We start from the raw sequence: 43,866 nt of genomic DNA, 5'->3' as shown, positions 1-43,866 counted from the left end.
TCTCCCCGACCCACTCCCCTTGCACCACGACAACAAGTCTGGCCCCGCCACTGACCCGGCGGGGCCAGAACCCAACATCTTCATCAGTCTTCTAGCAGCGTTCCGTTACCTCCATCCTCGCCCTTCCTCTTACGGCTCGGTCCGCGATTGATGGTGGCTGTAGCTCCGTCTCGGGGGCAGCTGATCTGGGGTGTTGCGGCGACCGTTGACCGGCCCGGGGGTTGTGATGTGGGGTGCTCGGGGATATTCGCTGGTTGCTGCTTGCTGGTGGTGTTCATACTGCCGCAATGGATCCGGTGACTCTTGGGACCGACCGTCTGGTGCTGCGGGCCTTCACACCTGCCGACGTGGATGCGGTGTACGAAGCCTGCCAGGACGAGGACATCCAGTTCTACACCCCGGTGCCGGTGCCGTACCGGCGTGCGGACGCGGAGAAGCTCGTCGGCGAGACGCTGCCCACCCAGTGGGCCGATGACAAGGACTACACCCTCGGCGCGTTCCGCAAGGACACTGATGCCCTGGTCGGCTCGTACTGCCTGACCCTCATCAGCCGCGGCGTCTGGGAGCTCGGTTACTGGGCGGTCAAGGAACAGCGCGGACGCGGGTACTCGGTGGAGGCCGCTCGGGCCCTGTGCGACTGGGGCTGGGCCACCCTCGGCGTCCACCGCATCGAGTGGTGGGCCATGGCCGGGAACACCGGCTCGCGTGCCGTCGCCGAGAAACTCGGCTTCACCGTCGAAGGGACACTGCGCAATCGCGGCATCGCCAACGATGGCAAGCCACATGACTGGTGGGTGGGCGGACTGCTGAGGCCCTGATGCCCGGGCCGATGCTTGGCCGGCTGCGTTTGCTCTTCTGCAGGGAAGTTCCCAGCTCTGACAGTTCTCGCAGAAGAGCCATACCCATTGATCATCGGTGGGCAGCTGTGACCTGGCAGTGGCCGCACGGGTTCTTCGAGTGTGCCCAAGAAGTGGGCCCGTGCGGCCTTGACCCATCCTGTCTTCTGCGGCGTCTCGCGTGCACATCTCGGCGATTTGATCGAAGAGTTGGCCGATCCGTGGCTCGCCCGGTGCGAGTCGGAGCTTCGTGAGCGGCGTGGTGCCGAGCGGCAGCGAGAGGCTGGTGCCGGCCCGAAGCACGACCTGGTCTTCACCGACCGGGTGCTGGTCACCCTGGTCCACCTGCGCACCGGGCTTCCGCAGGCCGCGCTTGCCGAGCTGTACGGCACGGCCCGCTCCACGGTCTCCCGCGCGATCGGGGAGATCCGCCCGTTGCTGGCCGTGTGCGGCTTCGCGATCCCCGGCCACTCCGGCGTGCGACTTCGGACCCTGGCGGACGTGTTCGCCTACGCCGAGGCCGCAGGGATCCGGTTGCGGATCGATGGCGCCGAGACCCAGGTTCGCCGCCCGAAGGCAGGCAGGCCCGGACGGCGGGCCTTCGTCTCCGGCAAGAAGAAGCAGAACACCATCGAGACCACCACCATCAGCGACGGCCAGGGCCGGCTGCTGTGGTCGGGTGCAGACCGCCCGGGCCGTATGCACGACCAGACCGCGATGCGCACCGAGGGTATTAGCGAGCAGTTCCGGCTCCGCCCGAAGGTGACGGCCGAGGTCGACGAGGGCTACCGGGGGCTGGCCAACGAGTTCCCTGGCCAGATCAGCGCCCCTCCGAAGAAGCCGAAGGGCGACGCGCCGCTCGGCGAGCAGTACGCCCGGCGGGAGATGCGCCGACGGCAGTCCTCGGAGCGGATCTGTGTCGAGCACGCCAACGCCGAATTGCGGCAGTGGCGCCCGCTCCGGCGCTACACCGGCCCACGCGAGGACTACGCCGCGACCCACCAGGCGATCGCTTCATTGGTTTCGGACCGTTCGACTCGCCGACCGACCCGCCGCAAGCCGAGCACCGAGCTCGTGCTCGCCCGGCAGGCCGCCGGCTGATCTACCACCAGCCGACCCGCCAGGTCAGCACGCCCAAACCTCAATCGCGGACCAAGTCGTAAGCCTTGATTGGTGCGGCCGACCTGGCGGCCTGCTCGATCTTCGCGCAGTAGGCTGCACGGGCTTCCTCGTCGATCTGCTTCTCGAGTTCGGCGCGCAACCCGGTCCGGCCGTCGAGGCCCTCGCGCAGGATATCGGCGTGCCCGGCATGCCGGATGGACTCGCCGAGGACATGGACCATGATGGCGAACAGGTTCGTGTCGGCATAAGGCTCCGGCCACCACCGGCACGTGGCCGGGGGCGTCGAGGGGAAGCTCGTTGATCGTCGCGTCCGAGTGTTCCCACGTGCGCCGGTAGAACCCGATGATCTGATCGCGGGTCTCGTCCTCGCTCGCCCACAGATCGCTGCCGTCGGAGTCCTGCCACCGGGGCAGCGGTTCCGGGGAAGGGCGGTCGAAGACCTCGCCGAAGTACCTGGCCTCGACGGTGGCCACGTGTTTGACCAGGCCGAGGAGGTTGGTCCCGGTCGCTGTCAAAGGTCGGCGGGCGTCGTATTCGGACAAGCCGTCGAGTTTCCAGAGTAGCGCCTTGCGGTCCCGCCGCAGTCTCTCGTGCAGGTTGTCTTTCGCGAATTCATCGATCATGCGGCATGAGGCTGCCATGGGCTGCTCGTGGTCTCAAGATCCCGTACGTGGTCCGCAACGACTGGCAGAGCCGAGGCCTGGCCATGGCCGCCGCCCTGCAGGCCGGGCCGTGGTGCAGATCGGGCCCGGGCCGTGGCCGAATTCCGCGCACTCGCGTCGTCACGCGGCCCGTACTCCGTTCGCGTCCCGACCAGCCGGTACGCAGGTGCATCCGCCGTCACGCCACCGGCGCACCGCATCCCCCCGCCTGGCAACGGAGAGCCGCTCATGATGCAGGACCCAGACCAGGACAGATGGAATTCGCATGGGCCACCTGGAAGACGATGGGGCCTTACCACGGCGCCGTCTACTTCTCGCCAGAGGCATCGGCCCGTTACGCCGAGCTCGGCGCCGAGGCGAGGGCGGGATACTTCGGCTCGCGCGCCGCCGCGCTCGGCGCGGCCTCGGCCGAAGTCGTGGTCGCCACGTTCTACAACTTCAGCCCCCGACTCGTGCACCAGGTCGTACCTGCGGTGTGGGAAACGGCCGCGCCGGAGCGCTTTCCCGAGGCACGGATCAAGGGCATGGACGCGACACTGCGTCGCATCCTGGGCGAGGACGTGTCCTCTCCCGCGGTGATCCGCGCGGCGGAGCTCGCGCGGACCGCGGCCCAGGCGGCCCTCTCCCACGCCTATGGCCGGCCTCTGTTCGCGGCGCACGCCGCGCTACCGTGGCCGAGCGAGCCCCACCTGATCCGATGGCACGCTCAGACGCTGCTGCGGGAGTTCCGTGGCGACGGCCACCTCGCGGCGCTGCTGACCTCAAAGCTCGGCGGAATAGAGGCGCTGGTCACCCATGCCGCCGTCGGCGACTACGGTGCCGACGTCCTGCGCAGGTCACGAGCCTGGTCGCGGGAGGAATGGGCGCAGGCATCGAAGCGCTGCGGGCACGGGGCTGGCTGGCGGAGGGCCCCGACCTCGTCCTCACCGACGAGGGAACCCGGCGGAGGGAAGCGATCGAGCGCACCACCGACGAACTCGCCGTCCAGCCCTATGCCGCCCTGGGGCCGCGATGTGTGCGGAACTCCGCTCGCTGGTAGGGCCATTCTGCATCGCCCTGGCGAAGGAGCTGTTGCCGTGGAGGTCGGCAGCCTCGTCGAAAGGCTGACGGGACGTGACCCGGACCGCCAACGGGGCCGTGCCCTGTGCCGGGGCGCATGGCCCCCCTGGCATGACCCCGTTGTCGGCCGACGTCACAGCGGCGAGCATCCTGCAGTCGTAGGCGCCGACGGCGCCGTCCCGGCGCTCACGCCTCTCCCTGCTCACCCTGCTCCACGTCCTCGCCCGGGTGGGTCGCTCCCATCAGGGCGAGGCAGATGTACAGCACGGCGTCCTCCAGCTCAGGGACCTCGCCGATGCGCCCTTGGCGCAGTCGGCGGCAGACGGCTTCGTGTGTCGCGTCCGCCGCAGCCGTGTAGATCTCCTCGGGAACTCGGCGGTGCCCAGGGATCCTGGCGTGCCAGGCGCGCATCGTATGGGCGAACCACGAGCGGCAGGAATCCTGGTGCTCCTGCGCTCGGCCGCCGGCCGCGGCCGTCTCCAGGAAGAAGGCCCGGGCGAATTCGGGCTCTTCGGCGATCAGCCAGAGAAAGGCACGGATCGAGGCGCGAAGCGTCGCCACCGGGGAGAGCGAATGCGCCGACGAGCGCGCGAACGATGCCTCGAGCCGCTTGACCATCAGCTCGCGGCCCGTGTCCGCGGCGGCGATGAAGCACTCCTCCTTATCCGCGAACAGCTCGTAGAACGTCTTGCGAGATACGCCCGCCCGCGCCGTCACGTCGGCCACTGTCGCGGCGGCGTAGCCCTTGTCGGCCACCACCACCGTCATCGCGTAGAGCAGCCGCTGACGTTGCGAGCCCGTCACGAGCTCGCGCGCGAGCCCGTGCGGACCGCGGGGAAGGCCCGAGAGGCTCGGCTGTAGTAGCGGCCGGATTGACTCTGTCATAGGTGAGAAACAGTCTGATACACGTTGTGTACGCAAGCGTTTCTCACCTGCCGTCACATGAGGAAGTAGGAGCGCACCTCCATGACCAGAATGATTGTCCATTTGGTACCGACCGCATTACTGGTGGCCCTCGCAGGGGCCGCCGCCCCGGCCTCTGCGCTGGCAGCCCCCGCGCCCCGGACTATCAGGGTCGACTCAACCGAGGACGCCGTGGACGCAGAAACCTCCGACGGCGTCTGCCGTACCGCCGCAGGAACCTGCACCCTCCGCGCGGCGATCATGGCCGCGAACGCCCAGCCCGGCAGCACCATCGAGCTGCCCGCCGGCCGCTACCGGCTGACGATTCCCCCCAACCCCGACTACCTGAACGGGCGAACCGCCGATCCGACCACGGGCGATCTGAACATCACCGCGCCGACCACCGTCCGGGGGGCCGGTGCCCGGGAGACCGTCATCGACGCCAACCACGTCGACCGGGTCTTCCGCATGAGTGCCGAGACGTGGCTCTCCGACCTCACCATCACAGGAGGGGACGCCAAGCAGCGGGAAGTGCCCGTCACCGACCCCGGCGGAGGCGGGATTGCCAACAGCAAGAACATGACGCTTCGCCGGGTGATGGTAACGGGCAACTCCGCCGGCTACGGAGGAGGCATCTTCAACATCCCCGACTCCCACCTGACGCTGATCGACAGCACAGTCAGCCGCAACACAGCGGGTGAGGCTGGAGGCATCCGGTTCGACGACACCGGCACCGTGGTCAATTCAACGATTGCCGACAACCGCGTGACCGACGACTGGGAACGGCCGGGCAGCCTGTCCGGATACGGCGGCGGCATCGACATACGCGGCACCGGCCTGGTGGACATCCGCAACTCCACGATCACCGGCAACACCGCCACCGACGGCGGCGGCGGGATCAACATTGCCCCTGCTTACCTGGACAGCCTGCCCTCTCCAATCACCGACACCGTCAACCTGCCGCTGGGGCACCTCTCCCTGCGCAATACCATCGTCGCCGAGAACACCGTCAGCCAGACCACCAGCGACTGCAAGAGCGTCTTCGCCACCATCGAATCACTGGGCAACAACCTCGACAGCGGAAACAGCTGCCACCTGACGGCCGAGGGTGATCTCCCTCGCCGTGATCCCCGTCTCGCACCCCTCGGCGACAACGGCGGGCAGACAGACACCGTGGCATTGCTGCCCGGCAGTCCCGCCCTCGACGCCGCCCGTGACTGCCCCTCCGCCGACCAGCGCGGCGTCCTGCGGCCTCAAGGCCCAGCGTGTGACATCGGGGCATTCGAATACCGGCAGTGACTCGCCCCGGGCCAAGGACTCTTCGTGCGCGCAGAGCCCTTGAGGTGCCGATCTCCCGACAGAAGGACCGCAGTGTGACTCGGCGACCTTGACGCTACCGCGGCATCTGGGCCAAGGAGGCCGTCGCCTCCTACTGGGTCCTGTGACGCTGGCTCCCGCTTAGATTGAGCGTCTGAGGGAGGGGCATCGCGGCCGTGAAGCTCCAACCCTCGTAGCGACCGCGGCCAGCAGAAGCACACCGGCCCCGCAAAAAGCAAGCACGAGAGCAAAGCAGTCTGACGGTCAGGCCCAGGATCGCGTGCACGGCTCGGTGAGCCCGGTCATCGCGCGACACCCCTGGGCCGAGCCTGAGGACATGCACCAGCCGGCCCGCACGGCCGCGTCCACGCTCCGGCACGCTGCCTCGGCGTCGCACGTTTGACCGGTCGGCTGCAGGGCAAAATCCGGCTGCTTCCGTGGCGGGCACGGGACAGGGGACAAGGGGGGCAGCCGGGTTGGGCAGATTACTTCTCGACGAGAGATACGGTCTGAGCATCGGATGTCGAGTGAGCGTAGAGGCTGGGCCCGCCTCCACAACCGTTAACTGGAGTATCGCCCATTTGTCGGCGCAGGACGCCCGGCGTCCGCGGAAGGGCAGCGAGACCGTCGCGTTCGAATGCCCGCGCTGCGGGAAAACGTTCTCCGTCTTGGTCGAGAGTCTGGCCATGGCACGTCTGAAACAGCGGATCTACGCCATCCTGGGATGGATGCTGGTGCTGTCGCTGCTCGTTACCGTGCCCATGCTCATCCATCTCGGCGGGCAGACCGTCGAAGAGTCGGACACCCGGTCGGTCAACGTCTTCGGGGTTCTCTTCGCCTTCAGCGCTCTCGCACTGATCACCGGCCCCTCGTTCCTGTTCGCCGCCAGCCATCACTCGGGCGTCAGGAGCCTCCGCCTCCTCCGCGAAAACGGCAGGGCCACCCCATGGGTCCAGGGGCACCGCCTGTTCTGACCAGGCACTGCCCGACGGCCCGCCCGCCACGGCCTTTGAGAGGGCGTCAAGTCCCGGTCCCGATGATGTGGTGTCGCCCGTCCGTGGGTGGTGGGACGGTTCCGCCCTCGCGTCATGTCGCGTGCATGATGAGGTCGCGGCACGGAACGGATACCGTATGCAACCGACTTGTCCAACGAGCAGTGGGCGTTGATCGAGCCGCTGATCACAGCGTGGAAGCAGGAGCGGGCGGCGCGGTCGGCGATCGGGGGCCCGGGCTCCTGCGACCTGCGCGAGGTCGTGAACGCGCTGCTCCACCAGAACCGGACGGGCTGTCAGTGGCGGCTCCAGTCACACGACCTCCCGGCCCGGTCGGCGGTGTTCTACTACTTCACCCTGTGGCGCCAGCACGGCCTCGACCAGCGGATCCAGGAGACCTGCGCTGCAGGGCAAGGTGTGGCTCGGCACGCTGCCGGCTGCCGTATTCGCCACCGCACTGCTGCAGCTCGTCGTCTGGTGCGGGGGCGACCCCGCCAGGACGGCCCCGCTCACCGACCGGATGGCCACCGCCTGGAAGGCGACCGGCATCCACGGCCTGATCGCGCCCGCCTACGCGATCTGGCCGAAGAAGGCCCCGCACGGCCGGGACTGCGAACCGGCCCAGGCGAAACGCTGACTCCGGCGAACGCCGACGAGCGCGGACACCGGTGCCCGGCACCCCGGCGTTACGGGTGCCGGGACCGACGTCCGCGCTCCGGGTCGGCGTCACACCCCCCATCCAGATGGAGGAACTGGAGGCGGGCCGGACACCGGCTTCCGTCCAGTCCCGCAGACGCCGCCGACACGTCAGACCGCTGCACCCGATCGCTTCCGCCGGGACGTCCGCCCAGCTCACACCTTGCACAGGACATAAACGATGCCCCGCAGGGCTGCACGGTCATCCTCGGGCAGCCGCCCTGGGTATCGCCGACGTCGCGGCGGGCACGCCGGGAGAAGAGGGGCCATGTCCTCCCACAGGTCATCAGGCACAAGACCCCCCGGCACCCGTGCAACTCCGCCGTCGCAACACTCAACTGCCAAGCCCCACAACGAACCTCATTCCGGAAAGATCAGTGAGTGGCTGCGAGCAGCACCTCCAACGCCGCCGCGGTGTCTGGATGACGGCTGAGCAGGGCCACGCCTTCCGGTTCCGGGTCCGCCGCTTCCCATCCCTCGTCGCAGCCCAGCAGGCCGGCCACCGCGTCGCAGGTCGCGGGATGCGCCGCGAGGAGCGCGACGCCCCGGGCGGCGCCCGCAGGGCGCGTCGGCCGCACGGCGAGCGGATCCGGCTGCGCCCGCCACGGCGGAACCCACTCATCCAGGGCGGCGAGCCGGCTCGGGAAGATCCGGCCCGCTTCCCGTATCAGCAGCGGCGCCAGCTCCGCGCCGCCCGCCCGCAGGGTGGTGATCAGGGTCGGGAGCCACGGCAGGAGTACCGGGTCCGGCAGCCGCCCGAAGGCGTGGGACACCGCCTCCACGACGAAGTCCGTGAGGCCCGGGACAGGCTCCAGGGCGTGGACGAACCCGCTCAGGTAGCGCGGATAGGAGGGCACCACCAGGGGATTGCCGAGCAGTGCGTCGCACCTCGCGCGCAGCTCCGCGCGAGAGAGGCAGCCGAGCTGAGTCTGGGCAGCCCACAACAACGCGGTCTTCGAAGGGTCCTGCGGATGCGACTGGGCGACGGCCAGCTCCAGCTGGGTGCGGTCGCAGCCCAGCGACAAGGCCAGGTTCTCCATACTGAAGAGGAAGCCCAGCATTGCCGCCACGTGGCGGACGGTCGCGTCGTCGTCGGCGAACGCCGTCGGCAGCAGGGTGCAGTAGTGCGCGTACCCGGTCTTGACGAACGACTCGATCCACGGCGGCAGCACCGGTTCGGTGGTGCGGTAGTACGCCAGCAGCCGACGCGCCCGGCGCAGCACTTCGGGAGCGCCGTCGACACTGCGTTCGCCCGCCAGCACCTCGAGGGCGCGGTTGCCCAGCTCATCGGCGAGACGGCGGCTGCGCAAGTACAGCGTGGCGTCCTCCACGGCTTCGAGGACGGTCGCCGTGGTGGCCTGCGGGCCGTACGCGGTGCGGCGCAGGCGCTGTTCCAGGACCTGCTCGATGCTGACACCTTCATAGCCGAGCTCGATGAGCGCGCGCTGGTGGGTTCCGAGCGCCAGGTCCCAGGATTCCTGGATGGGCCGCTCGCCCAGCGTCCGCTCGCCCATGATCGGCCGGGCCGCGCCCTGCGGCATCAGGTAGCGCAGCATCCACAGTAGGTCGGAGCACTGCTCCAGATACGGCTGGGACGCTATGTCCAGCAGCGCCCGCTGCACACCGCGCTGCTGGAGCTTCAGCCCCAGCGGCGCGAGCCGGTCGTGGACGTCCCGGGCCAGGGGTGGCAGCGCGTCATAGCCGACCTGGCCGATCCGGTCGCCGCCCATCATGATCTCCACGAGTCGGCGCACGTCGCGTCGGCCGGGCACGGTGTCCTTCTCGATGCAGGTGACGGCCGCGTCCTGGAAGTCGTACGGTGTGGGCTTGGCCCGGTCGCGCATTCCGGCGAGCAGGATCGAGGTCTCGAACACCGCGATGGCGTCGGCGGTCGAGGCGAGGTAGCCGTTGCGGCGGGCCGCGCGCACGATCTCCACCGACCAGCCGAGCAGTTCGGCTTCGTCGAGCCGGTCCAGGACGGGCGGCTGCTGGAGGAAGCCGGTCAGCCTGTCCGATGGCACGGCCGCCGGTACGGAAGCGGGCGAAACGGCCTTACTGGTCCTCGTCTTCTTCGCGCCGGCCTGGCCCGCCAGGCGGTACGGCTCGACGCGGGTCCGCTTGAGATTCTTCGACCAGACGGTTGCGGCTATGGACACCGATCCTGCCGCGAGGCCGAACTGCGCCTCGATCGCCGCGTGACTGGACGGGATCAGGCCGTGCTGCCACTTGGTGTCGGTGCGCGGGCCGATCGCGAAGGAGTTGCTGCCGTGGACGCCGAACTCCTCGACACGGCTGGCCGCGTGGAAGGCGCCGCAGACATAGAGGCAGTCCGAGGGGTCCGTGCCCGTTGCGGCCAGGTGCTCGCGCATCCTGGTCCACATGTAGCGCTCGCGGTGCTCGTCCACGCGCACCCGATGGGGGTCGCCTGGTGCGAGACGCCGGAACAGACTGCCGATCAGCAACATGACCTGGCGGTAGGTGTCGTGGTCGCTGTCGCCGAGCGGAAGTTCGACGTACTGGTGCCACCACTCCGACCAGTGCCGCACCCTGCCGTGACGCAGGAGGTACTCCTCCAGCTCGGCGAAGCGCGGCCGCAGGTCGCCGATCTCCACCCCGACCGCGTCGCCGTGGAGGGCGGCCTCCTCCTCGGCCGGCGGTGCGTCCGGGGCGGCCGGTTCGCCGGAGTGCGTGGCGCGGGCGTCCCACTGGAAGACGTGGTCGGAGGAACGGTCGACGAGGACCAGTTCGACGCCCGGCGTGTCCAGCGCGTAGGCGATCGCCTGGTACTCGGCCGAGGCCTCGGTGATCGGTGCGACGACCGACAGCGGGGACCACTCGACGGGGAATCCCTCGGTCTCGGACGCGAACGCCTGGACGGCCACAGGGAGCCTGCAGTTCCGGAGTTCGGTGAGCAGCGGCGCCATGTCCTCGCACAGCTCCAGGTACACGACCTTCGGCTGCTTCTCCCGCAGGCGGCGGGCCATCGCGATCGCCGAGGCGGGTGAGTGGTGGCAGACGGGAAAGATCTCCAGCGGCTCGCGCACCGCGCGGTCGACATCGTCGACGATGCCGAGGAGGATCCCCTCGAGCGCGTCCGGCCCGTCGGCGAACGTCGCTGCAGCCTCCTGCAGTTGCGCGCGCAGCGCCTCGAAGGTGCCCTCGTGCGTGCCGCTCATGACAGGGTGGCGATCGCGTCGCGGCCGCCCTCCAGGAATTCCGCCCAGGAGCCGCCCTCCTCCTTGCTGCGCGGCTCGACGACGCCGTGCAGGTATTTGTTGAGGATGGCGAGGTCCTCGGGCTCGCGCCGGGTCAGCGAGCCGACGAGCGAGGAGGCCAGTGTGTGGGCGGTCAGGGCGCGCTCGCCGAAGAAGTTGCTGTGCAGGATGGCGTCCTCGAGCACGCCGATCTGTTCGGCAGTGGACAGGGCGGACTCCAACTTCTCGTCGTCGCTGCCGGCTGCGGAAGCCGAGGCGCGCAGGTCGGCGAAGCTCTGCAGCAGCACGTCGAGCAGTGTCGGCGGAACGTCCAGTTCGATCCGGTGGCGGCGCAGCAGCTCCTCGGTGCGGAAGCGGACGATCTCGGCCTCGCTCTTCTTGTTCGTCACCACCGGGATACGGACGAAGTTGAAGCGGCGCTTGAGAGCGGAGGACAGGTCGTTGACGCCCCGGTCGCGACTGTTGGCGGTGGCGATGACGGAGAAGCCCGGCTTGGCGAAGACGATGTTGTCGCTGTCGAGTTCGGGGACCGAGACGTACTTCTCGGACAGGATCGAGATGAGTGCGTCCTGGACGTCGCTGGTGGAACGGGTGAGCTCCTCGAACCGGCCGATCGATCCGTTCTCCATCGCCGTCATGATCGGCGAGGGGATCATCGACTCCCGCGACTGGCCCTTGGCGATGACCATGGACACATTCCAGGAGTACTTGATGTGGTCCTCGGTGGTGCCGGCCGTGCCCTGGACGACCAGCGTGGAGTTGCGGCAGATCGCGGCGGACAGCAGCTCGGCCAGCCAGCTCTTGCCGGTGCCGGGGTCACCGATGAGCAGCAGACCGCGGTCGGAGGCCAGCGTGACGATGGAGCGCTCCACGAAACTGCGGTCGCCGAACCACTTCTGTGAGATCTCCCGGTCAAGGCCGTCGGAGCGCTCGGAACCCAGGATGAACAGACGGACCATCTTGGGGGACAGGCGCCAGGAGAACGGCTTGGGGCTGTCGTCGATGGACTCCAGCCAGTCCAGTTCCTCGGCGTACTTGATCTCGGCGGGGGCGCGCAACAGGTCGGACATGTCAAGGCCTTTCGAAGCGTGTGACTGAGCGGGTGACCGGGCGTACGGACCGGTGAGTGGCTAGGCGAGGAACGTCTTCAGTTCGTGGACGAGCTTGCGTATGTGTCCGGAGAGCACTGGCGTGCCGAGGTCCTTGAAGCGCTCCCTGAACCACGGGTTGACGCTGCCTCGGCCGGCGCTGGTCACCGACCCGACCGGGATGAACTTCGCTCCGGAGCGGTGGACCGCGGCCATGGACTCGAAGAGCTGCTCACCCCGCCATTCGTAGAAGTCGGAGATCCACACCACCACGGTGTTGCGGGGCTCGGCGATCTTCGGCTGGGTCAGGGCCATGGCGACCGTGCCGTCGGTGCCGCCGCCGAGGTTGGTGCGCAGCAGGGTCTCGAACGGGTCGTGCACCCACGGGGTCAGGTCGAGTGCCTGAGTGTCGTAGGCGATCAGGTGGACGTCCACCTTCGGCAGCCCTGCGAAGATCGACGCCAGGATGGTGCAGTTCACCATCGAGTCGACCATCGACCCGGACTGGTCCACGACGACGATCAGCCGCTGCGGCGTGGTCTTGCGGGCGGTGTGCCGGTAGTAGAGGCGGTCGACGTAGAGCCGCTCCTCCTCCGGGCTCCAGTTGGTGAGGTTCTTCCAGATCGTGCGGTCGAGGTCGAGGTTGCGGAACACCCGCCTGGGCGGGACGGACCGGTCCAGGTCGCCGACCGTCGCCTTCTCCACCTGGGTGCGCAGTACCTCTGCGACCTCGTCGACGAAGCGGCGGATGAGGGCTTTGGCGTTGGCCAGGGCGACGCCGGACAGATTGTTCTTGTCCCGCAGCAGCTGTTCGATGAGCGACATGCTCGGCGTGAGCTGCGCGGCGAGCCGGGGGTCGGCCAGCACTTCGCGCAGGTGCATCCGCTTGACGAGACCGGCCTCGATGGAGCCGAGTTCCGGACCGATCTCCGGGATCAGGCGGCTGAGGTCGGGCGCGGCGCCGTGGCCGCCCGTGCCGGTCGGGCTGACGCCCGTACCCGCGCCGCCGCCGGGACGGCCGCCGCGCAGCTCGCCCGGCCGGCAGCCGAGCGCCCGCTCCAGCCAGCCCGCGTCGGACTGCCAGCGGGCCAACTGTCCGGCCGTGACCGTGCCGGAACCGGTGGCGAAGACATTGAGCAGCACCTTCGACACCAGCGCCGCGCGCCGCACTTCGGCCGACCGGTCCCGTGCGCCGTCGTCGTCGGGTTCGGGAGCCATCAGGCCGTCGAACTCCGTCGCCAGCTCCGGGTGGCGCTGCACGATCGCGTCGACGGAGGCCTGCGGGTCCAGCAGCGCGGACGGAAGGCCGATGTCCTCGACCACGGCGAGGCTCGCCGATTCCAGCGAGGCCTGCTCCTCGGGGTCGAAGAGGCGGGCGAGGAGCCGCCAGTAGAGGACCTGACGGCGATTCTCGTGGGGTTCCGGCTCTGGGGGCAGTACGGCGGTCCGAGCCGCTGACTGCCCTGCTGCGGGATCCGTCGGCTGACCGGTGGTGAACGACTGCCCGCCAGTGAACGGCTGTCCTGCTGTGGGATCGGTCGGCTGACCGGCTGTGAGGGGCTTCCCGGTGATGTGCTCGGTCATTTCCGCAGCAGCCTTCCGGCACGCTCCCGCAGCACCGCTACCGCGTCGGTGGCGGCTTTCTCGGCCTTCACTGCGGCCTTGTCGGTGGTGCCTCCGGCCCACCCTCCGGCGTGAACGGCGACGGCCTTCTTCCGTACGGTCGTCTCGACGGCCAGGGGCTGCACGACGAACGTGCCGGCGTCCCAGCGGAGTAGTCCAATGCAGGCGCCGGACACCGTGACGGCCTCGGGCGTGAGGGGACTGGCGCTCGGGATGCGGTCGGTGTCGACGGCAAGGGGCACACCGGCAACGGTGAACGTCGGAGCGTAGTCGTCCTTCTGCACCGTATAGCCCTCCAGGAACACGGGGACGGCAATGCGTGCCGGGTGCCGGTCCAGCGGCGCGGTGGTCGCGTCGGCGGCGGCGGGGAGGGCGACGCGGGCCGTGGCGAAGGCATCGGCGGGCTCGCCCAGGCGGGCGTATTCGTCGCTCCACACCAGATCGCCCTCGGCCGTGACCGGCATACCGGCCAGCTCCATCGCGCGGCCGTCGCCCACGGCTGCCAGGAGCGACATGTGCGGGCGGAGCAGCTGCCAGAGTCCGGCTCCGACGACCGTGTCGGGCTTCGGCACGGACACGCCGGCCCGCACCAGCCTGGGCGAAGTGCCGTCCGCGGGCTCGAACACCGCGTGGACCTGGGCCTGTACGGCCGTGGCGTGCTCGTGCACGTCGACACCGAGGGGCAGCAGACGCCCGGTGACCGTGTCGGCCACGGCCACGTCCGCCGCACCGGGCAGCGTGAGCAGCATGGCGCGAGACCACAGATCGGCCCAGCGGCGGGCCGGGACGCGTTCCAGGGTCGCGCCCGGGCATGACGCGGCGAGTTCGGCGGCGAACCCGTCGAGCAACGTCGCCAGGCGGCGCAGGGCCGGGTCCGGGAGCATTGCGGAGACGACCTGCGCGGAACCGGACACCACCTCATGGTCGATGCCGTGCCAGCCGCGACGCGCCAGATCGGACAGCCAGGAGCGGGCGGCGGCCAGCAGATTGACGGCGGTCGGCCCGCCGGGAGCCGGTACGGTCTCCTCGTTGCGGGGCCGGCCTGTCGCCTCCGCGACGCGGGCCATCAGCGCGTCGTGGACGGAACCGAGCAGCGCGGTGCGCGCGGCGGCGAGCGCGACGAAGTGGTCCTCGCCCGCGGATCCGGCCGCCGCCTTCTCGGCCGCCTCGGCGACTCTGCCGGCCAGCGGCGTACCCGCCACGGCGTGGGCGAGCTCCGCCAGACCGGCGGCCTGGGCGGGCTGAGGACGGAGCAGGCCCCCGACGAGAGCCTCGTCGAAGGCATCGACGGCCGCAAGGGCTTCGTCGAGCCCGGGAACGGTTTCGGTGAGCAGATCGGCACGCATCACGCCACCGCCCTGGTGGGCGGGAACCACTGCATGTCCGGCAACGGCGCGGTGGTGGGGGCGAGTTCCAGATAGGAGAGGTGTCGCAGGAACCGGCTGAACACCATCGCGGCGGCCTTGGCGTCGCCCTGCTGCGGGCGTGTGCCGACCATCGTGGCAGTGAGATCCTGCGAACTCGGCTGAGCGTCCGTGACCTCGATCCGCAGATAGCGGGCGACGCGCGGGGCGCCGTACTGCAGTACGGCCTCGTTGACCAGGGCACGGATGTGATTGCAGAACGAGCCCCGCGCGCCGCCGCAGGGCCGGTTGTTGTTGGTGCTGCACGCGAACGCGTAGTCGCCGGCCGCGACCGACGACACGTAGACGCGCTCGATGTCAGAGCCGCTGGACACCACACCCTGCAGCCGCCCGTCGGCCAGTTCGACGAACGGAACCTTGGCGAGCTTGCGCGGCCGAGCGGGTGGGATCACCCGTGCCGTGCTCGACCTCTCCCAATGCGTCAACGCACTATCTCCAATACACCAAGGGACGTCGCACGCCAGATCGGCGGGACAACGACGAACTTACGTGGCGCCACTGACAATGGGTGTCGCGCACGTGTTGCCCGGAGCACGAAGACGGCGTGCGTGCGAACGCCGCGACGCCGGGCGCTTCGCCGCCGTGTCCCGGCACCCGGTCCCGCGAGACCCGCCCCGTGGGCACGTCGTCGAGCGCTGCTTGCTGTTCCTGGTCGCCGGGAAAGGCCGCTGCACGGCGTCCCCGAGAAGTCCCGCCCGCGTGATGGGATGAGGACGGTGGCTGCCCTCCGCTGCCGGGCTGCGCGCCGGCCCGATACCGGATGGACCCGAGTACGGACGCGCCGCACGGATCCAGCCACCGCGGCCGTATTCCAGCCACGCCCTGACGTGGTGTTTTAGAGTGACTTCCATCAGTTCTGGCGATAGGACCTGAGAGGTATTTGCGAACATGCCGACGGAAACGTTTGAGTTTCAGGTGGAGGCCCGTCAGCTGCTGCAGCTGATGATCCACTCGGTCTACTCGAACAAGGACGTCTTCTTGCGGGAGCTTGTCTCCAACGCCTCTGACGCGCTGGACAAATTGCGCCTCGAGAAGCTGTGGGACGACTCGCTCGACGCCGACGTGTCCGATCTGCACATCGAGATCGACGTCGACAAGGACGCCCGCACCCTCACCGTGCGGGACAACGGTGTCGGGATGTCGTACGACGAGGTCGGGCGGCTCATCGGCACGATCGCCAACTCGGGGACCGCCAAGTTCCTCCAGGAGCTGCGGGAGGCCAAGGACGCGGCCGGGGCGGACGGGCTCATCGGCCAGTTCGGCGTCGGGTTCTACTCCGGCTTCATGGTGGCGGACGAGGTCACCGTGCTGACCCGGCGCGCCGGCGAGAGCCAGGGCACCCGCTGGACATCGCGCGGCGAGGGCACGTACACGTTGGAGGCCGTCGGCGACGCACCGCAGGGCACCTCGGTCACGCTCCACCTCAAGCCGGCCGACCCGGAGAACCAGCTCCACGACTACACATCCCCGTGGAAGATCAGGGAGATCATCAAGCGGTACTCGGACTTCATCACCTGGCCCATCCGGATGGTGCCCGAGGGTTCCGCCGCGGCCGACAAGGGCGACGAGGCGCCCGAATTCGACACGCTCAACTCCATGAAGGCGCTGTGGGCGCGGCCGCGCGACCAGGTGTCCGACGACGAGTACCACGAGCTGTACAAGCACATCGGCCACGACTGGCGCGACCCACTGGAGACGATCCGGCTCCAGGCGGAGGGCACCTTCGAGTACCAGGCCCTGCTCTTCCTCCCCGCCCACGCCCCCCAAGACCTGTTCACGCGGGACTTCAAACGCGGCGTGCAGCTGTACGTCAAGCGCGTGTTCATCATGGACGACTGCGAGGCGCTCCTCCCGCCGTATCTCCGCTTCGTCAAGGGCGTCGTCGATGCGGCGGACCTCTCGCTCAACGTGTCCCGAGAAATCCTCCAGCAGGACCGCCACATCGAGATGATGCGGCGACGCCTCACGAAGAAGGTCCTGTCCACGGTCAAGGAAATGATGACCAAGGACCACGACCGCTACGCCACGCTCTGGCGGGAATTCGGCGCAGTCCTGAAGGAAGGACTGGTCACCGACTCGGAGAACCACGACGCCATCCTCGCCGTCGCGTCCTTCGCGAGCACGCACCACGACACCGAGCCGACCACGCTCAAACAGTACGTGGAGCGGATGAGGGACGGGCAGCAGGACATCTACTACCTGACCGGCGAGTCCCGGCAGAGCATCGAGAACTCCCCGCACATGGAGGTGTTCCGGGACCGGGGCATCGAGGTGCTGCTGCTCACCGACGCCGTCGACGAGGTGTGGGTCGACGCCGTCGGCGAGTACGAGGGCAAGAAGCTGCGGTCCGTCGCCAAGGGCCGGATCGACCTCGACGCCAAGGACGAGGACGCCCCCGACAGCGAACGGGAGAAGCGGGCCGAGGAGTACGCCGGGCTGCTCGGCTGGATGACGGAGCAGCTGGACGACGACATCAAGGAGGTGCGCCTGTCCTCCCGCCTCACCGTTTCCCCGGTGTGCGTCGTGTCCGACGCACACGACCTGACCCCGGCGATGGAGAACATGTACCGCGCGATGGGCCAAGAGGTGCCACGCGCCAAGCGGATCCTGGAGCTCAACCCTGACCACCAGCTGGTGAAGAGCCTCAACCAGGCTTACAAGGAGCGCGAGGAGCGCACGGAGCTCGCCGGGACCGCCGAGCTCCTGCACGGCCTGGCGGTGCTCGCCGAGGGCGGTCAGCCGAAGGAACCGGCACGTTTCGTCAAGCTGATGGCGGACCGTCTGGAACGCGCACTGTAACTCGGCTCTGTCCGCCGTCGGCGGCCCGCCCAGGGTGAATGCGGGCGGGCCGCCAACGGCTTCGGGGGCCCATGAACCGGGTCGGCGTTGTCCACCGCGACAGCGTGACCGTCATTCGGAGAGAATCGTTTCTGTCGCATCTCAACACCGGACGGCTCGGTTCTGGAGGACTACCTTCGCGTGTCCGCGGCCGATTCGGCCAGTGGATCATAGATAGCTGTCGGCGCCCCCGTGATCAGGACTGGCTCTCGTACGCGCATGAGATCGGCCTCCGCCACACGGAAGCCAAGAAGAACCAGACCGACGGGGCGAACTCGGTGCCCTGCATTCCCCTGCGCTACTTGGTCGCCTTCATCTATCCGATTACCGCCACGATGCGGCCGTTCCTGGCGAACAGGCGCCATGACGAGGCGACCGTAGAGCGCATGCACCAGGCGTGGTTCAAGTCGGTGATCCTGCAAACCACCCTCTGGCTCCAGCCGTACGCAGCCGACCGCTGGTGAATGGGGCCTGCCGAGGCGAAGAGTTTCCCGTCCGGCCGGGTCACCACATATGAAGTAACGGTGTCCACCAGCGTGTTGTGGGCCGGTCGTTGTCCTGACCTGAAGCACGGCATGGGATGGCGGGTGGATGGGGAGCGGTTGCCGTGGTCATCGGCTCTCGCCTTCTTCCGGTGTCCTGTTTCCCGCCGGTGCGAGGTAGTGGTCCGGGTGGGCGTCGAAGGCGGCTGCGCACTGCGGGGAGCAGAAGAAGTAACTGCCGGTGTCGGTGTCGCGTCGTTCGGGGGCGGTTGCCGGGTCCAGGCGCATGCCGCAGACCGGGTCGACCGTACTGTCCTCGGGGCCGGGCCGGGGCTCTTTGCCGGCGGTGGGCTCGGGTTGGTGGTGATGTCCGTGTTCTGCGGTCGCGGTGTGGGCGGGGGTTCGGTCGGCTGCGGATTCCACCTGGGGTTCGACGGGCTCTGCCGTGGCGGCCAGGAGCGGGCTGGTGTGCCAGCGACGCAGGCGGGAGGCGTTCGTGACCACCGACAGGGAGGACAGGGCCATCGCGGCGGCGGCGATGATCGGGCTGAGGCGGATGCCCCACAGGGGGTAGAGGGCACCGGCGGCGAGAGGCACGCCGACGGCGTTGTAGATCAGGGCGAAGAACAGGTTCTGCCGGATGTTGCGCATGGTGGCGCGGGAGAGCCGGATCGCGGTGACGACGCCGGTCAGGGAGCCGGAGATGAGGGTGATGTCGGCGGCCTCGATGGCGACGTCGGTGCCGGTGCCGATGGCCAGGCCCAAGTCGGCGGCGGCCAGCGCGGGGGCGTCGTTGATGCCGTCACCGACCATGCCTACGGTGCGCCCCTCGGCCTGCAGCCGGCGGATCTCGTCGGCCTTGTGCTCGGGCAGCACCTCGGCCAGGACCCGGCGTACGCCGACCTGGGCGGCGATGTGCGCGGCGGTGCGGGCGTTGTCGCCGGTGATGATGACCGTCTGAAGGCCGAGCCGGTGCAGGGTGGCGATGGCCTGGACGGAGTCGTCCTTGATGGTGTCGGCGACCGCGAGAACACCTGCGGGCCGACCGTCGATCGCGGTGAGGACCGGGGTCTTGCCCTCGGCGGAGAAGCCGGCTGCGATCGGGGTGACGGCACCGGTGTCGATGCCGGCGTCGGCGAGCAGCCGTGCGGTGCCGACGAGGACCGTGTGGCCGTCGACGGTGGCCTGGACGCCCTTGCCGGTGACCGAGTCGAAGCCGCTCGCGGCAGGCGAGGTGAGGCCGCGGTGACGGGCCCCGGTGACGATCGCGCCCGCGAGCGGGTGTTCGCTGTCCGCCTCGGCCGCCGCCACCAGGCCCAGCAGCTCGCTCTCCTGGAAACCGTCGGCGGTGTGCACATCCGTGAGGACGGGTTTGCCCGCGGTCACGGTGCCGGTCTTGTCCAGCACGATCGTGTCCAGCTTGTGGGCGGTCTCCAGGGCCTCGGCGGAGCGGATCAGGATGCCGGCCTGGGCGCCTTTGCCGGTCCCGACCATGACCGACAGCGGGGTGGCAAGACCGAGTGCGCAGGGGCAGGCGATGATCAGTACCGCTACAGCGGACACCAGAGCCAGGGTGAGCGCCGGGGCCGGCCCGATCGTGTACCAGAGGGCGAAGGTGGCGACGGCGACGGCGATGACGGCGGGCACGAAGTAGGCGGAGACGGTGTCGGCGAGCCGCTGGATCGGTGCCTTCGACGCCTGGGCCTGCTGCACGAGGCGGATGATCTGCGCGAGCATCGTGTCGGCCCCGACCTTGCTTGCCCGTACCCGCAGGGAACCGGTGGTGTTGACGGTCGCACCGATGACCGTGTCCCCGGCGTGCTTCGTCACCGGCATCGGCTCGCCCGTGACCATCGACTCGTCCACCGCCGAGGACCCGGACAGGACGACCGAGTCGACCGGGACCTTCTCCCCGGGCCGGATCACCACCTCGTCGCCGACCGCGACGTCCTCCACCGGCATCTCCGCCTCGGTGCCGTCGCGGACCACGCGGGCGGTGCGGGCCTGGAGGCCCAGCAGGGCCCGAATGGCCTCGCCGGTACCGGCCCTGGCACGGGCCTCCAACAGGCGGCCGAGCAGGATGAGGGTGAGGATCACCCCGACCGCCTCGAAGTACACCTCCCGCACATCCTCCGGCAGGAGGCGGGGGGCGAGGGTGACCAGCAGGCTGTAGCCGTAGGCGGCCGTCGTCCCCAGCGTGATCAGGGAGTTCATGTCGGCGCCGCGGTGCTTCAAGGTCAGCCAGCCGGTGAAGTGGATCGGCCAGCCGGTGTAGATCATCACCGGTGTGATCAGCACGAGCTGCAACCAGTGATTGAGTAGCCAGCCCGGCACCCAGTCGGCACCGAACAGCTCATGGGCCATGACGGCGAAGAGCACCGGCAGCGTGAGCAGAGCGCCGACCGCGACGCGCCGGGTCAGGTCGGCGATCTCCGCATGTCGCTCGGCGGCCTCGGCAGCCTCCGCCTCGGCTCCACTGCCTTCGCCGAGCCCGGGCCCCGCAGCGGTGGAGGCAGCCCCACCGTGGCCCGCGACGCCCGGGGTGACCTCCGTGGCGCTGGAGCCGTCCGCGGGGCCGACCAGCAGCGTGCCGTGGATCATGTTCATCCCGCAGGCGAAGCCGAACGAGCCCGCCCGGTCCGGGCTGACCCGTACGGTGGTGCGGGCATAGGCCGGCAGCCCGGCACTGACCCGCAGGTCGGGGAAGACGACCCGGTTGGTGCACTCCCCGCTCTCCTGCCGGTCGAAGACGAACTCCACCGGCACCCCCTGGCGGACCTTGATGACGTTGGGGCTGTAGCCACCTCGTACCGTCACCTCGACCCGCTGCACCCCGCCCTCCAGTTGCGCGGTGCGGGCCCTGCGAGGGCCGAAGAAGAACCAGCCCAGCCCACCGATCAGGACAGCGGCCAGGATCACGACCACGACATCGGCGACTCCCATGGCAGACCGCCCTCCTTGCGTGTGCACTCCCTTCCAGCGTCCCTCGCCCTACCCGTACCGGGTAGGGGCTGACCGGCCCACAGGCCAGGGACCACATGGCGCTGCACCGCACGGCCGGAACCGAGTGAGCATGGTGGTGAACGGCTGGGCGGGCAGCGGGGACCGGCTGGCTCGGGAAGAAGGTGCCGCGATGAACAACAACAAGAACCACCGTCTGTACGCGGTCGCGCTCGCCATCGCCTTCGTCGGCGCGCTGGCGCTCGGCGTGCCCGTGGCCACGCTCGCCCTCCTGGCCGTCGTCGCCGCCTGCCCGCTGATGATGTTCTTCATGATGCGCGGCATGCACGGCGGCGGCCACGGCGATGACCAGCCCATGGACGAGCGTGATCCGCTGCGCAGGCACGACCACCACCAGCACCCCGGATCCGGTCGGCCCTGACCGGGCCGGCCCCGTGCACAACGGCATGGCGAGGTGAACGCCATGAGCGCGCTGGCAGCCATCCTGACCAGCGGAGTGATCCTGGCCGCGATCGACTGCGAACTCGCGGGCCTGATCAAGCCCGACGAGAGCCGCTTCCCGCCCCTGGCCCGCCTCCGGGGAAAGCGGGCGGCCCTGGAGGACGTTGAACGGTGGTGCGTCGGCTTGCGCAAGCACGGCCGGATCGACCAGGCCGGCTACCTGCACCGGATGAGCACGCTCGCCCATGGCCGGCGCCGGCCCGCCACTGTCCGAGAAGCCGCGAGGAGGATGTGATGGCTGACGCCGCATACGGCCGCCTGTGGCCGCTGGTCGCGTTCAACACCGCGTTGTTCATCCTGTTCGCCGTGAGCTTCTTCCACCCGAAGACGAAACGGGACTGGCGGGCGATGGGCGCCTACAGCGCGTTCCTGGTGGCGCTGTTCACCGAGACGTACGGCTTCCCGCTGACGATCTACCTGCTGGGCGGCTGGCTCGGCAGCACCTTCCCGCTGCTGAAGGACACCCACGCCGGCGGGCACCTGTGGTACGACCTGACCGGCTGCTCCCGCCCTCCTCGCCACGGGCGTGCTTCCGGTTCCCGCCCTGCTCGTGACCGACGCGCCCGCGGCTGCGTGGGGCTGTGGGGCGCCCTCACCATCAGTGCCGCCCTGGTCGATGCCACCGGCGACACCCTGCGGGACATGCCCGGCAACCGGGCGGCGCCTCATACCGAAAGCAGGCCCTGACCAGCCAGAACCCGTACCAAGCACGATCAAACTGCCGCTCAGAGCCCGCGCCCGGACAATGAAAGTGGCGCTCGGATGTCGGTGACCAGCGGGCGAGGAGGTGTCGTAGTCGCGCGCAGTACGCCTGGCCCGCATCCTCGAACCCGATTGTCGGCCTCGACAGCAAGGAGGTCACCATGACCAGCATCACCCAACGCATCACCACCCTGTTCCGGATCAAGGCGAACAAGGCTCTGGACAAGGCCGAGGACCCGCGCGAGGTCCTGGACTACTCCTACGAGCAGCAACTCCAGATGCTGCAACGCGTGCGGCGCGGGGTGGCCGATGTGGCTACCAGCCGCAAGCGGGTCGAACTCCAGCTCAGCCGACTCCGGCAGTCCACCGACAAACTGCAGGCCCAGGCGGAACAGGCGCTGGCCGCCGGGCGGGAGGACCTGGCCCGCGAGGCCCTCACCCGCCGTACGGCCGTGGCCGCGCAGATCACCGACCTTCAAGCCCAGCACACCTCGCTGAAGGACCAGGAGGACAAGCTCACGCTCGCCACACAGCGCCTGGAAGGGAAGGTGGACGCCTTCCGGACCCGCAAGGAGACCATCAAGGCCGGCTACACCGCGGCCGAGGCCCAGACCCGCATCACCGAAGCCGTGACCGGGATCGGCGAGGAAATGGGCGACGTGGGTCTGGCCATGCAGCGAGCCCAGGACAAGACCGAGCAGCTGCAGGCACGCGCCGGTGCGCTGGACGAACTCATCGCCTCCGGTGCGCTGGACGACGCCACCCTGCCGGCCGGCCGGGACGACATCCAGGCCGAGCTCGAGCGCGTCACCGCAGGCCAGGACGTGGAGCTCGAACTGGCCAGGATGAGGGCGCAGCTGCCCGCAGCGTCCGCTCCGGAGGCGGTGGAAGCCGGCGAGGCCCGGCCGGAGCGCAAGGAGAAGTCATGATCATGCGGATTCTCGGCGAGGGTCAGTACGACATCGCCGACGAGCACCTTGACCGGCTCAACCACCTGGACTCCGCCCTGCAGGCAGCCGCCGATGCGGGTGATGAGACGGCGTTCGCCTCCGCCCTGTCGGCTCTGCTCGACGCCGTACGCAGTCTCGGCAGAGCGCTGCCGGACGAGCAGATCACTCCATCGGACCTGGTGCTGCCCGACGAGACGACGAGCTTGCCGCAGGTGCGCGAGCTGCTGTCCGCCGAGGGTCTGATCCCAGGGTGACGGACTGAAGGTGTGATGGCGATGCGCAGTCGTTTCGAGCCCGACCGGCAGCTGACCGCCCGCATGGCGGTCACGATGTTCCTGCTCGGCCTGCTGTACGTGGCGTTCATAGCCGCGCTCATCGCGCTGCTCAAGTCCGTCGTCCTGGTGGTCGTCATCGCCGCCGCCCTGCTGGGTGCCCAGTACTGGTACTCCGACCGGATCGCCCTGTACGCCATGCGCGGCCGCCTCGTCACGGCCGAGGAGCAGCCGCAGCTGCACGGGGTCGTGGACCGGCTGTGCGCGACCGCGGACATGCCCAAACCCCGGATCGCGGTCTCCGACATGGACTTGCCCAACGCGTTCGCCACCGGCCGCAACGCCGACCACGCCGTGGTCTGCGTGACCACCGGCCTCATACGCCGCCTGGAGACCGAGGAACTCGAAGGCGTCCTCGCCCACGAACTCTCCCACGTCGCCCACCGCGACGTGGCGGTGATCACCATCGCCTCCTTCCTGGGTGTCATCGCCGGCCTCATCGTCCGCTTCGCCTTCTACTCCCAGCTGTTCGGCGGACGCAACCGGGACCAGAACACGGCAGTCGTCTTCCTGACGGTGATGGGCGTCTCCGCCCTCGTCTACGCCATCAGCTTCCTACTCATCCGGGCCCTGTCCCGCTACCGCGAGCTGGCCGCCGACCGGGCCGCGGCCATGCTGACCGCCAAACCGTCCGTCCTGGCCTCCGCACTGACAAAGGTCAGCGGCGACATCGCCCGCATCCCCACTGAGGACCTGCGTACCGCCCAAGCGTTCAACGCGTTCTTCTTCACCCCCGCTGTCGGCCCCGGCACTGCGGTGGCGAACCTGTTCTCCACCCATCCCACCCTGGAACGCCGGCTCGAGGCACTCGCGGAGATCTCTGCACAACTCGGTGAGGCGGGCGGCGAACCAGGCAGGGCGTGAGGGAAGGAGGCGAGGCCCATGGGTTTCTGGGATGTGCTGTTCGGCCGGAGCAGGCCGGTCCGGCCCGACCTGGACCAGCTCTTCGCCCTGCCCTCGGCGGCGATCACCCTCCAGGCCGCCATCAACTTCACCCCGACCGGAGCGGGCTCAGTCTGCTTCGCTGCGATCGAAGGCGGCGCCTTCACCCGGATCCAGCAGGAAGTACGGGCCCTCCTGGCCGCCGACTCCGAACGCGGCAGCGCCCCGGTGGAGTTCAGCCGGGACACCTACGGATACTCCTGGCTGTTCTCCTGCCGCCCCCCGAACGACCTGCCCGCCCTGGTGGGCGACCTCCACGCGGTCAACACCGCCCTGCAGGACAGCGGATTCGGCCCGCAACTCCTCTGCTCCGTGGTCGCCTTCCACGACGCCCGGCTGCGTCCCCTCGCGCTGGTCTACCTCTACAAGCGCGGCGCCTTCTACCCCTTCGCCCCACTGCCCGGCAACAAACGCGACAACCCGCTGGAGCTCCAGGCCAAGGCCGTACTCAAGGATGACCTGCGCATCGAGCCCGACCTGAGCCGCTGGTTCCCGCTCTGGGGCGCCCCCGGCCTGTAAGGGCACTGTCCGACCCAGGAGGTGAAGCATGACCGGACCCGGGGCCGATCGGGAGACCGGGCCGCGCACCGAGGGCACGGTGCTGGCGGCGGCGGGAATCGAGAAGACATACCGGCGCGGTGTGTGGCCCGCCCGGCGCCGGGTGCGGGTGCTGAACGGAGTGGACGTGGCGCTGGCACCCGCTGAGGTGGTCGGCCTGGTGGGCGAGAATGGGTCGGGCAAGAGCACGCTGATGAAGATCCTGGTCGGCGCCATGGCGGCCGACGCCGGCACGGTGACCCGCGATGGCCGGCTGGGCTACTGCCCGCAGGAACCCGTTGTCTATGAACGCCTCACCTGCGATGAGCACTTCGAACTGTTCGGCCGCGCCTACGGCATGGGCGAGGAGGCGGAACGGCGCTCGCGCCGGAAGATCTATGCCTCCCTGGGCTTCGGCCGCTACGCCACCACCCGGGCGGACCGGCTCTCGGGAGGGACCCTGTCCAAGTTGAACCTCGGCTTGGCCCTGCTGGCCGACCCCGAGGTGCTGCTGCTGGACGAGCCGTACGCGGGGTTCGACTTCGACACTTACCTGAAGTTCTGGGAACTGGTCACCGAACGCCGCAAGTCCGGCCGGTCGGTACTGATCATCAGTCACTTCGTCACCGACGAGGAACGCTTCGACCGGATCGTGGAACTGCGGGAGGGCCGGGCGGTGCCCCGATGACGACCGCGGTGTTCGCACGACGATTCCTCACGCAGGCCGCCCGCACTCCGGTGAACCTCCTGGTGCTGGTCCTGGTACCCGTGGTGTTCGTCGTGGTGGCAGCCCGCCCCCTGGCCGACGCCGCCGAGCTGCTCGGTGGCACCGGCGGACCCGCGGTGCAGACCGCCACCGCCGGATGGGCCGCGGGATTCATCGCCGCGATCGCCATGTACTTCCAGATCCGCGCCGCCCGCGCGGCCGACCGACGCCTGGTCCTGGCCGGACTGGCCCCCGCCCGCCTGGCCGCGGCCCGTATGACCACCGGCCTGACGCTGGCACTGCTCGCGGCGGCCGCCGCCCTGCTGGCCCTGGTGGCGCGCACCGGCATCGGCGACGACCCCGGGCGGGTCGTCGCAGGAACGCTGATGTACGCGGTGATCTACCTGGCGATCGGGGCGCTGGTCGGCACATTGGTCACCGGGCCGGTCAACGGCACCGTACTGGTGCTGTTCGTGTGGATCCTGGACGTGTTCTTCGGCCCGGTGCTCGGCGCGGCGGACCGGGCGGCGACCCGCGTGCTGCCGACACACTTCGTGACGCTGTGGATGGTGGACCTGCCCTCACAGCACAGTGGTCGGGTCGGTGACCTGGGCTGGGCCCTGGTCTGGACCGCCGCCGCCCTGGCGATCAGCGCCGCGCTGATCACCGCGACCAGCCGGACCGCCCGGCCGCGTCACCGCACCCGGCCCGGATCAGCGGCCGGCCAGCTCTGCGCGGGCGTACGCATGGGCGTGCGGGAGGCGGCCCGCAACCGGGTGCTGTGGGTCCTGCTCGTCGCCGTGCCCGTGGTGTTCGTGCTGCTCGCGGTCGCCACCACCCCGAACGAGTCCACGACCCTGACCGTCCGCGAAGGCGGCCGTACCTTCTCCCAGGAGGCGTGGCTGCCCGACATCCACGGCGGCACCATGGCCCCGATCGCCATCGCCTCCCTGGCCACGCTGGCCGGGCTGTTCACCGTCCTGGACGCCCGCACCACCGACCGTCGCCTGGTCCTCGCGGGATTCCGCCCCCTGGCCCTGCTCGCCTCCCGCCTGGCCGTCATCGCCGTCGGCGCGCTGCTGGCGACCGCCGCCTCCCTCGCCGTCACAGCCACTGTTTTCGACGCCCGCCAATGGGGGCCGTACATCGCCGCCGCCGTCCTGATCGCACTTACCTACGCGCTGATCGGCGTCCTGCTCGGCCCGGTGTTCGGCAAGGTCGGCGGAGTCCTCGTCGCCTTCCTGCTGCCCTTCATCGACCTCGGCATCGAACAGAGCCCCATGCTGCGCCCCACCCCGCCCGGATGGGCCCACGCCCTGCCCGGCTACGGCGCCGGCCGCGTCCTGATCGACGCCGCCGTCACCCCCACCTTCGACGAAACCGGCGCCTTGCTGACCGCCCTGGCCTGGCTGGCCGGGCTCACCCTCGCCGCAGCCCTGCTCTTCCGCACCACCATGCACCCGCCCGCCGCCTCTGCCGTTGCGCCGGATGCGGTACGGGCCCGGCCTGCCCCATGACGAAACGGAGCCCTTCGATGACCCAGCACCCGCTGCTCCCGGCAGCAGTCGACCGACCGGTCGTCGGCTCTTACCCGACCCACATCGGCTGCCACACCGTCGGCCCACAACGACGGGCAACACGCTCACTGACAGCCGCTGAGCGGCGGGGCCCGCTTCTTCGGGCCCTGCCCTTGTCCCGCGAGCCTGTCGCTTGGCCGTGGCCAGGGGCCCGACGCGTGCCTCGAATGGACTGACTGGGATGGTGCTGCCTTCGTGGTGGGCGGTTCACTCGGCCCAGACCATCCACGCCACGGCGCGCGGTGCGGTGCTCACCTGGCTGTCCCTGCCCAAGGACCGGCGTGACCGGGCCCGCGGGAGGCCATGGTCGCGGGGCTAGGCGGCCGGAGGCTTCACGTCTGTATCGAGGTCACTGAGGAAGTTCCCGACCACCCGGAGATCCGGCGTCAGCCCTCATGTCTGAGGACCCAGGAGCGCTGTCTCCCTATGTCGGCGCCTACGCCTCGTCGTCGGTGTCATCGACGGCTTGGGTCGCGCAGCGAGCGCAGTTCTGGCCAGGGCCGCTGGTGGTGATGTCGAACTGGCAGCGGCCCAGGCAGTCGATGTGCCAGTCCTTTTCACGCTTTCACGAGTTCTTTCCTGATCAGGCTCTCGGCGGTTGCGAGGATGGCGGCCTCGGGACTATTGCGGGGCTGCCATCCCAGCACGCGGTGGGCTTTTGCGCTGGTCATCTTCCTGGCGAAGCCGAGGTCGGGCACGATCGTACGGAGCTCCTTGTTGAAGAGCGAAACAATGCGTACCACGGCATTGGGGATGGACCGGGCCGGGACGTGCTTGGCTGCGTCTCCGAGGTTGGCTCTGAGGATGGCGCCGATCTGTTTCATCGAGATCGCTGGTCCGCTGGCGGCGAGGAAGCGCTGACCACCAGCTTCAGGGGTGGTCATGGCCAGCAGGTGCGCGCTTGCCACATCGCGTACGTCGACGATCGGGATCCACAGTTCGGGATAGCCGGGCATCGCCCCGTCGAGGATTCGCTGGATGAGGTGATTCGATCCGGAGATCGTCTTGCCCATCACGGGTCCCATGACTGCGACGGGAAGGATCGTGGTGAGTTCCGTCGAACCGCCCTCGGCGTCGATGAAGTCCCACGCGGCGCGCTCGGAGAGCGTCTTGCTCTTGGCGTACACGGTGGCACCTGGCCCGTCGAGGACGCTCCAGTCCTCCTCGGTGAACTGATGGTCGGTGTGTGGGTACCCGTAGGCGACCGCATGGAACGCAGAGGTGAGGACAACCCGTTTGACACCGGCATCGCGTGCTGCACGCAGCACACGCAGAGTGCCTTCACGCGCCGGAACGATGACATCGTCCTCGTTCTCGACCTGCTCCACGTGCACGGGAGAGGCCACATGCAGGGCAAAGTCGCACCCGGCGACGGCGTCAGCCCACCCTGCGTCACTCGTGAGGTCCGCTGCCACGAAACTCAACGCGCCGCCGTTCACCATCCCGGCGTCGCTGAGCTGCGTCCGGACCTCGGACTCGCGCGCGAGGGTGCGCACGGTCGTGCGCACCCGGTATCTCTGCTCCAGCAGTTGGAGAATGCAGTGTCCGGCGATGAAGCCGGACCCGCCGGTGACGAGGACTTGAGGCTGCGACGCGGTCATCTCTGCACCCCTGGGGGCGGTGTGTTGATCATCTGTCTTCCTTTCTTGCTCGCCCAGCTCACTGAGCCATTGACACCTGCTGGGGCCATCGAGCAGCCGGAGCGGAGCCCGCCCACTGGAGGGCCGGGCGGCTCCGTGCCCTACCGGGCTGACGCGGCCGCCGGTTCGGTGCTGCGGACGTGCTGGGTAAGGAAGAGGGCTGCGCGTTCCAGTGCCTCGTCGGCCTCGTCGAGAACGCCGGCGAAGGACTGGAACACGTGGGGCACGTCGGCAGTGATGTCGAGGATCACACTCACGCCGGCGGCGCGGGCGCGGGCGGCCATGCGGGTCGAGTCGTCCAGGAGGACCTCGTTCGTGCCCGCTTGGAGGAGCATCGGTGGGAAGCCGGTCGGGTCGGCGGACAGGGCCGGGCTCACCATAGGCTGGCGTGGGTCCTGACCCCCGAGGTACAGGGGCGCGATGGTTTCCTTGAGGTACTCGCGGGTGAAGATCGGGTCGACAGCCGTCTTGGTGTCCATGCTCTCGCCCGACCCGGTGGCGTCCAAGGAGGGCGAGAAGGCCACGATCGCGGCGGGCAGCGGGAGTCCTGCGTCGCGGGCGGCGAGGCAGGTGGTGACGGTGAGGGCGCCGCCGGCGGAGTCCCCGGCGAACGCGATGGCCGAAGGGTCCTGTCCGCTGTCGAGGAGGGCGCGGTAGGCGCTCAGCGCGTCGTCGATCGCGGCCGGGAACGGGTGCTCGGGGGCAAGCCGGTAGTCCGGCGAGTACGACGTGAACCCGGTTTTGGCCACGAGGTGTCCCGTCATCGACAGCGCGGTCTCCGGGGAGCCGGCCACCCAGCCGCCGCCGTGGAAGTACAGGATCGTCCCGCGGCGCGGGCTGCTGTCCGGCGTGACGTGCAGTGCAGGTCGGTCGCCGAGCGTCGTCCGCGTGGTGCGGATGCCGCCCGGCACGATCATCTGGGCCATCGTCGACTTGAATCGGTCCCGGAACGCGTCGACCGACTGCGGGCCCCGAGGTCGGGGCTGCCTCAGCATCGCGTCGACCCGGACGCGTTGTTCCCTGCTCATGCGGATCGGTCCTTTCGGCCGCCGGTCGTGGTGGCGGGGGTGCGGCTCTCGTGGAGCCAGGTCATTTTGTCCTGGTACCGGGCACGGACGGCCTCGGGCCGGTCGTCGCCGACCTGGTAGCCCTTGCGGTTCAGGTCCCAGGCCAGGCACCGGTAGGAGGGCCGGTCAGCGGCCAGGACCTGCGGGTCGATGTCCAGGCGGGTGTTGGACAGGGCCGGGGTGAGGGAGTCCTTCTCGTAGATCGATGTGATCCGCACGATTCGCCACACCCCGTCAGTGCCGTACTGGGCCCGGTACGGCGAGCGGCAGGCGGAAGCAATGTCGGCCTCGACCCCGTCGACATCGATACGCCGCTCGATGACCAGTGGCAGCTCCACCAGCGCGCGGTCCTGATCGATGCGCACGGTCGGCAGGCCCAGGCGGTGGACCGCAAGGTCGCCACGGCCGGCCGTGTCTCGGGTCGCCCGGACGAAGCCGGCGCCGCTGCCGGAGAACCAGCTCATCTCCACGACCGAGTCCTCGGCGAAGCAGGCCGCCATCTCCTCGTACCAGCCGCGATCCTGGCTCTGCCGCTCGCGCATTAGCAGCTGCACGACGTCTTCTGCGCTCATGACGGGCCTCCTTGTCAGTTGCCGACGGGTGAGGTGAAGGGGAATTTCAGGGGTTGGGCCAGCCCAAGAGGTCGGACAGTTCGCGGGCGCCGGTGAGTCCCCGTGCGGTGACAGCGGCGGAGTCGATGCCCGCCTCGCCCATGGCCTGGTCGAACAGTTTTATGTCCAGCGCCTCGACCGCGGAGAGGTGCTCGACGGTGTCGGGGGTGACCATGGTGTTCAGCAGGGGCAGGGCGGCGCTGGAGGCGCAGCCCAGTTTCAGCACCTCGACGAGCTGGGGCACGTTCAGCTTCAGCTGGGTGGCCAGGTCGACGATGTCCACGATGGCGGCCCGGTTCAGCATCAACAGCGCGTTGTTGAACAGCTTCGCCGTCTGTCCGGCCCCGGCGGCGCCGAGGTGGACGACGTGGCGGGAGGAGGTGGTGAAGACCTTCTCGCACCGCTCGGTCACCGGCTGCGTCCGCCGACCATGGTGGTCAGCCGGTGCTCTTCAGCGGCCGGCCGCCGCTGACCGGGGCGTCCAGGACCTCGACGCCGGCCGTGGCGCATACCTCGGTGAGCCGCACGGCGGCGGTGGGCAGGCCCGTACCGCGATTGACGACGACCACCCCCGGACGCAGCCCGTCCAGCAACTGCTCGGCCACCCGCAGAACGTCGTCGTCCATGCCGACGCACAGGGCGACGATGCCGCTCACGGCGGCCAGGTCCTTGATGTCGTTGTGGCGGATGTGCGGCATACCGCTCAGCCCGTCCAGGGAAACGGGCCGCCGGGCCCGGGCATGCAGGGGGAACCCGGCTTCGGCGATGGCCCTCGCCATGGGCGGGCCCTGGTCGCCCAGTCCGATCCAGCCCACTGCGGGGGCGGTAGATGTTCCTGTCGCTGTCATGCCTCCACGATGAGCACAGAACACAGGAACAGGCAGTAGACCCGTCTTCATAGGACTGCCAGTACCAGGCGCGCCTTGTGGCACATACGCCAGACTCTCCGGTATGGCAACGACAGAACTCGGCGCAGCCCTGCGGCGCTGGCGTGACCAGGTCTCACCCGAGACGGCGGGCCTTCCCGCAGGCAGCCACCGGCGCGCCGCGGGGCTGCGGCGCGAAGAGCTGGCCCAGCTGGCCGGTATCTCCGTCGACTACGTCACCCGTCTCGAACAGGGCCGGGCCACCAGCCCCTCCCCTCAGGTCGTCGAAGCCCTCGCCCGGGCCCTGCGGCTCACCAGCGGCCGGCGCGCCCATCTCTTCCAACTCGCCGGTCTCGTGCCCCCGGGCCCGGGGAAGGTCCCGGCGTACATCACACCCAGCGTCCAGCGGATGCTGGACCGGTTCGCCGGCACACCCGTCGCGGTCTTCGACGCCGCATGGACCCAGCTGCTCGCCAACCCCCTGTACACGGCGCTGATGGGGGAATGGCACGGCAACGACCTCAACGCCGTGTGGCGCAACTTCCTCGGCACCGGCACCCGTGTACGTCACACCCCCGAATCCCTGGGCGCACTACGTGCCGCGCAGGTCGCCGACCTGCGCAGAACAGCAGGCCGCTACCCGGCCGATCAGCGACTGCAACACCTCATCTCCCGACTGCGCGCCAACAGCGCCGAGTTCGATGACCTCTGGGAATCCGGTGCCGTCGGCCAGCACCAGTCCGCCCGCAAGACCATCGACCACCCCCACGTCGGCGCTCTCACGCTGGACTGCGACGTACTCGTCGTCGCCGACAACGACCTGCGCATCATGATCTACACAGCCGAACCCGGCAGCCAGGACGCCGAACGCCTCGCGCTCCTCGCCGTCATAGGCACCCAGTCACTCACCGGATAACCGGCAATCCGTCGGCCAATACTCATGATCCCGGCCTTCGTCACGCTCGCAGCGAGAGACCCGCGTGGTCCACCGCAACGCACCCCTGACCGAGATCGGCCGCCTGCGCCCGGCCCAGGGCATGGTCACGAGATACGGCCGATACGGCGCGCACCCCGCGCTTCGGCTTCACTTGGCACAGAGAAGCTCCATCCGCTTCAAGGGCTGAGTCCTCGACAACTGGGCCGCCGCCGAGTTCGGCGTGCGTACCTTCCGCCGCCTCATCGGCTACCACGCCGACGAACTCGGCCGCGCCGAGAAGGACACGGTCATTCAGCGCCGCATCAACACCGAGGCCGGGCACACCATCTGCGAGCCGCACTATCCGCTCATCCTGGCCCGGATGGACCGGGCCGCCGTGGAGGCGCACGTGCTCGCCTCCCCGGGTGAGGCTTCACCTGTTCGTCGCCCTGCTGCGATGGCAGCCAGTGGCGGACGCAGCCCGGTACGAGGTGTACGCGGCCCGCGGAGTCGGCAGGCCCGTATACACGCTGCTCGGGACGGCCACACAGCCGTCGTACGAGGACCGCACCGCGCCCGTCAACGCGCTCCGGTATTACTGCCTCCGGGCGCTCGACGAGCTCGGCACCCCGTCGGCGTCGATGCCGGGGTGCCCAGTCCTGATTCCTGCCAGGCCTGAGCGCCCATCGCCTGCGACAGTCGCTTTTCCAGCAGTTGGACGTGGGCTGCCAGGCGAGCGTTACGGGCCTGGGCGTTGACGAGGCCGGCCTGGAGGGAGGCCTGGCTCACAGGTGATGCTGCGGCCGGGACCTGCGCTGCCGGTTCGAGTTCGCCGGCGTGGACCAGAGCGAGAAAGTCGCGGTGGCGATAGAGGAATGTGCGGTCGACTCCGGCTTGCCGGGGGATGGCCGAGACGCTGATCGGGGTGCCGTTCTTGCTGGCGTTCTTGATCGCGGTGGCGACTCGTTGGCGGCGACGCTCGGAGTTGGCCTGAGGGCCGTCTCGCAGGGTGGGGCTCATGACAGTATCCAGGGACGGACGTCGGGCATGGGCTGGGCGATGCGCGGCATGCCGAGCATGACGGTGCCGCTGCGGCGTACCACCGCGACGGCTTCCTCGATCTGGGAGCGTTCCTCGGCCGAGAGGTTGTCGAGGTCGGCCTTGACCCGGTTGACCCGGCGGCGGACCCGGCGGATCTCCTCCTCGGAGGGCACCGCTTCACTGCGGGCCCGGTCGTCGGCCTCGAAGGCCGACATTAGCCCTTCTCGGCTACGGAGAAGGTCGTCGAGGTATCGCTCCAGGTCGGGAAGGTAGGAGACGTTGTCCGGAAGTGGTCACAGCCGACACAGCGGAAGCGGAGCGGGTAGCTCTGTCCGCCGGCCGCGACGTTGTGAGGCTCCAGGCAGATGCCGTGTGCCGTGGCGACCTCTCCGATGGCCGTCGCGCGTGCTCTGAGTCGAGCACGCCCTGGGCCTTGCGCCAGACGCGGGTCCGTGCAAGTCGAACTGCAGGGCTCAGCCAGAACGACGAGCTCGACCGGATATCCCGCCGCGTACGGCAGTGCGCTGTCGAGAAACGGGGAGCGGGCCGGCTGGTACGCGGCAGCGGGCATACGGAACTCGGCGGGATCGGCCAGGGCCGACTCCACCACTGCGTCGAAGCCGTGAATGCGGACGCCCTCCTCGACGGCAGCCTGCCAGCGGTGCGTGTCCGGCCGGACCTTGACTCCGGCCGTGCGAACATCGACGGCCACCGGTAAAGCCCATGGGCACGTCAACCAAACGATTTGGTAGAGCCGACGGCCGTGCCCTCGGGATGGACTCGTGAGCCGACCGTAACGGGCGTACGGTGAAAGTGCAGGGGCGTAGGCGTCTGGCAACTTCAACGGCCATCTACGACAGTGGTCCGGATGGTTGCTTGTGGCTGCGCCCACTCGCACGCCCCGGCTGGGCGGACCCGGCCGGTGTGGCCAGTAGTGGCCGTTGCGTGCAGACCTTTCACGCACCTTGTGGACTCTCGGGGGAGTTTCAGACCCTTGCGATCGAAGGCACTTCCATGCGGACCACCACCACGCGAATACGTCGTCTCTGCGTCGCCGCCTGTGCGGCTCCCCTCCTGGTGCTTGCCGGAGCAGCCGGCGTCGGCGCCGCGACCGTCACCGTTCCAGCCGCCGTGCCGAGCGCGGTCCAGGCCTCGCCTGCCGAGCTCCTGCAGCTGGTCAACGCCGAACGAGCCAAGGCCAACTGCCCCGCTCTCAAGGAGAACGCACAGCTCACCAAGGCCGCCCAGACTTTCGCGGACGACGCGAGCAAGAACAACCTGAAGGACCACACTGGCTCGGACGGTTCCACCATCCCGCAGCGGATGAAGGACGCCGGTTACCCCGTGGGCGGCTGGGCGGAGAACATGTCCTGGGACAACACCGACGCCAAGTCGATCGTCGCCGGCTGGATGGGCAGCAGCAACCACAAGGGCAACATCCTGAACTGCAGCTTCGTTGACACCGGCGTCGCCGTCAGCGGCACGTACGCGGTGCAGGTCTTCGGCTCGCCGTCGTGACGTCGCTGTAATGACGGACGATCACCGGAATGAGGGGCAGCCGGCGGCGAAGTACGGCGCATGGCCAGCCTTACCGGTGAGGACATCCACGACGGCCTCCACTGTTTTGGAGTGTCGTCGTGGCCGCCAGGGCGGTGCCGTGATGGTCCGTCCAGACCAGGACGGACCATCACGGCACGCGCACGTCGGCGTGTTCGGCCGAGGATGTCAGTCCTCGGTGAACTCCTTCTGGGTACACACCTCGCCGGGGCCGTTCCAGCAGAGCTTCATCAGGTACTTGGCGCCGTAGGGGACAACGTTGTAGTCGAAGTAGTCGCAGCCGGCGTCTCCGCCGTCCTGCTTCGTCTCCCTCAGCTGCCACCCCGCCAGGTACAGATACAGCTTGCCGGTCACCCCGTGGCCGTCTGCCCGCGTATCGCAGACGCGGAACGTGTCCGGGTCGGGGTCGAGATGGGTCATTGTGCCGATGGTGTGACCGCCGCGGGACAGTCGCAGAGTCGTGTCGCCGGCGTTGGCGGTGCCAGTCGCTGCGGCAACCAGCGTGATTGCACCGACCGTTGCTGCGGCGAGCCGGGCCCACTGAGTCTTCCTCACCGGACCTCCTGTTCAATGTTCGCTTTCCGGTTTGGCTCGCACCACAGTAGAGAGTGGGGGAAGAACCCTCGGACGTCGGGTGGGCAGCGGGACGACGTCGGATCAGGACCGGAGGAGAGCAGCCCATGAAGATACATCTGACCAGCGTCTTCGTCGACGACCAGTCCAAGGCCCTGCGCTTCTACACCGAGGTCCTCGGCTTCGTGAAGAAGTACGACGTCCCGGTGGGCGAGAAGGACCGGTGGCTGACCGTCGTCTCGCCCGATGAGCCGGGCGGCACCGAACTCCTCCTCGAACCGGCCGGCCACCCGGCTGCCAGGACCTACCGCGACACGCTCGTCACGGAGGGCATCCCGCTCGCCCAGTTCGCCGTCGACGATGTGAAGGCGGAGTACGAGCGCCTGCGCGGCCTCGGTGTCCGCTTCACCCAGGAGCCCCTGGAGATGGGCCCCGTCACCACGGCCGTCTTCGACGACACCTGCGGCAACCTGATCCAGATCGCGACAAGGCCGCAGTAGTCGGCCGACCCCGCGGGGCTCGACCGCTGCGGCGACTGCCCCCGGCCTGTCACTCGCACGCACCGGTATCGGTGTCCGTCGGCCCACGGTTGGCGGACACCGTGGCTTCTGCGGTCACAGCAGTAGGGCGTGTGTCGAAAGTGCTCGTAGTACGGTGGCCGCGGGCGGACCCTCACCAGTCCGCCGTCATCTACCTGGGAAAACGACATCTCCCAGTGTCCGGGGCATTGGGTAGGTGCGCTCCGCAGGAAACAGCCGCTGTGCCTTGGTGGTGTGGCCGGTTTGTATCAGCGTCGAGGCCTTGCGGATCTGGGGGGTGAGGTCGGTGAGACTGACGATCCAGTCGTCGGTGAACGTGCGGATCAGGTGGCGGCCGATGCCGACCTGGATGCTGTAGTGGTTCAGTGCTGCTCCGCGCTGCGAGCGCTCCGGGTCCCACTGGACATGTACGGCTGCCTGGGCCACCGCCGCTGGGTCGGCGGTCGTCAGCACGGCCTGGGACAGGGCCTCCTCCCAGCCCTCCCGAGTAATCCGCACCGCGAGAACACGTTCCTGGCCGGGCTTGCGGGCCCAGTTGCTGCGGTGCATCAGCCACATGAACGACGGCTTGATCCACGTCATTCGGTGGAACGAGAACGGCGCAACGAAGCGGCCCGCCCGCAGTGCCGCGTCAGCTATGGCAGGCGAGTACGCCTGATAGACCACGATCGTGCGAGCGTCGTAGTCGGCACGAATCTGATACTGGGGCGTCATGCGCCGCACCCTGCCATCTGGTCCGCTGGCGCGGCGAGCCGATTTTGCCTTACCGCCCCCCGGGGCCGGTTAGAACGCGCTGCTCAAAGCCACTCGTTGATGGCCGCGACGGGGACGGTCGCCTCGTAGCGAACCGCGAGCTTGTCGTAGCGCGTGGCCACGGCCCGGTGAACCGTTCCGGGTTCGGTAGAGATCTCAGATGTTGGTTGTGACCTGGTCTTTCGTGGCGCTCAGGTAGTGGTTGGCTTCGTATTCAGCCAGCGGGATGTGCCCTATGAATGTCGGCCCGTACCGTCCGCGAGTCGTCCCCGGCCGGGTCCCAGCTGTCGGTGTCGGCCGGTTGCCCGGTTGTTTTTCGGGAGTTTTCGTCTTGATTGCATGCTGGTGGGCCCGTACCCCGGGGGATGTGGGTACGGGCCCGGCTTGTGTGGGTTGTGGCGGTGGCGGTGGCGGTGTGGCGGTGGCGGTGTGGCGGTGGTGGGTGGTGGGTGGTGGTGCGGGTGTGTTAGGGGGTGGGTGTGGGTTCTGTTTTCGGGTGGATGGGTTGTTGCTGGAGTTGGGTGCGGTATGCGGCCAGTCTGCCGGTGCGGCCGATGGTGAGGGCGCCGATGAGTGTTCCGGCTCGGTGGTAGGTGACTTCCAGGTGGCGTGCGGCGAGGTCGTGTTCGATCACTCGTGCTTCGTCGGCGGTGTGGGGGAGGCCGATGGAGCGGATTTTGGTGCCGTGGAGGTCGGACCAGAAGGTGGGGATGGCGGTATGGGGTTGGGGGTTGTGGGGGTTGAGGAGGGTGTGGGCGGCGGTGGTGGCTTGTTCGATGGCGTTGGTCCAGTGGCCGAGGGTCATTGGTTGTCCGTTGGCCAGGTGCTGGGGGGCGCGGGCGACGTCACCGGCGGTGACGATGTCGGGTGCGGGGGAGCCGTCGGTGCGCAGGACGCGTAGGTAGGCGTCGCAGTGGAGGCCTCCGTCGAGTGCCAGGCCGGAGTCGGCCAGCCAGGAGGTTGCGGGGGTGGCGCCCAGTGCCAGGAGTGCGGTGTCAGTGTGGAGGTGGGAGCCGTCGGAGAGTGTGATGCCGGTGAGATGGCCGTTGTTGCCGGTGTGGAAGGCCGTGACGGTGGTGCGGGTGCGCAGGTCGATGCCTGCCTGGTGGTGGAGTGCGGCGACGTACGCTCCTGCCGTGCTGCCGATGGCTCGTTCCAGGGGCTGGGCGGCGGCTTCGATGAGGGTGACGTGGAGGCCGCGGGTGCGGGCGGCGGCGGCGATTTCGCCGCCGAGGAATCCTGCGCCGATGACGGCGAGGTGGCGGTGGGGGGTGAGCTGGGTGCGGAGGGCGAGGGCGTCGTCCCAGCTGCGGAGGGTGATGACGCCGGGGGGTGGCGGGGGCTGGTCGGTGGGCCAGGTGCGGGCGGTGGATCCGGTGGCGACGAGGAGTCCGTCGTAGTTGAGGCGGGTGCCGTCGGCGAGGGTGACCGTTTTTGCGTCCGGATCGAGGCCGGTCGCTGCCGTGCCGAGTCGCCATCGGGCATGCAGCCCGTCGGGCAGCGGCAGTTCGGTGGTGGGGGGCCGGCCGTTTGAGGTCAGTACCTGTTTGGACAGGGGCGGGCGGTCGTAGGGGCGGTGGGGTTCGTCGCCGATGATGGTGAGGGTTCCGGTGAATCCCTGGGTGCGCAGGACGTCGGCTGCGCGGAGTCCGGCCAGTGAGGCGCCGACGATGACGATGTGCTGGTCGTTGTGGGTCATGGCGTGGCCGGGGAGACGGTGATGGCGCGGACGGGGCATACGGCGGCGGCTTTTTCGGCTTTGGCGCGGAGGGTGTCGGAGGGGGTGGGGTCGTGGACGAGGTAGTCGTCGTCGTCGAAGGAGAAGATTTCGGGTGCGGCGAAGATGCACTGGCCGTGGCTTTCGCACAGGTTCATGTCGACGGTGATCTGCATGGCGGATGGCTCCGTTGCGGTCGGGGTCGGGTCCCGGTGGCGCCGGTCCGGTGAGGCGGGCGGGGGCGGCAGGGACAGAGGGCAGGAGGCAGGCCTGGGGGCGGGACAGGGCCGGCCTGGGCCTGGTCCGGGTGGTGGTCCGGGCCCGGGGGTTGTGGCTTAGTTCAAGAGGAGGGCCTGGTCCGGGCAGTGCCCGGGGGTGTGGCTTGGTTCGGGTGGCCGGGGTGGGGGCTGGGGTCTGGGCCTGGGTGGTGGGTGTCCCGGTGGCCTGGCGGGCCGCTGCCGACTTTCCCGGCCGGGTTGTGGGCCTGAGCCGGGGTGGTGGGTGCGTCGGCGGCCTGGGTGCGCCGGCTGGCCGTGGCCGGTCTTCCCGGCCGGGGGCCGGCCGGGTGGGGGGTTAGGTGGTGACGGGTGGGTTGAAGCGTGAGTAGGCGGGGTCGGTCCAGCGCAGGGGGGAGGCGGCGGTGATGTCGCGTACGGCGTGGACGGAGAATTCGACGAGGCGTTGGGCGCCGGGGACCTGGGCGGTTTCGTTGTGGTCCCAGACGGTGTGTGCGGTGCCGGTCAGGTGGAGGAGGGTGCCTGTTTCCCAGTCGGGTACGAGGATGCCTGCGGCGGGGTTGAGGAGGAGGTTTCCCAGGGTGAGGAACATGGCGTTGCCGGTGTAGTCGGGCCAGCGCAGCAGGGTGGGGGAGAGTGCCTGGAGGAAGCCGGGGTTGCCGCCGCGGTGGGAAGCGTCGGCGTCGCCGTGGTCGGATGCGGTGGCGAGGAAGAAGGTGTCGGCGCGGCTGATGCGGTGCTGCTGGGCGGTGGTGAGTGCGGTGCCGTCGGTGAGTGTGCGGGCGGTGGCTGCCCGTTCGGCGGGTCCGATGGTGCGGTGGTCGCGTTTTTGGAGGTATTTGGGGCAGTTGGCGATGACCTGGTCGAGGTCGATGCGCAGGCCCTGGCCGTGCCGGCGGGCCCGGCCGTTGATCCGCATCCGGCGCCGGGTGGCGGGCTCGATGGCGATCATTCCGACCGGGGCGGGTGTGGTGGTGCCGAGGGTTGCGGCGAGGGGGTCTTCGGGGTGGGGGAGGGCGTCGATGGTGAGGGTGCGGGGGTCGGGCACCTGGAGGAATCCGGGTGTGCCGGTGAGCTGGGTGGCCCAGATCCGGCCCGCGGTGTCGGCACCGCCGAGGATGATCATCGGCTGCTGGGTGAGGAATTCCGCGGCGACGGGCGGGATCGTCTCGCCGATGCCGCCGAGGGAGAAGTCCGCCTGCTGGGTGAGGCCGGCGCGCTGCTGGACCGCGATTTCGCCGCTGTGATACGTGGCCACGGGGTGTCCTTTCCGGCGTGCGTGTGCCGAACGTGGTGCGGGCCCGCCCGGCCGGGCGGGCCGGGCGGGCCGGGGTTTTTTTAGAAGAAGCCGCAGGTGGGCGCGCCGGAGGTCGGGGCGTCGGCCGGGTTGGCCCCGGTGGGCGCGTAGATCTCCAGCCGGGTGCCGTCGGGGTCGGTGAAGAAGATCCCGCCGGAGGTGCCGTTCTCGCCGTGCGGGACGACGCCCTGGTAGTTGAACTCGGCGCCCAGGCCGCGCAGCACCTCTTCGGTGGCCCTGACCTCCTCGATGGTGTCCACCTGGAAGGAGAGGTGGTGCAGGCCGGGCCGGTCGGCGGCGAAGGTGCCCTCGCTCTGCTGCCAGAGCGTGACCAGCAACCGGTTGCCGCGGCCGAGGAAGGCCCAGCGACGGCCCTCGTCCTTGCCTTCCGCCATCACGTCGAAGTCGAAGACCTCGCGGTAGAAGGCGAGCGACCGGTCCAGGTCGGTGACGTTCAGGCCGACGTGGCCGGTCTGCAGGTTCTTCGCCTTGCTCATGGTCGATCACACGCCTTGTCTTGAGGGCCACGAGCCGATCTCGTAACCGCTGAAATGAAATTTAGTGGTTAGAGGAGGCGCGGTCAACCGCTGATCAAGAAATGACCGGTTATCGTGGGTGGTCACCCGACTGCCACGCCAAGGAAAGGATGTGAACCGTGCCGTCACCCACCCAGGCCGACCCCAGGCCGCTCACCGCTGAGCCCCTGGCCATCGACCTGCTCAACACCCGCTGGATCGACACAGAAGGCCGCCACGACCTGCTGGACTCCCTCGACGGACTCGCCCTCTGGCTGGGCAGCCCCCACGTCCGCCAGGCCCTGGGCGACACCGCCCCCCTCCCCGCCGACCGGGAAACCCTCCACCGGCTGCTCCAGGCCCGTGCCGCCCTCGACGAAGCCGTCACCAGCCCCGCACACCCCACCCCCCGCGCCATCGAGGCCGTCAACGCCGTCCTCGCACACGGCCGTGTCCGCCACGTCCTGCACCCCGACGGACCCGCCCTCACCGTGGAAGTCGACACCCCCTCCTGGCTGCCCGCCTGGTCGGCCACCGCCGACTACCTGAACCTGCTCACCGACCGCCCCGACCGCATCCGGCCCTGCGCCAACGACGACTGCATCCTGCACTTCTACGACGTGTCCAAAAACGGCACCCGACGCTGGTGCTCCATGGCCGGCTGCGGCAACCGCGCCAAATCCCAACGCCACTACGCCCGCCACAAGAACTGACACACACCACCCCACCCCGCAGCGGCCGCCGGGGCCACCACACCCCGGCGCCCCGCGCCCCCCGCGGCCCGCAGCCGACCGACAGCGCCTCACCCCGGCGGCACTGCGCCCGCCGCACGGCACGGGACATGCGTCCCCCCACACCGCCCGCGGTGCTGCCCCTGCGCCAGCTCGTCCGCGGGCCGCTCCCCACGGCAGCGTCTGCCGCTCGGATCTGTGAGAACCCGGCCGTACCGGCGGCGGCAGCCGACGCCCACGGCCCGCACTCCCGGCCGCTGGTCTGCGTCCAGGGCCGGCCTTCCGTCGCTGCCGTCACCCTCCTGCAGTATCTGCGCGAGCGCGGAACCGCACTCTTCTACCCACGCAGACCCCGACCGGGGCGGGCTGCGCATCGCCTCCGCACTGCTGCGCCGTGTTCCCCGGCAGCCCTGGCGCTGCACGGTCACCGGCTATCGCGCCGCCGCGTTCGCGCACCGCGGGGGACCACCGCTCACCGGCCTGCCGGCGGAGGCCCCGTGGGCCCCCGGACTCTCTGAGGCATTGAATGGAGCCGGGCGTTCGTTGGTCCGTGCGTCGGCTGCCGCGCCGCCGAGAACCCCTGCCACCTCTGGACCTCAGACTTCGCGAGTCTCTGCTGTGGTTGTCCTGGCGCTGGCTCTGGCGCGGGTTGTGCGGTGGCTGGTTGCGGTTGCGGTTGCGGTTGCTGTGCCGTGGCCTGGTGGTGTTCCGGCTGCTGTGAGGTGTGAGGCGGGTGTTCCTGCGTGCCGCTGGTTCCGCAGTTCCGCAGCGCCCGTGGTGCCGAAAGCTCCGCCGCCACCACACCGCAGCACCCTCCCGGTACGGCCGTGCTTCAACGCCCCTGGCGCTGCGGTGTCCTGAGCTCCGTCGCGCCTTGGTGCTGTCGTTCCGGCCGTGTCTCGTGTCTGTGGTGGCGGCACCGTCTGGCGTCCCGCCTTTCAGCGGGGAAGGGCCCGGGTCCCGGGGTGGGCTGGGGCCTGGGTCCTTTCGGGTCTTGGGGGGCCTCTATGCCCTTCGTCAAGCCCGAGCTGGTCAGGCGACAGCTGCTTCGGGGATGCGTGGTTCGTAGAAGGTGCCGTCGCGGAGCATGGCGAAGAGCACGCTGATGCGGTGGCGGGCGAGGCGGAGGAGGGCCTGGGTGTGAGTCTTTCCCCGGGCCCGGCGCTGTTCGTGGACGGCGGCCAGGGAGCGGGCCAGAGACGGGACGACGACGTCGAGGGTGCCGGTCCCGGGAACGACAACGGTCTGTTCGTCCAGGGCGTCGAAGATCTCGTCGATCAGTCGCTGGGCCATGCGTGGGGCCTTGGGTCTGATGACCTCGACGAGTCTGCGGCGGTCGGCTTTCCGCAGGGCAGCCGGGGAGCCGTAGCGTTCCAGGAGCCAGGTGACTGCAGGGTGGTCCAGGCGAGGGCCAAGGACGCGCTCCAGGCTGGGGTGGAACTGGGTGAGCAGGCCACGTATCCGGTTGCTGGTGCGGGTGGCCTCGGCCGCGAGGTCCTGGTCGAAGCCGACGAGCACGGTCAGTTCGGCGGTGATCTCGTCGGTGAGCTCAAGCGAGCGCAGCGTGTGCGGCATGGTGCGGGCGGCGTCGGCGATGACCGCGGCGTCCTTGGCGTCGGTCTTCGCCTCGCCCGGGTAGAGATCGGCGATCCGGCGCATGGCGAGTCCGGGCAGGTAGGCGACCTGGCAGCCGGCGTCCCGTGCGACGGTGAGCGGGAGGGCGCCGATAGAGGCGGGCTGGTCGACGATGACGAGCACGGTGCCGAACTTCGCGGCCAGCTTGTCGAAGACGGCCCGCAGCTTCGGCTCGCTGTTGGGCAGCTGCTTGTCGAAGACCTTCTTGCCGGCCGGGGTCAGTCCGTGGCCATGGTGAGCGGTCTTGCCGACGTCCAGGCCGAGGAAGACGCCCACGTCGCCGATGTCGAACATCGTGCTCCCAACTGCTTCGGTGCGGTGCTGGCCAGGGAGTTGGCGCCGTACGCGCGCATCCACGTTATGCAGACCTGCCGCCTGCGAACGGCCGGGCATTGCGCTCGGCCAGGCGGTAGTCGGACCTCTCATCAGCGTCTCCAACGGCACCCCTCGGGCCCGGTGACACCACCCCCCAGGTCATGCGTTCGACAGGGGGGAACAGTCATGCCGGGCCCGGAGGCCAGCGGCCCTCTTGCAGGACCGCGAAGAACATAACGGGGGTGTGTTAGTTGGGTTTGGGTGTGTTGATGTGGTATTCGGTGGTTTGTGTTTTGTGGTTTCTGAGTTCGGTGCGGCGGATTTTGCCTGAGGTGGTGCGTGGGAGGGAGGGGATGAATTCCAGGACTCTGATCCATTTTTCGGGTGGGAGT

At 69.3% G+C, this 43,866-nt stretch carries 43 protein-coding genes and 5 pseudogenes; 24 read left to right on the top strand and 24 right to left on the bottom strand.

The features are described 5' to 3' along the window. The first annotated feature begins 287 nt into the window (after nt 1-287). Nucleotides 288-818, top strand: a complete 531-nt coding sequence (locus tag ACZ4Z5_RS32155; RefSeq protein ID WP_468269604.1) for a GNAT family N-acetyltransferase — start codon at nt 288-290, stop codon at nt 816-818. Nucleotides 819-1,034: 216 nt separating this feature from the next. Then, nucleotides 1,035-1,937 (top strand): transposase, encoded by a 903-nt coding sequence (locus ACZ4Z5_RS32150; RefSeq protein WP_468269602.1) that lies wholly within the window; start codon nt 1,035-1,037, stop codon nt 1,935-1,937. 40 nt (nt 1,938-1,977) lie between these two features. Here the strand turns inward: ACZ4Z5_RS32150 and ACZ4Z5_RS32145 are convergent. Continuing rightward, nucleotides 1,978-2,581, bottom strand: a pseudogene (locus ACZ4Z5_RS32145) (DinB family protein). A gap of 5 nt (nt 2,582-2,586) precedes the next feature. On the opposite strand from ACZ4Z5_RS32145, the pseudogene ACZ4Z5_RS32140 reads away from it, so the two are divergent. Further along, a pseudogene (locus ACZ4Z5_RS32140) lies at nt 2,587-3,659 on the top strand (SCO6745 family protein). A 206-nt stretch (nt 3,660-3,865) separates the two neighbouring features. Here the strand turns inward: ACZ4Z5_RS32140 and ACZ4Z5_RS32135 are convergent. Further along, nucleotides 3,866-4,564 (bottom strand): TetR/AcrR family transcriptional regulator, encoded by a 699-nt coding sequence (locus ACZ4Z5_RS32135; protein ID WP_468269600.1) that lies wholly within the window; start codon nt 4,562-4,564, stop codon nt 3,866-3,868. A gap of 81 nt (nt 4,565-4,645) precedes the next feature. Between ACZ4Z5_RS32135 and ACZ4Z5_RS32130 the strand changes: the two genes are divergently transcribed. From ACZ4Z5_RS32130 to ACZ4Z5_RS32115, 4 genes and pseudogenes are all read left to right on the top strand, one after another. After that, entirely contained in the window at nt 4,646-5,881 is a 1,236-nt protein-coding gene (locus ACZ4Z5_RS32130; protein ID WP_468269598.1) for a choice-of-anchor Q domain-containing protein, read from the top strand. Nucleotides 5,882-6,585: 704 nt separating this feature from the next. Further along, nucleotides 6,586-6,873 carry a hypothetical protein gene (locus ACZ4Z5_RS32125; RefSeq protein ID WP_468269596.1) on the top strand — a complete coding sequence of 96 codons (288 nt, stop codon included), beginning with the start codon at nt 6,586-6,588 and terminating at the stop codon, nt 6,871-6,873. Nucleotides 6,874-7,041: 168 nt separating this feature from the next. After that, nucleotides 7,042-7,221, top strand: a pseudogene (locus ACZ4Z5_RS32120) (transposase); the annotation flags it as partial. A gap of 85 nt (nt 7,222-7,306) precedes the next feature. Beyond that, nucleotides 7,307-7,528, top strand: coding sequence for a hypothetical protein (locus ACZ4Z5_RS32115; RefSeq protein WP_468269608.1), 222 nt, complete (start codon nt 7,307-7,309; stop codon nt 7,526-7,528). Nucleotides 7,529-7,648: 120 nt separating this feature from the next. Here the strand turns inward: ACZ4Z5_RS32115 and ACZ4Z5_RS32110 are convergent. The 6 genes and pseudogenes from ACZ4Z5_RS32110 to ACZ4Z5_RS32085 all read right to left on the bottom strand — a co-directional run. After that, nucleotides 7,649-7,857, bottom strand: a pseudogene (locus tag ACZ4Z5_RS32110) (transposase); the annotation flags it as partial. Nucleotides 7,858-7,961: 104 nt separating this feature from the next. Further along, complete coding sequence (locus ACZ4Z5_RS32105; protein WP_468269594.1) at nt 7,962-10,763, bottom strand: DUF5682 family protein; 2,802 nt, start codon at nt 10,761-10,763, stop codon at nt 7,962-7,964. After that, on the bottom strand, nt 10,760-11,872 hold the full coding sequence (locus ACZ4Z5_RS32100) for an ATP-binding protein (RefSeq protein ID WP_468269592.1): 1,113 nt from the start codon (nt 11,870-11,872) through the stop codon (nt 10,760-10,762). Before ACZ4Z5_RS32100 ends, ACZ4Z5_RS32105 begins: the two co-directional genes overlap by 4 nt. A 60-nt stretch (nt 11,873-11,932) precedes the next feature. Next, entirely contained in the window at nt 11,933-13,474 is a 1,542-nt protein-coding gene (locus ACZ4Z5_RS32095) for a vWA domain-containing protein (protein ID WP_468269590.1), read from the bottom strand. Beyond that, complete coding sequence (locus ACZ4Z5_RS32090; protein ID WP_468269588.1) at nt 13,471-14,889, bottom strand: hypothetical protein; 1,419 nt, start codon at nt 14,887-14,889, stop codon at nt 13,471-13,473. The genes ACZ4Z5_RS32095 and ACZ4Z5_RS32090 overlap by 4 nt, the downstream gene beginning before the upstream one ends. Next, entirely contained in the window at nt 14,859-15,362 is a 504-nt protein-coding gene (locus ACZ4Z5_RS32085) for a hypothetical protein (RefSeq protein ID WP_468269586.1), read from the bottom strand. Before ACZ4Z5_RS32085 ends, ACZ4Z5_RS32090 begins: the two co-directional genes overlap by 31 nt. 463 nt (nt 15,363-15,825) lie before the next feature. On the opposite strand from ACZ4Z5_RS32085, the gene htpG reads away from it, so the two are divergent. Both htpG and ACZ4Z5_RS32075 read left to right on the top strand, forming a co-directional pair. Further along, on the top strand, nt 15,826-17,736 hold the full coding sequence (htpG, locus tag ACZ4Z5_RS32080; protein WP_468269584.1) for a molecular chaperone HtpG: 1,911 nt from the start codon (nt 15,826-15,828) through the stop codon (nt 17,734-17,736). A 104-nt stretch (nt 17,737-17,840) separates the two neighbouring features. Continuing rightward, nucleotides 17,841-18,239: a protoglobin domain-containing protein gene (locus tag ACZ4Z5_RS32075; protein ID WP_468269582.1), complete on the top strand. Its 399-nt coding sequence runs from the start codon at nt 17,841-17,843 to the stop codon at nt 18,237-18,239. Between the two features lie 147 nt (nt 18,240-18,386). Here the strand turns inward: ACZ4Z5_RS32075 and ACZ4Z5_RS32070 are convergent, their stop codons facing one another. Beyond that, complete coding sequence (locus ACZ4Z5_RS32070) at nt 18,387-21,200, bottom strand: heavy metal translocating P-type ATPase (RefSeq protein ID WP_468269580.1); 2,814 nt, start codon at nt 21,198-21,200, stop codon at nt 18,387-18,389. 190 nt (nt 21,201-21,390) lie between these two features. On the opposite strand from ACZ4Z5_RS32070, the gene ACZ4Z5_RS32065 reads away from it, so the two are divergent. The 9 genes from ACZ4Z5_RS32065 (at nt 21,391) to ACZ4Z5_RS32025 (ending at nt 27,405) form a co-directional block, all read left to right on the top strand. Continuing rightward, entirely contained in the window at nt 21,391-21,639 is a 249-nt protein-coding gene (locus ACZ4Z5_RS32065) for a DUF2933 domain-containing protein (RefSeq protein ID WP_468269578.1), read from the top strand. A gap of 42 nt (nt 21,640-21,681) precedes the next feature. After that, complete coding sequence (locus ACZ4Z5_RS32060) at nt 21,682-21,954, top strand: hypothetical protein (protein ID WP_468269576.1); 273 nt, start codon at nt 21,682-21,684, stop codon at nt 21,952-21,954. Further along, nucleotides 21,954-22,406: a hypothetical protein gene (locus ACZ4Z5_RS32055; RefSeq protein ID WP_468269574.1), complete on the top strand. Its 453-nt coding sequence runs from the start codon at nt 21,954-21,956 to the stop codon at nt 22,404-22,406. The genes ACZ4Z5_RS32060 and ACZ4Z5_RS32055 overlap by 1 nt, the downstream gene beginning before the upstream one ends. A gap of 176 nt (nt 22,407-22,582) precedes the next feature. After that, complete coding sequence (locus ACZ4Z5_RS32050; RefSeq protein ID WP_468269572.1) at nt 22,583-23,350, top strand: PspA/IM30 family protein; 768 nt, start codon at nt 22,583-22,585, stop codon at nt 23,348-23,350. Further along, nucleotides 23,347-23,625 carry a PspA-associated protein PspAA gene (gene pspAA / locus ACZ4Z5_RS32045; protein ID WP_468269570.1) on the top strand — a complete coding sequence of 93 codons (279 nt, stop codon included), beginning with the start codon at nt 23,347-23,349 and terminating at the stop codon, nt 23,623-23,625. The genes ACZ4Z5_RS32050 and pspAA overlap by 4 nt, the downstream gene beginning before the upstream one ends. Nucleotides 23,626-23,646: 21 nt before the next feature. Continuing rightward, entirely contained in the window at nt 23,647-24,567 is a 921-nt protein-coding gene (gene htpX / locus ACZ4Z5_RS32040; RefSeq protein WP_468269568.1) for a zinc metalloprotease HtpX, read from the top strand. 18 nt (nt 24,568-24,585) lie between these two features. Further along, a complete protein-coding gene (gene pspAB / locus ACZ4Z5_RS32035; RefSeq protein ID WP_468269566.1) occupies nt 24,586-25,164 on the top strand; it encodes a PspA-associated protein PspAB in 579 nt (192 codons plus the stop codon). Between the two features lie 28 nt (nt 25,165-25,192). Next, entirely contained in the window at nt 25,193-25,870 is a 678-nt protein-coding gene (locus tag ACZ4Z5_RS32030) for an ATP-binding cassette domain-containing protein (RefSeq protein ID WP_468269564.1), read from the top strand. Continuing rightward, the gene (locus ACZ4Z5_RS32025) at nt 25,867-27,405 is read left to right on the top strand and encodes an ABC transporter permease (RefSeq protein WP_468269562.1); all 1,539 of its coding nucleotides are present in this window, start codon (nt 25,867-25,869) and stop codon (nt 27,403-27,405) included. Before ACZ4Z5_RS32030 ends, ACZ4Z5_RS32025 begins: the two co-directional genes overlap by 4 nt. 617 nt (nt 27,406-28,022) lie before the next feature. Here the strand turns inward: ACZ4Z5_RS32025 and ACZ4Z5_RS32020 are convergent. The 5 genes from ACZ4Z5_RS32020 to ACZ4Z5_RS32000 all read right to left on the bottom strand — a co-directional run bounded on the left by ACZ4Z5_RS32020 (nt 28,023) and on the right by ACZ4Z5_RS32000 (nt 31,598). Beyond that, on the bottom strand, nt 28,023-29,066 hold the full coding sequence (locus ACZ4Z5_RS32020) for an SDR family oxidoreductase (RefSeq protein WP_468269560.1): 1,044 nt from the start codon (nt 29,064-29,066) through the stop codon (nt 28,023-28,025). Between the two features lie 140 nt (nt 29,067-29,206). Further along, nucleotides 29,207-30,133 (bottom strand): alpha/beta hydrolase, encoded by a 927-nt coding sequence (locus tag ACZ4Z5_RS32015; RefSeq protein WP_468269558.1) that lies wholly within the window; start codon nt 30,131-30,133, stop codon nt 29,207-29,209. Then, nucleotides 30,130-30,744 carry a nuclear transport factor 2 family protein gene (locus ACZ4Z5_RS32010; protein WP_468269556.1) on the bottom strand — a complete coding sequence of 205 codons (615 nt, stop codon included), beginning with the start codon at nt 30,742-30,744 and terminating at the stop codon, nt 30,130-30,132. Before ACZ4Z5_RS32010 ends, ACZ4Z5_RS32015 begins: the two co-directional genes overlap by 4 nt. A gap of 46 nt (nt 30,745-30,790) precedes the next feature. Further along, nucleotides 30,791-31,195 (bottom strand): NAD-binding protein, encoded by a 405-nt coding sequence (locus ACZ4Z5_RS32005; RefSeq protein WP_468269554.1) that lies wholly within the window; start codon nt 31,193-31,195, stop codon nt 30,791-30,793. 25 nt (nt 31,196-31,220) lie between these two features. Continuing rightward, nucleotides 31,221-31,598: an NAD(P)-binding domain-containing protein gene (locus ACZ4Z5_RS32000; RefSeq protein ID WP_468269552.1), complete on the bottom strand. Its 378-nt coding sequence runs from the start codon at nt 31,596-31,598 to the stop codon at nt 31,221-31,223. A 136-nt stretch (nt 31,599-31,734) separates the two neighbouring features. Between ACZ4Z5_RS32000 and ACZ4Z5_RS31995 the strand changes: the two genes are divergently transcribed. Further along, a complete protein-coding gene (locus ACZ4Z5_RS31995; RefSeq protein ID WP_468269550.1) occupies nt 31,735-32,565 on the top strand; it encodes a helix-turn-helix transcriptional regulator in 831 nt (276 codons plus the stop codon). A 40-nt stretch (nt 32,566-32,605) separates the two neighbouring features. On the opposite strand, the gene ACZ4Z5_RS31990 is transcribed toward ACZ4Z5_RS31995, so the two are convergent. From ACZ4Z5_RS31990 to ACZ4Z5_RS31980, 3 genes are all read right to left on the bottom strand, one after another. After that, a complete protein-coding gene (locus ACZ4Z5_RS31990) occupies nt 32,606-32,974 on the bottom strand; it encodes a hypothetical protein (RefSeq protein WP_468269548.1) in 369 nt (122 codons plus the stop codon). A gap of 170 nt (nt 32,975-33,144) precedes the next feature. Continuing rightward, nucleotides 33,145-33,585 (bottom strand): DUF6262 family protein, encoded by a 441-nt coding sequence (locus ACZ4Z5_RS31985; RefSeq protein ID WP_468269546.1) that lies wholly within the window; start codon nt 33,583-33,585, stop codon nt 33,145-33,147. Then, nucleotides 33,582-33,821, bottom strand: a complete 240-nt coding sequence (locus ACZ4Z5_RS31980) for a hypothetical protein (protein WP_468269544.1) — start codon at nt 33,819-33,821, stop codon at nt 33,582-33,584. Before ACZ4Z5_RS31980 ends, ACZ4Z5_RS31985 begins: the two co-directional genes overlap by 4 nt. A gap of 799 nt (nt 33,822-34,620) precedes the next feature. Between ACZ4Z5_RS31980 and ACZ4Z5_RS31975 the strand changes: the two genes are divergently transcribed. Continuing rightward, on the top strand, nt 34,621-35,124 hold the full coding sequence (locus ACZ4Z5_RS31975) for a CAP domain-containing protein (RefSeq protein WP_468269542.1): 504 nt from the start codon (nt 34,621-34,623) through the stop codon (nt 35,122-35,124). A gap of 207 nt (nt 35,125-35,331) precedes the next feature. Here the strand turns inward: ACZ4Z5_RS31975 and ACZ4Z5_RS31970 are convergent, their stop codons facing one another. After that, complete coding sequence (locus tag ACZ4Z5_RS31970; RefSeq protein ID WP_468269540.1) at nt 35,332-35,718, bottom strand: hypothetical protein; 387 nt, start codon at nt 35,716-35,718, stop codon at nt 35,332-35,334. A 125-nt stretch (nt 35,719-35,843) separates the two neighbouring features. On the opposite strand from ACZ4Z5_RS31970, the gene ACZ4Z5_RS31965 reads away from it, so the two are divergent. Beyond that, nucleotides 35,844-36,236 (top strand): VOC family protein, encoded by a 393-nt coding sequence (locus ACZ4Z5_RS31965; protein WP_468269538.1) that lies wholly within the window; start codon nt 35,844-35,846, stop codon nt 36,234-36,236. 186 nt (nt 36,237-36,422) lie between these two features. Here ACZ4Z5_RS31965 and ACZ4Z5_RS31960 read toward each other — a convergent pair whose 3' ends face one another. The 5 genes from ACZ4Z5_RS31960 to ACZ4Z5_RS31940 all read right to left on the bottom strand — a co-directional run bounded on the left by ACZ4Z5_RS31960 (nt 36,423) and on the right by ACZ4Z5_RS31940 (nt 40,775). Then, nucleotides 36,423-36,989 carry a DUF4291 domain-containing protein gene (locus ACZ4Z5_RS31960; RefSeq protein WP_468269536.1) on the bottom strand — a complete coding sequence of 189 codons (567 nt, stop codon included), beginning with the start codon at nt 36,987-36,989 and terminating at the stop codon, nt 36,423-36,425. Nucleotides 36,990-37,494: 505 nt separating this feature from the next. Beyond that, nucleotides 37,495-38,727, bottom strand: coding sequence for an NAD(P)/FAD-dependent oxidoreductase (locus ACZ4Z5_RS31955; protein ID WP_468269534.1), 1,233 nt, complete (start codon nt 38,725-38,727; stop codon nt 37,495-37,497). Further along, nucleotides 38,724-38,921: a ferredoxin gene (locus tag ACZ4Z5_RS31950; RefSeq protein WP_468269532.1), complete on the bottom strand. Its 198-nt coding sequence runs from the start codon at nt 38,919-38,921 to the stop codon at nt 38,724-38,726. Before ACZ4Z5_RS31950 ends, ACZ4Z5_RS31955 begins: the two co-directional genes overlap by 4 nt. Nucleotides 38,922-39,318: 397 nt before the next feature. Next, on the bottom strand, nt 39,319-40,239 hold the full coding sequence (locus tag ACZ4Z5_RS31945) for a pyridoxamine 5'-phosphate oxidase family protein (RefSeq protein ID WP_468269530.1): 921 nt from the start codon (nt 40,237-40,239) through the stop codon (nt 39,319-39,321). 80 nt (nt 40,240-40,319) lie between these two features. Beyond that, the gene (locus ACZ4Z5_RS31940) at nt 40,320-40,775 is read right to left on the bottom strand and encodes a VOC family protein (RefSeq protein ID WP_468269528.1); all 456 of its coding nucleotides are present in this window, start codon (nt 40,773-40,775) and stop codon (nt 40,320-40,322) included. 158 nt (nt 40,776-40,933) lie between these two features. Here ACZ4Z5_RS31940 and ACZ4Z5_RS31935 point away from each other — a divergent pair, with 158 nt between their 5' ends. The 3 genes and pseudogenes from ACZ4Z5_RS31935 to ACZ4Z5_RS31925 all read left to right on the top strand — a co-directional run bounded on the left by ACZ4Z5_RS31935 (nt 40,934) and on the right by ACZ4Z5_RS31925 (nt 42,385). Continuing rightward, the gene (locus ACZ4Z5_RS31935; protein WP_468269526.1) at nt 40,934-41,506 is read left to right on the top strand and encodes a CGNR zinc finger domain-containing protein; all 573 of its coding nucleotides are present in this window, start codon (nt 40,934-40,936) and stop codon (nt 41,504-41,506) included. 128 nt (nt 41,507-41,634) lie between these two features. Continuing rightward, a pseudogene (locus ACZ4Z5_RS31930) lies at nt 41,635-41,805 on the top strand (DUF2399 domain-containing protein); the annotation flags it as partial. After that, the gene (locus tag ACZ4Z5_RS31925; RefSeq protein ID WP_468269606.1) at nt 41,723-42,385 is read left to right on the top strand and encodes a DUF2399 domain-containing protein; all 663 of its coding nucleotides are present in this window, start codon (nt 41,723-41,725) and stop codon (nt 42,383-42,385) included. The pseudogene ACZ4Z5_RS31930 and the gene ACZ4Z5_RS31925, both read left to right, overlap by 83 nt. Before the next feature lie 171 nt (nt 42,386-42,556). On the opposite strand, the gene ACZ4Z5_RS31920 is transcribed toward ACZ4Z5_RS31925, so the two are convergent. After that, complete coding sequence (locus ACZ4Z5_RS31920; RefSeq protein WP_468269524.1) at nt 42,557-43,453, bottom strand: IS110 family transposase; 897 nt, start codon at nt 43,451-43,453, stop codon at nt 42,557-42,559. Nucleotides 43,454-43,866 lie beyond the last annotated feature (413 nt).

The organism is Streptomyces sp. NPDC030222 (assembly GCF_055573115.1).
This window is presented reverse-complemented; position numbering and strand designations above follow the sequence as displayed.

Bases quoted from the DNA above. Each gene is read 5' to 3' on its own strand.
- ACZ4Z5_RS32155 (WP_468269604.1), top strand. From the start codon at position 288: ATGGATCCGGTGACTCTTGGGACCGACCGTCTGGTGCTGCGGGCCTTC.
- ACZ4Z5_RS32135 (WP_468269600.1), bottom strand. From the start codon at position 4,564: ATGACAGAGTCAATCCGGCCGCTACTACAGCCGAGCCTCTCGGGCCTT.
- ACZ4Z5_RS32130 (WP_468269598.1), top strand. From the start codon at position 4,646: ATGACCAGAATGATTGTCCATTTGGTACCGACCGCATTACTGGTGGCC.
- ACZ4Z5_RS32125 (WP_468269596.1), top strand. From the start codon at position 6,586: ATGGCACGTCTGAAACAGCGGATCTACGCCATCCTGGGATGGATGCTG.
- ACZ4Z5_RS32105 (WP_468269594.1), bottom strand. From the start codon at position 10,763: ATGAGCGGCACGCACGAGGGCACCTTCGAGGCGCTGCGCGCGCAACTG.
- ACZ4Z5_RS32100 (WP_468269592.1), bottom strand. From the start codon at position 11,872: ATGTCCGACCTGTTGCGCGCCCCCGCCGAGATCAAGTACGCCGAGGAA.
- ACZ4Z5_RS32095 (WP_468269590.1), bottom strand. From the start codon at position 13,474: ATGACCGAGCACATCACCGGGAAGCCCCTCACAGCCGGTCAGCCGACC.
- htpG (WP_468269584.1), top strand. From the start codon at position 15,826: ATGCCGACGGAAACGTTTGAGTTTCAGGTGGAGGCCCGTCAGCTGCTG.
- ACZ4Z5_RS32070 (WP_468269580.1), bottom strand. From the start codon at position 21,200: ATGGGAGTCGCCGATGTCGTGGTCGTGATCCTGGCCGCTGTCCTGATC.
- ACZ4Z5_RS32065 (WP_468269578.1), top strand. From the start codon at position 21,391: ATGAACAACAACAAGAACCACCGTCTGTACGCGGTCGCGCTCGCCATC.
- ACZ4Z5_RS32060 (WP_468269576.1), top strand. From the start codon at position 21,682: ATGAGCGCGCTGGCAGCCATCCTGACCAGCGGAGTGATCCTGGCCGCG.
- ACZ4Z5_RS32055 (WP_468269574.1), top strand. From the start codon at position 21,954: ATGGCTGACGCCGCATACGGCCGCCTGTGGCCGCTGGTCGCGTTCAAC.
- ACZ4Z5_RS32050 (WP_468269572.1), top strand. From the start codon at position 22,583: ATGACCAGCATCACCCAACGCATCACCACCCTGTTCCGGATCAAGGCG.
- pspAA (WP_468269570.1), top strand. From the start codon at position 23,347: ATGATCATGCGGATTCTCGGCGAGGGTCAGTACGACATCGCCGACGAG.
- htpX (WP_468269568.1), top strand. From the start codon at position 23,647: ATGCGCAGTCGTTTCGAGCCCGACCGGCAGCTGACCGCCCGCATGGCG.
- pspAB (WP_468269566.1), top strand. From the start codon at position 24,586: ATGGGTTTCTGGGATGTGCTGTTCGGCCGGAGCAGGCCGGTCCGGCCC.
- ACZ4Z5_RS32030 (WP_468269564.1), top strand. From the start codon at position 25,193: ATGACCGGACCCGGGGCCGATCGGGAGACCGGGCCGCGCACCGAGGGC.
- ACZ4Z5_RS32025 (WP_468269562.1), top strand. From the start codon at position 25,867: ATGACGACCGCGGTGTTCGCACGACGATTCCTCACGCAGGCCGCCCGC.
- ACZ4Z5_RS32020 (WP_468269560.1), bottom strand. From the start codon at position 29,066: ATGACCGCGTCGCAGCCTCAAGTCCTCGTCACCGGCGGGTCCGGCTTC.
- ACZ4Z5_RS32015 (WP_468269558.1), bottom strand. From the start codon at position 30,133: ATGAGCAGGGAACAACGCGTCCGGGTCGACGCGATGCTGAGGCAGCCC.
- ACZ4Z5_RS32010 (WP_468269556.1), bottom strand. From the start codon at position 30,744: ATGAGCGCAGAAGACGTCGTGCAGCTGCTAATGCGCGAGCGGCAGAGC.
- ACZ4Z5_RS31995 (WP_468269550.1), top strand. From the start codon at position 31,735: ATGGCAACGACAGAACTCGGCGCAGCCCTGCGGCGCTGGCGTGACCAG.
- ACZ4Z5_RS31985 (WP_468269546.1), bottom strand. From the start codon at position 33,585: ATGAGCCCCACCCTGCGAGACGGCCCTCAGGCCAACTCCGAGCGTCGC.
- ACZ4Z5_RS31980 (WP_468269544.1), bottom strand. From the start codon at position 33,821: ATGTCGGCCTTCGAGGCCGACGACCGGGCCCGCAGTGAAGCGGTGCCC.
- ACZ4Z5_RS31975 (WP_468269542.1), top strand. From the start codon at position 34,621: ATGCGGACCACCACCACGCGAATACGTCGTCTCTGCGTCGCCGCCTGT.
- ACZ4Z5_RS31965 (WP_468269538.1), top strand. From the start codon at position 35,844: ATGAAGATACATCTGACCAGCGTCTTCGTCGACGACCAGTCCAAGGCC.
- ACZ4Z5_RS31960 (WP_468269536.1), bottom strand. From the start codon at position 36,989: ATGACGCCCCAGTATCAGATTCGTGCCGACTACGACGCTCGCACGATC.
- ACZ4Z5_RS31955 (WP_468269534.1), bottom strand. From the start codon at position 38,727: ATGACCCACAACGACCAGCACATCGTCATCGTCGGCGCCTCACTGGCC.
- ACZ4Z5_RS31950 (WP_468269532.1), bottom strand. From the start codon at position 38,921: ATGCAGATCACCGTCGACATGAACCTGTGCGAAAGCCACGGCCAGTGC.
- ACZ4Z5_RS31940 (WP_468269528.1), bottom strand. From the start codon at position 40,775: ATGAGCAAGGCGAAGAACCTGCAGACCGGCCACGTCGGCCTGAACGTC.
- ACZ4Z5_RS31920 (WP_468269524.1), bottom strand. From the start codon at position 43,453: ATGTTCGACATCGGCGACGTGGGCGTCTTCCTCGGCCTGGACGTCGGC.